Here is a 57,671-nt window from a genome sequence, read left to right on the forward strand (position 1 = left end):
ACAATAAAACGGATGAATAGGAAGCATTATCGCATAATTATACGCTAAAAATTTTTTATCGGACAGACTCCAAGGCAGCCAAAAATAAACAAGCACCAGCGCAATCGACCAGCACCTCCATTCAGCCAATTTGGCTAGTAAGAGGGGCGGTCAAGCGGCATGGTGCTTTTATTTTTTTACAAAGGTATTTCTTTCTGATCTTCGGGAATGAAAGCTCCTAGCAATTCCAGCTCACGAACAAGATTCCGGTATTCTAGAAAGGTAATCTCATTTTGAATGTACGACTTCTTCGTAAAATCGAGCAATTCGTTTACATGGTCCGGAGTGTATTCTTTAGTCCGGGCAAATAGATTTTTCAGTTCGTGAACGTTCATTTTTTCATCCTCCTTCATCCTTTGAATCCATACTATCATGAAAACGTAAGTGTCCTTTATTTTTCAAAAATTGAAACTTCCGACAGTATCTTTCATTGTTAGACAAAACCGGAAGCCTTTTCCAACCTCTCACCCTTTGGGCGGTTTGATCATATACTATCGTAAGGAATGATTGGAGGAGGATGTTCGCCATGTTTGGCCCTAGGAATAAGATGAACCCCTACCAACCGCACTGGCAGGGATACCAAAACAGCCAGGAAACGCACCAATATAGTAGGAATAATCAAAGTTTCAACCGGCAGCAACCGATCCCTCAGCAATATACCCCACCATATTGGAATGCTGCGCCGGGAAACTGGCAAAATTATTATCCGCAACAGGGTTATCCTGTGAATCCTTATTTACAAGGAAACAACCCTCAGTGGAAACAGTCAAACCCAATTGCGGATAACAAAAATAACTACACAAAAATGCTTTTTCAAAATCCGTTGATACCGGAGGATGACCCAATTTACGGTTCCTATAACCCGCAAGCTGACTACCAAAACTATAACCCATATCCGCAGCAATCGTTCATGCCAAAGCAGACATCCAGTATGCAATCAATCATGAATTCGTTTAAAAGCCAGGATGGGAACTTCGATTTTACTAAAATGGTCGATACTGCTGGCATGATGATGAATGCGGTTACCCAGGTATCATCGCTTGTAAAGGGTCTCGGCGGAATTTTCAAAGTCTAAAAAATAAGCAGGCAATTATGCCTGCTTCTATTATTCCTCTATGAAGATATCGATTTTTTTCCCCTGTTTTTTCGCGATTTTAATGGTAAGCAATCCATCGCGGTAGGAAGCTCTTGTCTTTCTATCATTTATCGGATGAGCAAATGGAATAGTCCGGCTGACTTGCCTTGAAGAAGTCATATGCATTTCTGTTTTTGCGATATCGTTTTTTTCTGAAGCCATTTCGGTTTTGTTTACTAAGATTGTGAGCGAGTTGTTAATGACATCAATCGAAATATCCTCCTTCTTGATCCCCGGTAATTCTGCTGTCACTATATATTCAGTCGGTGTTTCATTTACTTGTACAGCGATGGAAGACGGGGGAAAGGGATGTTTGAAAAAGTCATCAATGCTTTGCAGGATTCCTTTCACGGGTTTTTCCTGCATCAGCTGGTTCATCGATTTGAACCACTGTTCGAGCGGCTCAGGTCTTTTTGGGCGATCAGGATGGTTGGCTGCCATCGATTCATCCTCCTTTGCAAGAATTCTTATCATAATTTATGTGACAGGGAATGTCCTTGTTCAAGAAGATAGTATTTTTCTTCAAAATAAGAAACGACCCTTTTTGAACACTTTGTGAAAAATGCCTTTTGTGTGATTTGGATCACATAATCCATGTTTCATCCTCTGTATGCTGAACTAGAAAATAAAGCAGAAAAGGGGAATGTACATATGTTTTGTTACCAATGCGAACAAACACCGACAGGAGGATGCAAAGTTGTTGGTGTCTGCGGAAAAGATGAAACAATCGCAAGTCTACAAGATACGATCATTTTTGCACTGAAAGGCATAGCGGCTTATCGAACCCACGCAAATCAACTTGGATTCACAGATCCGTTTGTTGACGCCACAACACACGAAGCATTATATATGACTTTGACTAATTCCAACTTTAATGTCCAGGAACATATTGATATGGCGATGAAGGTTGGTCAATCCGCCGTCCGCGTGATGGAAATGCTCGATGAAGCGCACACTAGCCGTCTCGGCATCCCACAGCCTGTTAAGGTGAGCCAAAATAAGGTGGAAGGCAAAACAATCGTTGTAACGGGGCATAATTTATTCGCTCTTGAAGAATTGCTGAAGCAAACCGAAGGCAAAGGAATCAATATTTACACGCATTCCGAAATGCTTCCGGCTCACGGCTATCCGGCATTGAAAAAATATCCGCATCTGAAGGGGAATATCGGAAAGGCATGGTTTGACCAGCGTCGATTGTTTGAAAAATTCCCTGGAGCAATCCTAGCAACGACAAACTGCGTTATGCCGATCAAGGGTTCTTATGCAGATCGTATGTTTACATACGAAGTAACAGGTCTTGAAAATGTAAGGAAAATTGAAGGTGAGGATTTCTCCATGCTTATCGAAAGAGCATTGGAGCTTCCAGAAGCTAACATGGAATCGGAAGAAACCTTGGTGACTGGTTTCCATCATGAAACAGTGATAGGGTTGGCACCAGAAGTAATCGAAGCAGTCAAATCAGGGGAAATCAAGCGTTTCTTTGTCATTGCCGGCTGTGATGCACCGGGAAAAGGCGGGGAATACTACCGCGAGCTTGCAACATCTCTCCCTCCAGAGGCGGTCATCTTGACAACATCTTGCGGAAAATTCCGTTTCAATGATGTCGATTATGGTATGGTTCCAGGAACCAATATCCCTCGATATCTGGATCTTGGCCAATGCAATAATTCAGTATCAACGGTAAAAATCGCCAAGGCACTTGCTGATGCCTTTGAATGTGACGTAAATGAATTGCCGGTAAGCATCGTCCTTTCCTGGTTCGAGCAAAAAGCTGTAGCGATCCTGCTTGGACTTTTCAGCCTAGGGATTCAGGATATCCGCATCGGACCTAAGCCGCCAGAATTCATTTCTGATGGCGTGATGCAGGTTCTTAAGGACACGTTCAACCTAAAATTGATCACGTCCGCTCAAGAAGACCTGGAAACAATGATGGGTTTAAGCAAAACGGAATAAGATCATGAACGCCCGGGGCAAAGAGCCTCGGGCGTTTTTTCTTGGAAAAATTAGACAAGTTCGTTCAGCAATTTTTCAGGGTCGATAATCAAATTCCCAGCTTCATCCGTGGAAATCAATTCATTTCTTTTCATTTTGGTCAATGTTCTGCTGACCGTTTCCCTAGTAGTGCCAATCATATTGGCTAGATCCTTGTTTGTAAAATCCGTTGTCAATAAAATTGCACCATCAGCTTGCTTTTCTCCGTGAAGCTCCCCAAGCCTGATCAGCAGCTTGATGATTTGTTCATACGTAGTGTTAAGTATTTGAGCTTCCAGTCTTTCTTGTAGGTCGACGATTTTCTCCCCCAGGACCTTGAATAGCTTGATACTCAAATGAGGGTTTTCGACCAGAACCTTTTCGAATTGTGCTATTGGGACAACGACAAGGCTTGCTTCCTCCAATACCTCAGAAAAACCAGGATAACCACCTTTCCTGAAAAAGCCTACATGAGGGAACATTTCCCCTTTCTTAAGGATGGCAACGATTTGCTCCCGGCCATTCGCATCACTTTTATAGATTTTCACCTTGCCATTATTGATAAAATAAACATTTTCAAGTGGGTCACCCTGCATAAAGATATGGCTATTTTTGTTCCATTTCCGCGAAATGGAAATATCAACGATCTTATCTAATTCATGGTCCTCAAGGTCCCTGAACAACGAAAATTTCGCTAATATATTTTTTCTTTCCTGCTTATCCAAATGAAACACCTCAAAATAATTTGCTTTTCTATCATTTTAGCAAAAGGATGCTAAAAAACATATGTATTTCCTACAGAAGCTTCGAGATAAACGCAATGCCAAAAACTAGCAGTTTAATTTAATGATAATTTTCCTTTTGCAACGAACGTTTATTCGCTAAAATAAGGATAACGAGGTGAACGTGATGAAAGTCCGAAAAAGCATGCAAGAGATATTGCAAGAATTAAAGGTTAGTGAATCAGTAAAGAAGAATATCGTCCACTGGCATACGATGGAGGAAAAAGAAGCACAGACCGAAGAAATGCCCGAGGATTTAAGCGGGATCCTGAGAAGTGCACTGGAAAGGCGTGGGATCTCCCAATTGTATACCCACCAGAGGTCATCATACGAACAAATCATGAAAGGACAAAGCATCGTTGCTGTCACACCAACGGCCTCTGGGAAAACGCTGTGCTATAATCTGCCGGTACTGCAATCCATTATTGATAATCCAAATGCGAGGGCTCTTTATATGTTTCCTACCAAAGCGCTGGCACAGGACCAAAAAAGTGAAATCAATGAATTGATCCAGGAGGCGGAACTATCTATCAATAGCTATACATATGATGGAGACACAGCCTCAAATATTCGCCAAAAGGTCAGGAGAGCCGGGCATATCGTTATAACCAATCCTGATATGCTCCATTCGGCAATCCTTCCGCACCATACTAAGTGGGTATCCCTTTTCGAGAACCTGAAATATGTTGTCATCGATGAACTGCATATTTACAGAGGCGTTTTTGGCAGCCATGTGGCAAATGTCATTAGGAGATTAAAAAGAATCTGTCATTATTACGGCAGTGACCCTGTTTTTATCTGTACATCGGCGACGATCGCCAATCCACTTGAACTCGCAGAAGGATTGACCGAGAAAGATATGGTGTTAATCGATAATAATGGCGCCCCTTCTGGAAGGAAGCATTTTTTATTCTATAATCCGCCAGTTGTCAACATTCCACTCAATGTCCGCAGGAGTGCCACACTTGAAACCAGAAAGCTTGCGGGAGAATTCCTGAAAAACAAGATCCAGACCATTGTCTTTGCAAGAAGCAGGGTAAGGGTGGAAATTTTGCTAACTTATCTGCAGGAGCTGGTCAAGCATAAGCTTGGGCCAAAAGCAATCAGAGGCTACAGGGGGGGCTATCTGCCGACGGAAAGGCGTGCGATTGAAAAAGGACTGCGATCGGGAGAAATTTATGGTGTTGTCAGTACGAATGCGCTTGAATTGGGTGTCGATATCGGCCAGCTTCAGGTTTGTATCATGAACGGATATCCGGGTACGATTGCCAGTGCATGGCAGCAGGCAGGTCGGGCTGGCAGACGGCATGGAGAGTCGGTGGTCATCATGGTGGCTAGCTCTAGTCCGCTGGATCAGTATGTCATCCAAAATCCCGACTACTTTTTCAACCGCAGTCCGGAAACAGCCTTAATCAATCCAGATAACCTGATCATTCTGATTGACCATCTCAAGTGTGCTGCATATGAATTGCCATTAAAAAAAGGAGACACATTTGGGGCTGCAGAAATGGAAGAAATCCTCGAATATTTAACGGAAGAGCGTATCCTTCATCAGAACGGAGAGAAATGGTATTGGATGAATGATGCTTTCCCGTCCCATAACATCAGTCTTCGGTCGGCATCTCAGGAAAATGTCGTGATTATTGATCAATCAGATGTAGCCAGTGTAAGGGTAATTGGTGAAATGGATACTTTTTCAGCAATGACCCTGTTGCATGAAGAGGCGATTTATCTCCACCAGGGAGTCCAGTACCAAGTAGAAAAGCTCGACTGGGAAGAAAAGAAGGCGTTCGTCCGGGAAGTAGATGTCGATTATTATACTGATGCCAATCTTGCCGTCCAACTCAGTGTCCTTGAAGAAGACAAGCACAGGGGGAATGAAGAGACAGAAATTGGTTATGGAGATGTAAGTGTAAGGGCAATGGCTACCATCTTCAAGAAAATCAGGTTTGAGACTCATGAAAATATCGGATCAGGTCCCATCCATCTTCCGGAAGAAGAATTGCACACGAGCTCAACTTGGATCTCACTTTCTAAGGAATTTTCCGAGTTTTCCGATGACCGCCTGGAGGAAGGATTGATCGGAACTTCGCAGGCATTGAAGCATATTGCGCCATTATTTGTTATGTGCGATCCTTCTGATGTCCATGTCGTTCCGCAGGTAAAGGCTGCGCATAATGAAAAACCAACAATTTTCTTTTACGATCGTTATCCTGGTGGAATTGGCCTGAGTGAAAAAATCTATTCTGGCATGGAGGACATCTTGAATGAAACGAAACAAATGGTCCTTAATTGTCAGTGTTCAGATGGCTGTCCATCCTGTATCGGAACCGATACAACCTCCAACCACTCAAAAAAAGATGTAGTGAAATTGTTGAATCTGTTTTTAAAAACGGCATTCTAGGAGGAGGGGGGAAATGAGTTTAAAGAACAAATTGAACAGGCTGAAGCCGCACATAAAGAGTGAAACGGAGAAGACTGATCCTGTGAATATCATCCAAGAAACAGAAGCGGTTAAGCGAAAAGCCGATCCTGAAATCCCGTTTCTCGACGTCTGGGAGAAAGAACATGTTTTCCCCTTCTATTTTGATGGACAGTACTGCCTAGTAAGGGAAGTTGTTTATCCGCTGGACCACAAGCATGGCCATTACCAGTTCAGAGATCTGTTAAAAGCTATCTCCCTGTGGAATCAGGAACAGACAAAGCATCCGCTTTCTGCGTCCGGCCATCGTGCAGGCGATTTGGTATTTTTTGATACAGAAACGACGGGACTTGGCGGCGGGGCAGGGAATACGATTTTCTTGCTTGGCCATGCGAGTGTCTCAGAAGATTCAGTTAAGCTTATACAGCATATTCTGCCTAGTCCGGGAGCGGAAATCGCGCTTTACCAAAGTTTCTTGCAAAAAGTTGATTATACTACATTGGTTACATACAATGGGAAGGCGTTTGACTGGCCTCAGGTTAAAACAAGGCATACCCTTGTTCGTGACCACGTTCCAAAGCTGCCTTCCTTTGGGCATTTTGATTTGTTTCATGCATCGAGAAGAATGTGGAAGCATAAGCTTGAACGAATGAAACTTAGCATCGTCGAACAGGAAGTACTGGGTCTTGAGCGGAAAGATGATATTCCCGGCTTTCTGGCACCGATGATTTACTTTGACTTTCTGGAAAGGAAAAACCCGGAAGGATTGCTGGGTGTCATCAGGCACAATGAAACAGATATCCTGTCATTGTTGACCCTATATACACATTTAAGTTTCCAGTTGCTCGGATATGACGGATACCAGACCGCACAAGAAACTTATGAGGTTGGACGCTGGTTTTCTTATCTTGGCGAAAGTGAAAAAGCAAAGCAGGCTTTCACTGGACTAATGGATGAGGACAACGCTCAGGGAATTTCTGCAAAGCATGCGCTTGCTTTTGAACATAAGAAGCAAAAAAAATGGCAGGATGCGCTTCCACTATGGAAGGAAAGTGCGGAGAAGGGAAGCTTGATGCAAAGGAGAGAAGCATGCATTGAACTGGCCAAGCATTTTGAACATCGGGAGCGGAATTTCGAAATGGCTTTGAGGTACTGTCGACTAGCTGAAGAGCAGATCAGCGAGAGAAAGCTGGCAACAAAAAAAGACATGCTTTTTAAACAAGAACTTGAAAAAAGGATTCAGAGAATTTCCCGGAAAGCATTTCCCGGGCAAGCGCAGAATTCGTCAAATTGAGCCTGTTTCAACAAGTTTCGCCAGGTTATTTTCAATTGTAACAAAATTTTAACATTTAAATGATCAAAATCTGTATGATCCTGTTGTAAGTATGGTTCGAACATTGTAAAATGTAAAATTGTACGGTGGTAAAAATCAATATAATATTACGGGGTTGGTAAGATGTATAAAGCAGTTTTAGTTCTCTATTTTGTTGTCATCACCCTTATTGCTGTCTTATTCAGCGGGCTGAAGGACAGCTTTTACACATTCCTTTAATAGATTCATAACGCATGCATTGCCAAGTATCTTTCAAAAATAGGTGTTTTCATTAGTACAAGACGCATAACTTCTACATAGGCTGTTAATGTAAAGAATAAGTCTAAGGAAAGGAGTTATGCACTATGCACTGTAAGCCAACGAATGTTTTGCCAACAGTAGTTCATCCCGCTAAGTGCTGTGTGAACAATCAGTTTGTCAATAATGTGGTTCCACATGTTCATCCATCTCATACTACTAATGTAAATCATATTAATTATGACCATGTCCACTATTTTCCGCATACTGAGTCAACAGTGAACCAGGTTACAAACCAGAACTTTTATGGCGGCCCTGGTCCAGTACCAGGCGGAGTAGCTCCAGTTGGTCCAAGACCACGACCAGGATTCGGCGGACCAATGGGATATGGCCCGGGAATGGGATTCGGCAGGTAATAAGAAAAGCAACAAGGGCAGAAAAAGCCCTTGTTTTTTTAAGTGTAAAAAGGGTATATATATTGTTTAAAGCGAATAACTTCAATAAGACGGAGATTGTGTGAAGGAGCAAACCATGGTCAAAGTAGCGACGATATCAGGATATAAACCTTTTGAAATCGGAATATTTCAACCTGACCATCCGGCAGCTGAATACATAAAAACTGCAATAAAGAAAACGATCGTGCCGCTGATCGAGGATGGCTTGGAGTGGGTAATGATCAGCGGGCAATTAGGTGTGGAATTATGGGCGGGCGAGGCTGTGTTTGAGCTTCAGGAATTATATCCCGACCTTAAGCTTGCTGTATTCACACCCTTTCTTAACCAAGAGGAATCATGGAAAGACACAAATAAGAATTGGTATGAATCTATTTTGAATCGAGCTGACCATGTTGATTCGCTTACCAAAAAGCCATACGAAAATTCATGGCAATTCAGGCTGAAAAATCAATTTTTTATTGAGAAAAGCGATGTACTTGTATTGCTATATGATCTTGAAAAGGAAGGAAGTCCCAAATTCATATACGAAACCGCAAAAAAGTTTCAACAATCCAATCCGTATGATATCCAACTAATTACTTTGTACGATCTGCAAATGGTTGTAGAAGAAGAACAATTAAGGCAGCAGGGATTTTAATCAAAAAATCTGTTATGCTTAAATAACCGTAGTCGCCAGTTGAATGTTGCAGTTTGACCAAAAATGAACCGATTCTGTTGGAAATAATTACAGAAAACAAAAGAAAATTGACAAATCTCCTTGTTTTTGAAAAAATAAATAGGAACATAGGGGTATATTGAGGTGAATGGAATGCTATCCGATAAAATACAGTTAACTGCTAAAGATATTTTAGAGAAGGAATTTAAAACAGCCATGCGTGGCTACAAGCCAGAAGACGTAGATAAGTTCCTTGATCTGATCATCAAGGATTACGAAATCATGCAACAAGAGATAGAAGAACTGCAGCAGGACAATCTTCGTCTAAAAAAACAGCTTGATGAGTCATCACGCCGCCCAAGTACACAGGCAGCTGGAACGACAAATTTTGATATCCTGAAAAGATTATCGAACCTTGAGAAGCACGTATTTGGAGACAAACTTTACGATTAATCTAGATTCTGCTAATGTTTGAAATGAATTACCATTGCTTTTTAGACCAAAATTACATATACTATTTTTTGTAGCTGTTAATAACGTTCGGGTAATCGCTGCAGTTCTGCTGCAGAGGAAAGTCCATGCTCGCACAGGCTGAGATGCTTGTAGTGTTCGTGCCTGGCCAATTCATAAGCCAGGGCAGTTGGGCTCACGCTCGGCTGACGGCAGGGAAAATGCCTAAGTCGGCAACGATATGGCATGAATACCTATAAAAGTGCCACAGTGACGGAGCCTTCCAAGAAATTGGAAGGGTGGAACGAGGTAAACCCCGCGAGCGAGAAACCCAAACAATGGTAGGGGCACCTTCCTGAAGGAACTGAACGAAGGGAAGGACAGATGATCTTCATCTGTAGATAGATGATTACCACCGGAGTACGAGACTATTGGTCATTTGCAGTACGATGGCACAAAACATGGCTTACAGAACGTTATTAATTGGTTTGTATGATGGTTAGGAAAGCTCTCCTTTTGCTTGGAGTGCTTTTTTTATGTATATTAATGCTATTAGGCAATACATAAGTAAGTATATTGGTGAAAAAAGGGTGAAATGATGAAGAATTTTGATATAATTGCAACCTCTGCGATGGGTCTTGAAGCAATTGTCGCTAATGAAGTGCGCGATCTGGGATATGATTGTCAGGTTGAAAATGGGAAGATTGTCTATAAAGGAGATGTGCGCGCAATCGCCAGAAGCAATATGTGGCTTCGTACTGCTGACAGGGTCAAAATAAAGATTGGCGAATTTAAGGCATATACTTTTGACGAACTCTTTGAAAAAACAAAGGCACTACCTTGGGAAGAATTTCTGCCGGTAAATGCTGAGTTCCCTGTTTCGGGAAAATCTATTAAGTCTAAACTATTCAGCGTATCCGATTGCCAGGCAATCGTGAAAAAAGCTGTAGTGGAACGCTTGAGAACTTCTTATAAAAAATCTGGCTGGTTGGAAGAAAACGGCCCTTTATTCAAAATGGAAGTCGCGCTTCTTAAAGATGTGGCTACAATAACAATCGATACGAGCGGCAGCGGTCTCCATAAGCGTGGATACAGAGTGGATCAAGGGGAAGCTCCTCTGAAGGAAACATTGGCTGCAGCATTGATCTTGTTGACAAATTGGAATCCGGATAAGCCATTTGTTGACCCGTTCTGCGGATCTGGAACGATTCCGATTGAAGCGGCGTTAATTGGTCAAAATATCGCACCAGGCTTTAATCGGGAGTTTGTTTCCGAAGGCTGGGACTTCATCCCGGAATCCATTTGGGAGGAAGTCAGGGAGGAAGCAGAAGACCTTGCTAAGTATGACCAGCCCTTGGATATCAGCGGGATGGATATAGACCACCGGATGGTGAAGATTGCTGAGGAAAATGCTTTTGAAGCAGGCCTTGGTGATTTGATTTCCTTTAAGCAAATGCGAGTGCAGGATTTTACTACGAAAAAGGAATATGGTGTAGTGATTGGGAACCCTCCATACGGAGAGCGCCTCGGTGAAAAGAAAGCGGTCGAAGAAATGTACAGTCAAATGGGCAAAGCCTTTGCTCCACTGGATACTTGGTCCATTTATATCTTAACTTCAAACGAAAATTTTGAACAAGTGTACGGAAAACCGGCAACAAAAAAGCGGAAGCTGTTCAATGGCTTCATCCGTACAGACTATTATCAATACTGGGGAAAGCGTCCCCTCAGATGAATCATTGATCAAGGGATTAATTTTCAGGAAAAAAGGGTTTGGAATCGTCTCATTCCAAGCCCTTTTTGTATTTTGTTTTTGAATAAAACAGAATATTTGTATGCGATTTTGAATACAATAAATACATATTTGCAATGAATGGAGGGATGGCAATGAATTATTCTTTTATTGATTTCCAGCGTATCTCAAAAGCGCTTTCGTCAAGCACAGAAGCTTTGCGAAATGAATTCCAGTCCGACGATATCCAGCTGGCGGAATTGCAAAAAGCAGAAAGCAATCTTCGCCAAGCATTGTCATTTTGCCTTTCAAATTCTAAATAAAAGCAAAGAAACGCTTGAAACACCAAGCGTTTCTTTTCGTGGTCTCCTTAGAAACCCTGCAACAATTTTTTGCCATCCGCTGTCATCCGATCTGGTGTCCAAGCTGGCTCCCATGTCAATTGGACGTCCGCGTGTTCTATTTCCTCCATTCCTTGTACGCAATACTTAATTCCGCTGACAATGCTGTCATGCAGAGGACAGCCTGGAGTTGTCAATGTCATCAAAATTTTTGCGGTTCGAGGTTCAGGAATGTCAATATCATAAATCAAACCCAAATCCACTACATTAATGTTTAATTCAGGGTCATAAACGGTTTTTAAGTTTTCTCTAATTTTATTTTGTAAATCTGTCATCATGAACTCCTCCTTAAATAGTCAAAACTTTGGCTATGACATAGCTGAACAAAATCACTGCCAATAGAATCAAGCACTGGGCAATATAGAAAATTGGCATTAGTTGGACAAAGAAAGAGAGGATGATCAGCACTGTTCCAACTGTAAACAAAATAAATAAGGGAATTGCCAGCTTTTCATCCATCATATCTTTTAGGGCAGGTACTTGTTTTTTGCCGATTTCCTTGCTGTATTTGTGAGTCCACCATAGAAATGGCACGATTTTGTACAAGTATCCGATGATGCTGAATGCAATCCAGGCGATCAAATATAGGAAAAGGATGGGACCAGCGGTTTTTGACAGCAAACTTAGTCCGCTTGCTATAAAAGCAGTCAGGTGGATGACTGCCCCACAGCTAATTGCAAATAAAGCGAACATGAATGGGCGATCTAGCTTCCTTTTTACGCGTTTATCGATCATTTTTTTCACATGCCAGGTGAAAGTCAAAAATCCAGCAAGCAACATAAAAGTTCCGAGGATTTCCAGTAAGTGAGTGCCTGTAAAGAAGGACGCAACCATCAAGATGACTCCGGTTAAGTAAAAGATGTATACATAAACTGCTGGCTTCATCGTAAATCCGTGAGCCAATGAAAACATCGGAACCATTTTATAAGAGAAGCCAAAAATCAGCAATGAGAACCATCCGACAGTGCCAAGGAGAATATGCGTTTTAAAAAAGGCTTGATAATATTCTGATGCAAAACCGGTTTTCATGCTGATTACCAGTGTAATCCCCAATGTTATGGTCAGCAGGAGGGAAAATAAGGCGCTGCCGACAAACAATGTGAGAATATTTGGTTTTGCTTGGCTTCGCAGCGTCATGAACATTTGCACAAGAAACATCAGGATGCCTGTCAATGTTATCATTCCAGGAATAAGGGCATCCTGCGGACGAAGATAAAGTGCCGTTGCAAACGTCACGATTCCCAAAGCTGTAACGGCAAATTGCCAAAATCCAAATTTTTCGCTCCAGATAGTCGCCAGGAAAGCGACAGGAACGAGCTGGTACATCGCGCCCATTGCAACCATCAAGGCCCATCCAAGGACAAATAAATGGGCAGCAGACCAAATGGCGGGCAAACGGAATGTGCCTGTTATCAGCATGTCACCGTTCAGCAGGATCAGCACCTGGGAAGAAATCAATGCAACCATACTAAAGAGGATGAAGGAAAAAGGAAGCTTACTATTAGTCTCGTTGCCACTGCTTTGCTGAACCATTTCTATCACCCCGCTTTTCGGGAAATCGTCACACGATAACTTCCATCATTCTGTTGTTCTGTTAAGTACAAATAACCCCGTTCATCCAGTTGTTCGAACAAAAACATCGGTCTTCGGTCATTAAGGATCGTCAGTGTCTGTCCCTCAGCGAGCTCATCTAGGGCAGCGAGCGTACGGATCATAGGCTGTGGAGGCTCCAGACCTCTATTATCGAGAATCATCTTATTTCCCTCCCGTTTTGGTAAAAACGATTTTATAATGCTTTGCTTCGATCTTTTCAGCTTCGTGATCAAACCCTTTTGCCTTTAAAACTCCATAGAGGGGAACAGGTTTGAATGGGGCATGAAGCACAAGCACATCATTCAAGTGCAACTCTGCGATCGCCTCCATAATTTTCTGGAAAGGCTCCAGTTTGTTATTGATTTCTTCTCTTACATCTAGTTCGATCGTTTTATGTTCCATTGGATTGACCTCCTCGTTACGATATTCGGCATAGTTAAATGATAACCATTTTCAATACTTGCTTCCGTGATGCGAATCACTTTATGAGAGATTTTTTGGTTTTCAAAATAACTCTTGATGCAATTTTTCATGGTCGATCAGGTAGGTGCCATCCAAGTCAAGACTTATACATTCCTTCTTCTTTAAGTAAGTGATCGTCCTGCTGACCGTTTCCCGCGAGGTACCAATCATATTGGCAAATTCTTTATTTGTGAAATGGGTGGTCAATTTATAGCCATATTCCAGTCTTTCGCCATTTGTTTTGCATAGTCTCAGCAGTAGCATAATGATTTGCTCGTACGTATTATGAAGAATTTGTTCTTCCAGACGAGCTTGCAAATCAATGATTTTTTCGCCGAGAACCCTGAATAACTTGATGGAAAGCTCTGGATAGGACACAAGAATTTTTTCGAACTTTGAAATTGGGATAACAATCATCTGTGTGTCTTCCATCATTTCTGCATGTGCTGGATACTGGCCTTTTCTAAAGAAACCGGCATGAGGGAACATTTCCCCAGCCTCCAAAACGGAAACAATTTGTTCCCTGCCAGATGAATCCGTTTTATAAATTTTCACCTTTCCTGTATGAATGAAGAACACGCGGTCAAGCGGGTCGCCCTGCATGAACGCATACATTTTATTTTTAAAAAATCGCGGCTGGGCAATTTCTACAATCGGATCAAGATCCTCAAGAGACAATTCCTTGAAAATTGGAACTGTCTTTAATTGCTGCCTGATCTGTGATAGATGCATATCGATCTGCTCCTTATTTCGGTTTATGTTTCTACTATTAGAATTTATCAACTGCACAGGGAGCGCAAAGTGACCTAAATCATCATTTGGAGTTTTGTTGAAAATAATTCTCACTGCTGTGTGAAATATCACACCTACAGCATGAGGTAGTTCACAAACACTATCTTCCTTTCGCTTTATGCTTAGTTTGTAAACCAAATTAGGAAGGGGATGCAGGGAAGATGGAGATCCAACGTGGAACATCCACAAAAGCAGTAGTCAAGAAAAATAGAAACTCACTGCTGAAATCTGTACTCATATTTACTTTATTAGTAAGCTTTACAGTACTCCTGACAGGGGGATACTGGATTTTTAAAGAAATGGCTCCAAGGCCGCTTGAAGTCACGAGTGAAAATGGAGATGTCATTTTCACGAAAGATAGCATTGTCGGAGGCCAGGCGGTATTCCAGAAATATGGCCTGATGGATTATGGCACCGTGTTGGGACATGGGTCATATATGGGCCCAGACTATACGGCAGAAGCACTTAAGATATACACAGAAGCGATGCAGAATTTCAGATCTCAGGAAAAATATCAGAAAGACTTCCATGATTTGAATAAAGATGATCAGTCGATCGTTCGGGAACGAGTCAAGAAAGAAATGCGAGAGAACCGTTATGATTCGGAAAAGGATCATCTGGTGTTGACGGACGCGCAAGTGTTCGGGCATCAAAAGGTTAGGGAGTTTTACCATATTATTTTTACAAAAGGGGACGATTGGGGACTTAAGGCAGGCTTGATCCAGGAAAAACATATGCCGGATGGCGAGCGCGCTTGGGTAGCAAAGGGTGACCAGATGGAGCAGATTTCTGATTTCTTCTTCTGGACAGCGTGGTTATCAAGTACACAAAGACCTGATGATACCATCACTTATACAAATAACTGGCCATATTATGAAGATGCAGGAAACACAATGTCATTCTCGGCCGTCTGGTGGAGTGGTGCAAGCGTAACCTTATTAATTTTCTTTGTAGGCTTGATCCTATTTGTATTCTATCGCTATCATCTTGGTATGAAGGAAGCTTACACGGAGGGGAATTTCCCTACTATCGATTTGAAGAAGCTGCCGCTGACTTCTTCGCAAAGGAAAACAGCCAAATACTTTGCAATCGTATCTGTTTTGTTCTTTGTCCAGTCCATGTTTGGAGCATTATTGGCACACTATTATATCGAACCTGATAGTTTCTTCGGCTTAAAATGGATCCATGACATTCTGCCATTTAACATTACGAAGGGGTTTCACTTGCAGCTTGCTATCTTCTGGATTGCGACAGCCTGGCTTGGAATGGGAATTTTCTTGGCACCGCTAGTTGGAGGTAGTGAGCCGAAGCGTCAGGGATTGCTGGTAGATGTTCTGTTTTGGGCTTTAGTCGTCCTCGTCGCTGGCAGCATGATTGGTCAATGGCTTGGTGCCAATGGTTACCTTGGCAACAATTGGTTCCTGCTTGGGCATCAGGGCTGGGAGTATCTCGAACTTGGCCGTATCTGGCAATTCATCCTCGCTCTTGGAATGCTGATTTGGTTATTCATCGTATTTCGAGGCATCAGAAGTGGATTGAAGCGGGAGTCTGACAAAGGTGGATTGATTCACCTATTATTTTATTCAGCAATTGCTGTCCCAGCATTTTACTTTTTTGCCTTCATGATCAATCCAGGAACACACTATACTTTTGCCGATTACTGGCGCTGGTGGATCATCCACTTATGGGTAGAAGGTATTTTCGAAGTTTTCGCAGTCGTAGTGATCGGTTTCCTAATGGTGCAAATGAAGCTTGTAACAAAGAAATCGACTGTAAGAGCATTATACTTCCAATTGATTTTGTTGATGGGAGCAGGTGTCATCGGGATCGGGCATCACTATTATTACAACGGATCAGCTGAAGTATGGATTGCTTTGGGTGCAGTCTTTTCAGCACTTGAAGTTATTCCATTGACTTTGTTGATCTTAGAGGCATATGACCAGTATAAAATGATGCGTGACGGCGGCGTGGATTTCCCTTACAAAGGCACGTTCTGGTTCTTGATTTCCGTAGCAATATGGAATCTAGTTGGTGCAGGAGTACTTGGCTTCCTGATCAACCTGCCGGCTGTAAGCTTCTTTGAACACGGACAGTTCCTTACTCCAGCGCACGGCCACGCTTCCATGATGGGCGTATATGGCATGTTTGCTGGAGCAGTATTGATCTACTCTTTACGCAATATCGTCAAACCGGAAAAATGGAATGATAATTGGGTGAAATTCATCGTCATCATGCTGAACGTTGGTTTGGCAGGAATGGTATTCTTTTCCTTGCTGCCGGTTGGCTATCTTCAGCTAAAAGAAGCTTTCTTTAATGGATACGCAGCTTCCCGTTCAGCAGCATTCCTGCAGCAGGATACCGTTCAAATGCTGCTGACCTTAAGGGCCATTCCTGACACGATTTTTTTGATAGGTGTAGCAGCCCTGGCAGTATTCAGCATAAAGGCACTTTTCAATCTGCGAAAAGTAACCCACAAAGAAGAAGAAAAGCTCCCGGTTAAAGACCTGGCAGTGGAAGAAGAATAAACTAAGAAACCGCAAAGCAAAAAGGCTTTGCGGTTTCTTAGCTTAATCGCGCTCCGCCCAATGAAGTCAGCAATCGACGGTTCTGACAAACAAAAACATATGCATTTCCGACTATGAGTCTTCTTGGGTATTTTTTTCACATTCAAAACAAAGCAATTTACCATGATCAGATACGCCATTTAAAAAGCCTTCCAGGCAATAAATTTCTTTTCCGCATTCATTGCAGCTTCCAACCAGTTCTTTCATGTAGATCCCTCCCTACTAAAATAATTCTTGTTCATGCCCGTAGTTCCTTTATAAATAGAGATATTTTTCTGTTGGAAGCCAGGTAGTTAGCAATGAGGGATGTCATAGGAAAACTGTGACTGCGCTCACTACTTGAGTTGCGATGCAGTCCTATAATGAAAAGGTAAAGGAAAAACAGATTCGAAGGAGAGATGGAAATGACTTTTCATGCAATTATCAATGTTCCAGATTATGCACCAAGAGAAAAACACCCTATTATATTCCAAAACTTTGATTCACTTAAGCCGGGAGAATTCATGCAAATCGTCAATGATCACGACCCAAAGCCACTTCAGTACCAGTTCATGATGGAGCGCCCCGAAGCTTTTTCATGGGAGTATCTCGAAGAGGGCCCGGAAACATGGAAAGTTGCAATTGGGAAAACAAAATAAAGATAATAACCGAAATATAAACTTTGACTCCATTAAAACAACAGGCCATCCTGTTGTTTTTTCTTAATTTCGTGAACCAAAATATCAGAAAAGTATGATAAGATGATGGAGACTGATAAGATGGGGTGAGATGGATGAATGAAGGAAAACAAACAGAAAAAAACTTTTTAGATTATGTAAAGAAAATGGCCGCCTATAAGGAGGCGCTTTCTTTGATTTATTGGGATTTAAGGACTGGCGCACCTAAAAAGGGAGCAGCCCAGCGGTCCGAAGTGATCGGTGTTCTTTCATCTGAGGTATTCAATATGTCAACATCAGAAGAAATGGCATCATACATAGCGAGATTGTCAAATGAACAAAGTCTATCAGAAATTGCGGGCAAGACGTTAGAAGAGTGCAGAAAGGACTATAACCGCAATAAGAAAATTCCTGCAGAAGAGTACCGGGAATATGTCATCCTGCAATCAAAAGCGGAAACAGTTTGGGAAGAGGCTAGGGCTAAGTCCGATTTTGAAATGTTCAGGCCGTACCTAGAAAAACTAGTAGAAACCACTAAGAAATTCATAGAATACTGGGGTTATGAAGGAAATAAATACAATACGGTGCTAGATATGTATGAACCAGGTGTCACTGTTGAGGTTTTAGACCAAGTATTTGGCGACCTGCGTAAGAAAATTGTTCCGCTTGTACAGAAGATTTCAAATTCAACAGTAAAACCTGAGACAGGATTTCTGTTTCGTCATTTCCCTAAAGAAAAACAGCGTGCGTTCAGTCTCGAAATCCTTAAACAAATGGGATACGATTTTGATGCTGGCAGGCTTGATGAAACAGTTCACCCATTCGCGATGGGGCTTAATCCTGGAGATGTAAGGGTTACGACAAAATATGATGAAGCGGATTTCAGAACAGCGGTTTTCGGTACAATTCATGAAGGCGGCCATGCGCTTTATGAACAAAACATATCTGAAGAGCTAGTTGGCACTCTTTTAAGTTCAGGTACTTCAATGGGAATCCATGAATCACAGTCGCTTTTCTATGAGAACTTTGTTGGACGAAATTACTCTTTCTGGAAAAATAACTATAGCTTGCTGCAGGAATATTCAGATGGTCAGTTTTCCGCAGTGGGAATAGAAGATTTCTATCGAGCAGTGAATGAGTCTAAACCAAGCTTAATACGGATTGAGGCGGATGAGCTAACATATCCATTGCATGTAATGATCCGATATGAGATAGAAAAAGGCTTGTTCAATGATGAGATTGAAGTAAAGGATCTTCCACAAGTCTGGAATGATAAATATGAACAGTATCTCGGCATCAGGCCAGAAAATGATGCACAAGGTGTCCTTCAAGATGTCCATTGGGCTGGGGGCAGTTTTGGCTATTTCCCATCCTATGCTTTAGGGTATATGTATGCAGCGCAATTCAAACATGCCATGCTCAAAGACTTGCCTGACTATGAGAAACTATTAGAACAAGGAAATCTTCAGCCGATTAAACAGTGGATGACGGAAAACGTTCATAAGCATGGGAAAATGAAAAAACCACTTGAAATATTGACTGATGTAACTGGTGAGGGACTTAATGCTCAGTACTTAGTTGATTATTTATCCGAAAAATACAGCAAGGTATACCAGCTGACCTAAATCAAAAACAACATTTTTTTAAATAAAAGATGGCAGTCGTTTTGCCATCTTTTCTGTGTGGTGAATAGAATTGTCCAGGAAATTACCTTATATCATGATTGCATTTGCAGCGGCGATGTGGGGGCTGATTGGTTTTTTTGTCAAAGGCTTGAATAATGCTGGGTTCAGTGCCATGGAAATTGTGGCCATCCGAGTTTTGACTGCAGCCATTGTGTTGATTTTTGTCGGAATTGCTTTTTACAGAAGCCACTTGAAAATCAGGACAAAAGACTTGTATCTTTTTGTAGGTACAGGAATTCTCAGTATTGTGTTTTTTAATTGGTCTTATTTTACGGCAATTCATTTGATGAATATTCCGATCGCTGTGGCTCTATTGTACACTTCGCCTGCTTTTGTTGCGGTTTTGTCCTTTCTTTTTCTGAAAGAAAGCATGAACTGGAAGAAATGGTTGGCGATTATTATGACCGTCATTGGCTGTACGCTTGCTGCAGGCATCACCGGGCAGGAAGGAACGTCTTTTTCAGTCTCGAGTATCCTCATAGGTCTTGGAGCAGGGTTCGGTTATGCACTTTACAGCATTTTTGGCAAAGTGGCATTAAGGAGATACCATCCTTTTACAGTGACATTGTATACTTTCCTAGTGGCCTCGGTTGCATTGGTTCCGACCACCGGTATCGTCAGCAAGGCGGCTGATCTTTTCTCTGGGGATGCGTGGCTTTATGCGCTAGGATTAGGGATTTTCCCAACGGTCGTTGCCTATTTTGCATACTCCTGGGGTCTTGAAAGAACAGAAAGCAGCACTGCTGCAGTTGTAGCAACACTAGAACCCGTCATTGCCACGATGCTGGGGATATTGGTGTATGGGGACAGGCTGGGCGGTCTGCAGCTGCTCGGAGCCGCGTTGATCCTCTTATCAGTGATAGCGATCAATCTGTCCGTTCCGAGCAGGAAGAAAAGGCAAGTAACTGGGTGATCCTATTATCGCAGGGTCAACTAGACAAAGGACGACATTATGTGATAAATTACTACAGTGAAACTCCTTTTGAAAACTGCCTATTTATATCGATGAAAAGGATAGAAGTTTTTGCTGTTTTTCGATAGCGAGCCTGGGATAGTGGAAACCTGGTGCTAACGGACAGGAATTTATGAATATTTTTAGGCGGCTGCACGTTATAGACATTTTGGGTGGTACCGCGGAAATCCAGCCTTTCGCTCGTCTTATAGGGATAGAAGGCTTTTTTTATGCAAAAAATTACCACAAGGAGGCTATTATGATTAAGACCGTAGTGAAAGATTTATACAGAAATCAAGCAAGCTTTAACGACAAAACGGTTCAAATAACAGGTTGGATCCGAACTCTTCGCGACTCCAAAACGATTGGCTTTATGGAATTAAATGATGGGACATTCTTTAAGAGTGTACAAGTTGTATTTGAGGATACGCTTGATAACTTTAAAGACATTACCAAACTGCCGATTAGCTCATCTGTTTTAGTAGAGGGGGAATTTATTCCAACTCCAGAAATGAAACAGCCATTTGAACTAAAAGCGACAAAAATTGTCGTCCTGGGATTATCGGCTACAGATTATCCTATTCAAAAAAAGCGGCATACGCTTGAATATTTGCGAACCATCGCTCATTTGCGGCCAAGAGCCAATGCCTTCTCAGCCGTTTTTAGAGTAAGATCTGTACTAGCTTATGCTCTTCACAAATTCTTTCAAGACAAAGGATTCGTCTATGTACATACACCAATCATAACCGGAAGCGATACTGAAGGAGCCGGGGAGATGTTTCGTGTGACATCGATGAACTTGAACGAGCTACCAAAAACAGAGAACGGACAGGTAGATGAAAAGGCTGATTTTTTTGGGAAAGAAACTAACTTAACCGTGAGTGGTCAATTGAATGCGGAAAGCTTTGCTCTTGCATTTCGCAATGTGTATACATTTGGTCCGACGTTCAGGGCAGAAAATTCAAATACTGCACGACATGCCGCGGAATTTTGGATGGTTGAGCCAGAAGTTGCTTTTGCAGAATTGCCGGATATCATGGATCTTGGAGAAGAAATGATTAAGTATGTCATTGAGTATGTTTTTGAGCATGCACCAGAAGAGATGGACTTCTTCAACAGCTTTATTGATAAAACACTTCTGGAAAGATTGGAGAATGCCCTACATTCTGATTTTGGAAGGGTCACTTATAGTGAAGCAGTTGAATTATTGAAGAACTCAGGAAAGCAATTTGAATACCCTGTAGAATGGGGTACAGATTTGCAAACGGAACATGAACGTTATCTAAGCGAGGAAATTTACAAGCGTCCAGTTTTTGTTACCGACTATCCAAAAGAAATCAAAGCGTTTTATATGAGAGCGAATGAGGATGGAAAAACAGTCGCTGCAACTGATCTTTTAGTTCCCGGAATTGGCGAGTTAATCGGTGGAAGCCAGCGGGAAGAACGAGAAGCGGTCCTTACAGAACGGATAAAAGAACTTGGTATGTCGGAAGAAGATTATTGGTGGTATCTCGAGCTTAGAAAATATGGCGGCACCAAGCATTCCGGCTATGGAATTGGCTTCGAGCGACTTGTTATGTATGTAACCGGCATGAAAAACATCCGTGATGTCATTCCATTCCCTCGTACACCAGGAAATGCAGATTTTTAAATTTCGGCTATGTTAATAAAAACAGGGTATGAAATCGAACGAGATCTCACACCCTGTTTTATTTTGGAAAATGTGGAGGTCCAATGTATCCGGAGACCAATAAATTATCAGCCAAACCAAAAAAGGACCGGGCGCAGTTTGCCCGGTTTTTCTTAGTTAAAAGAACTTGTATCCTTTCGAACCAATTGGTGCATTTTGGATCATATCAATGAATGGAATTGTGTAGGCGAATAAGATCAAAAGTACAGTGATACCGAGCCATAACTTCCAATTTTCAAATACCATCGGTGTTTTTTCAGCCTGATCCGCAACCTCACCAACAGGAAACTCTTCTTCTCCTTTAGGTGCAAAGAAAGCAAGATTGACGAAAATGTAAAGCATCAGGATAATTCCAAGGAATAAAATCGTTCCGCCGACTGCCTGAGCGATCTGATAAGGAATCCACTCAGCAGCTTGCTCAGAACCGCCGTACGTTGAGAAAGAAGAACGTCGCGGTGCACCAAGCAGGCCGGCTGCGTGCATTGCACCTGACATGAAAGTCATGCCGATTGCCCAAACAACGCCCTGGATAATTGCTAATTTATTCATCGCTTTTGTAAGAACTCGGCCTGTCAGGTGCGGCACCAGCCAATAGGAAATCCCGAAGAAAGTCAATACAACAGAGGTTGCAAGTGTCAAATGAAAGTGACCGGTAACCCAAATCGTATTGTGTACCACTTGGTTTAATTGGTTGGAAGCATTGATAATTCCGCCAGCACCAGCAGGAATGAAAGCAAGCATGCCAATGAAGGGAACTGCAAAACGTGCGTCTCCCCAAGGAAGTTTCTTTACCCAGCCAAATAGTCCTGTAGAACCTTTGGAGCGTCCATACATCTCAAACGTCGCAAATAAGGAAAAGGCTGTCATCAATGACGGAATGACAACAAGGAATGTCAAAATTACTTGAAGGAATTTCCATGCTGGATCAATCCCAGGTTCCATCAACTGATGGTGAAAACCTACTGGGATCGAGAACAGCAGGAATAAAATGAAGGACATCCTCGCCAAAGAATCCGAGAAAATTTTTCCGCCAATAATCTTAGGAACGATGGCATACCAAGCCATGTACGCAGGCAATAGCCAGAAATACACAAGCGGATGACCGAAGTACCAGAACAATGTACGGCTGACCAATACATCAACACGATCTACCAGGCCTAATGACCAAGGAAGGAGTTGGAATAAAACCGTTGCTGCGACGCCAATTGTTGCTACAATCCACATAAGTGTGTTAACAAGAGACATAAAAGTCAGCAGTGGACTGGGTTTTCCTGGGTTTGCTTTTCTCCATGAAGTGTAAGCCATAATGATTGCCGCTCCGTCAATCCAACTTCCGATAATCACTAAAGTAAGACCTAGGTAAAAAAGCGCGTGAGCCTGTAATGGTGCATAAAAGGTATAAAGGACTGAAGCTTGGTTAGTAAGGATCATGATGGCTGTCATTATAGTTCCGATGGTCATTGTCCAGAAGCCGATCCATCCGGTTAGGCGCTGTTTTCTAGTGAAGGTCCCCGATGTCTTACTCACAAGTGCAAGCTGAAATCCCATAATGAAGAAAGTTGTTAAAACAAGGCCAAGAACGACGCCATGTAAGGTGAGGATCTGGTAATACCCAGTCCATGTAGGCAATTGAAATTTTCCAGACCGGACTAGTGTCTGCAAAAGACCTGCTAATCCGCCGATGGCAAGGGCGATGAAAGCGACATAAAAGTGCGCCATGGTCAATTTGCCGTCCCGACGGTCCACTTTTGGATTCATTGAATTAGTATTCATTATTCTATCACCTCAATTTTAGACGTCATCGTATGGTGGCCGACGCCACAGTATTCATTACAAACGATCAGAAATTCGCCTGCTTTGTCAAAGGTAGTGACATATTCACTGATGAAGCCAGGCTCAAGCATCATATTAATATTGGTGCCTGCTACCTCGAAACCGTGAATGACGTCTTTCGTGGTAGCAATGACTTTTACTTTCGCTCCTAGTGGCACTTCCACTTTTCCAGGGTTGTAAGAAAAGGCGGAGGCAACAAATACCAGTTCATAATCCCACTCTTTCCCTTCTACCTTTTTCAAGCCTGGTTCATTGAATGGAGCAGTTGTGTCAACGTTTTCAGGATTCACTGTAGCCAAACAGCTAGGAGGTTGGTTTCCTAAATAGAAGGCACTAACACCGATGACCGTGAGGAAAATGATTAAGGTCGTTACCCCGAATATCAACCAGATTTTCTCAAACTTATGAATATGCATAACTTCTTTCTCCCCTTTTGGTGGTCTTAAAAACGATCGACAAACAAGAAAAATACACCTAGCCAAGTAACAATTAAAAAGAATCCTAATAAGAAAACCGATGCAAGTGTTCCTTTCAAGGAAGGTTGATCTTCCACCTTTGTGTGCGTTTTCTTCCCGATTTCAGGTTGAGCCATCCCGGTCCACTCCCTTCGCATAAAATAAAAACTAGCTATTAATTGATAAGTACACTTTCATCATACAAAACAAATTGAAAACGTAAATACGGTTTTGAACAGTTCACAAATTGTTCATACCTGACATATTTACTATGTTAATGGTGAAAGCGCGTCAATACAGTGATTTAAGTCACAAGGTACGACGGGTAAATGTGAATAATCTGTGAAACTATTTATGTGAAAATAGGAGCAAATGATATTATTCAGAAAACAACTTGTGAAAGGCAGGGCTTGATTTCTAACGGAAAGCAAGTTTAAAAAAAGAGTCACTTTTCCGGTTTTTGTTAATAAACTGAATCAAGAATATTTTTTTGGAAGTGAATTTCATGCAAAAGTATTATTGTGATCATTGCAGGCTGATTTATGATGAGAAAAAGATTTGCCTGAATTGTGGGGAAACAGCTGAAAAACAAATCTTGATTGAAGTGCAGAGGCAACCAGGTGGGAGCAACTAGCATCGAGCAGGGTGCTTTTTTTCCATTAAACTGCATAAGGATGTCTTAAGCTTGCGTTTGGGACAGGCAGTTTGCATCACGAATTGTTCGATACTATGGTAAAATGAAAGCAATTTTATATAGGGGGCTGTTAGGATGTTCTTACCTTCATTTGATTTAAGCAGAAAGACGGCAATAGTCACGGGTGCGGGCCGCGGGATTGGCAGAGCATTAGCGATCGGGCTAGCTGAAGCCGGGGCTGATGTTGCAATTCTTGCCCGGACCGAAAATGATCTTACAGAAACTGCGGGAATCATTGAAAAAATAGGAAGAAAAGCTCTTATACTTCCTACTGATGTTACGAAAAGGGATCAAATACATACGGCGATTGCGGAAATAGAAGCGAAGTGGGGAAAGATTGATATTCTAGTAAATAATGCAGGCATGAATATCCGTTCCAAGGCGTTGGAAGTGACGGACGAGGAATGGCAAAAGATTATGGACACTAATTTGAAATCTGCCTTTATGATCTCTCAAGAAGCCGGCCGTGTCATGAAAAACCAACCATCTGGTGGAAAAATCATTAATATTTCCTCGGTAGCGGGCCAGGTAGCGCTTCGGACAGGTGTCGTATACGCAGCGACCAAAGCCGCTCTCATGCAGATGACGAAAGTGCTTGCAATGGAATGGGGTCAATTTGGCATCAATGTAAATTCCGTTGGACCTTGGTATTTCAAAACACCATTGACTGAAAAACTTTTAGAAGATGAAGCATATGTAAAAGACATCCTCGCCGTTACACCTCTGAAAAGAATCGGTGAGCTGGAAGAGCTAGTCGGACCAGTTGTGTTCCTAAGCTCAGATGCAGGAAATTATATAACAGGACAAACCCTCTTTGTCGATGGTGGAATGACGATTCACGGTTTTTAAAGAAACCGGCCATTGTGATTTTTTCTATTTTTGCTTTTGCTCCGCGACACCACGAATGTTCTTTCGAGCCTGTCAACTGGTAAAGATTTTATAATGTATACGACTCAGCAGCATTGTATAATGAACTTGCACAGCAACTCCTTCAAAACTTAGGCTTCCTCCATATGGGGGGAGTTTTTTTCGTATGCAAGCAATCTTTGTTTGCTTGCATACTCTCAGGGGTAAATGGAAAAAGTAACCGTATATATAGGGGAGGAGAGTATTGTCGTGCCCAGAATTTTGTCGATCGCTGAAGCAGTTCCGCCTTATTCAATAAAGCAGGAAGAAGTCATGAACTTTGCCGAAAAGATATTTAATGAGTCATTTAAGGACATTAACCGGTTATTGACCGTTTTCCAGAATGGTCAAATTGAAAAACGCCATTTTGCCAAGGATCTTGACTGGTTCGAAAAAGACCATACATTTGAGGAAAAAAATGATGCCTATATCGAATCGGCTGTAAGGCTTGGTGCAGAGGCAATCACAAATTGTTTGCATAATGAAGATTTCCTGAAAAATGAAATCCCTTTCGAAGAAATAGATGCTATATTTACCATCAGCAGTACCGGAATCGCAACACCAAGCATAGATGCGAGGATTATGAATATCCTATCTTCTTCACAATATACAAAACGGATCCCGATATGGGGACTTGGATGTGCAGGCGGAGCGGCAGGGTTGTCGCGCGCCTATGAATACTGCCTCGCATACCCAAAGGCCAAAGTGCTCGTGCTCTCCATTGAGCTTTGCAGTCTGACTTTTCAACGAAACGATCGGTCAAAAAGCAATCTGATCGGCACTTCGCTGTTTGCCGATGGAGTTGCATGTGCTCTTGTCTGCGGTGATGATTCTGGCTACGAGAAACTTGCCAAAAAGAATGCGGTCCCTAATATATTCGGAACTCAGTCCACGACGATGCCCGATTCAGAGGACGTCATGGGCTGGAATATTAAAAATGAAGGCCTTTATGTCGTCTTTTCAAAAGATATTCCGACTATTATTGAAAACTGGCTACAGCCTAATGTACTTAGGTTTTTGAACACCCATAGCCTGGAGGTGGCGGACCTTGATCACTTCATTGCCCATCCAGGCGGCAAAAAGGTTCTTGATGCCTATCGTTCCGCTTTGAAGCTACCGGAAGACATGACCAACATCTCCCTTGACGTCCTGAAACAATTTGGAAATATGTCATCGGTGACAATTTTTTATGTGCTAAAAAGGTTTATGGAAACTGCTAAGGAAGGCGATCTTGGCCTCGGCGCAGCCCTAGGGCCTGGATTCAGTTCAGAGCTGCTGTTAATGAGGTGGGAATAAAATGGTGTTTTATCTCTTTGTCGGAATCATCGTATTCCAAAGAATTACGGAACTTTTAATTGCCAGAAGAAATGAATCCTGGATGAAAAGCCAGGGAGCAATTGAATTTGGGCAGGGGCATTATCCAGCGATGGTGGCGATTCACACAGGATTTTTTCTCGTTTTTATTGCCGAAGTAACGCTATTGAATAAACAGTTGTCTGATTATTGGCCTGTATTGTTGACGTTGTTTCTGTTCACCCAAGGTATGAGGATTTGGGCACTTTCTTCTTTAGGAAGGTTCTGGAATACAAAAATTATTATCGTACCCGGAGCACAAGTTGTAAAGAAAGGACCCTATAAAATCATCAAGCATCCAAACTATTTGATCGTAGCATTGGAATTCATGGTCATACCGCTGATGTTTAAGGCCTATATTACGATGGCGCTTTTTACGCTATTGAATATCCTGATCTTGTCTATCAGGATTCCTATTGAGGAAAGGGCTTTGAAAGAATGTACTAAATACGAAGCTGTTTTTTCAAATCACGGTCGTTTCCTGCCGAATTTGTTAAAGAAGTGTGACAATTAACAGCCTCTCATTGAAAATGATCCTCAATCATGCTATACTTTTCTTAAGATGAAAATAGTTCTCAATTAAAGAACTTTAAGGACGGTGTCGTAAAAATGGTTTCTATGCTAGTAGTTTTAACGATAGCTGCTTACTTCTTCATTATGAAATATGTATTAAGCAATGTTTTAAAACCGCACTGAAGGAAAAATAGCAGAAAAGTGGCAGCCCGGACATCATGTCCGGGTTTTGTTTTGGCCATTAATTTATCTAATAATAGGAAAACACCGAAAAATCGTATAAAATAGAGCTATTCATTATTTTGTCACAAGGAGTTTGAGGAATGGGCCACACTGCACACCAAGAGCAAAAACTTCTCGGGAAGATTGTCTCTCTCTATAAGTTAGTAACTACGAATCAAGATGGGGAAACTGCGGAAAAAGTGAGAGAACTAGGGAAGAAAGCAATGGAGAAGGAATTTTCAATTGCCTTTTGCGGACATTTTTCTGCAGGGAAGTCGAGCATGATCAATCGACTGATCGGTGAAAATATCCTGCCATCCAGTCCGATCCCTACCAGTGCAAATCTGGTAAAAATAAAGTCAGGCGCAGAGTATGCTAAAGTCTTTTTTCGTAACGGCGGATCTAGACTGTATGCGGCACCCTATGATTATGAAACGGTCAAAAACTTTTGTATGGATGGTAACGAGATACAGGGAATTGAAATCAGTCATAGCGGAGCAGAGTTCCTGCAGCATGCCGCTATTATTGATACACCTGGAATTGATTCAACGGATGATGCCCACCGGATCGCGGCAGAATCAGCTCTTCATCTTTCCGACATTGTTTTTTACGTCATGGACTATAACCATGTACAATCGGAGCTGAACTTCCTTTTTACGAAAGAACTGACCGACGCCGGGAAAGAGCTTTATTTAATTATTAATCAGGTTGACAAGCATCAGGATGACGAACTGCCGTTTGAACAATTTAAGGATAGTGTGCAGGCTGCGTTTTCCGACTGGGGAGTAAAGCACTCTGGGATTTTTTATACATCGCTTAAAGTACCTGAATTATCTGTTAACCAGTTTGACGAGCTTCGCAAATTCATCATCGAGCGGAAAAGCAAACGTTCGGAGCTTTTACCTGTTTCCGTCTTTCGTTCCTTAGAAAAGCTGTCAGAGGATCATCTAAGCCATCTAGAACAGGATGTTTCCGCTCAGATTGACCAGTTTGAATCCATTTTATCAGATCTTGGCGAAAGCGATAGGGAGCAGCTTTCTAAAGAATTAGACGGTATAAGAAGCCAAATTACTAACATCAAAAGGAAACAGGATCCAGAACAGGAATTTAGGGCAGGTCAAAATGACATCCTGAAGAATGCCTATCTGATGCCGTTTCAGACAAGGGAGCTGGCAGAAGCATACTTGCAGTCTAGGCAACCAGATTTTAAAGTAGGCTTATTTTTCTCCAAACAAAAAACGGAACAGGAAAAAGCAGCCAGATTGTCTAGCTTCTATAAAGATCTGGAAGAAAAGGTTCAATCTCAACTTGACTGGCATATCAAGGACTTTTTAGCAAAGCTATTCAGAAAATATCATTTGACACAAGCTGAACTTCAGACAGCTGCCAATGGTTTTAAGATTGATTTCGGGAAAGAACTGCTGTCTGAAGCCGTCAAGTCTGGAGCCAGGCTTTCAGGTGATTATGTTTTAAATTATACAAATGATGTCGCCGAAGCCCTGAAAAACCGTGCGCGAAAAAAGCTCGAACCAATTAAAAAAATGTTCCTTCACTCAGTCAAATTACAGGATGATGAGCAAGTGAATGAACTTGTCAGGAAGGAACAGAAATACGGAAAGCTTTTGGATGCGTGGGAAGAATTGTCTAGAATCAGAAGGAAAATTGCCGAGAACAGAAGACAAGTTTCTGAGATTCTTTATGGAGAGGCGATTCAGTTCGAAGATGAGGTGGGAAGCGTTTTTTTTGCAGACGAAGATGAGCCAGAAATGATCAGAAATTTAGTCCGTGGCACTCGTGAACCGCTTGAGAAAAAAATGGATCCTTTACAAGTTCACACAGCTCCAATTGAGCAGGAAGAGCGGGAGGGAGAACAACTTCATCATATCCAACAGAAATTGATTGGGAAGTTGAACTACGCAGCTGATCAGATAGAAGCGATACCCGGACTGAAAAAGATTTCCCGCGAATTAAAAGATAAGGCTATGCGAATAAAAGGCAGAGAATTCACAGTTGCCCTGTTTGGTGCATTCAGTGCCGGAAAATCTTCATTTGCCAACGCGCTTGTAGGGGAGAGGATTTTGCCGGTATCACCTAACCCAACAACGGCCGCGATTAATAAAATCAAACCAGTGACGAAAGACCATCCTCATGGCTCTGTTATTGTGAAAATGAAAACAGATAAACAACTAAAAAATGAGCTGGAGCGATCACTTAGATTATTTGGCGGATATGTCCGTGATTTCGATGGATCGATCGATCTAATCAAAACTATTAAATTGGATAATAGCGAATATAGTGTAATAGAAAAAACCCATTACTCCTTTTTACAAGCTTTTGCAAATGGCTTTGATCATTTCAGGGACAAATTCGGTGAGCAATTATCCGTTGACATGGATTCTTTCGGTGAATTTGTGGCACAAGAGGAGAAATCATGTTTTGTTGAATCAATCGAAGTTTATTATGATTGCGAGCTGACAAGAAAAGGAATTACACTTGTTGATACCCCAGGAGCCGATTCAATCAACGCACGCCATACCGGAGTTGCCTTTGATTATATCAAGAATTCGGATGCGATCCTGTTTGTCACCTACTATAATCATGCCTTTTCAAAAGCAGATCGCGAATTTCTGCTTCAGCTAGGCAGGGTAAAAGATAGCTTTGAACTGGATAAAATGTTCTTCCTCGTCAATGCGGTCGATTTGGCGAATTCAGAGGAAGAACAAGAGACTGTTCTCGAATATGTGGAAGGGCAGCTTGTCCAGTACGGTATTAGGAAGCCACAACTTTTCCCTGTTTCCAGCTTAAAGGGACTGAAAGATAAATTGCAACCGGGCAGCAGCGGAGACCAGCTCTTTAACTCCTTTGAAAAAGTGTTTTACCGATTCATTGCCAAGGATTTGATGACCATGGCTGTCGAGTCTGCAGAGGCGAAATGGCAGCAGGCGATCAGTATGTTGGAAAAAATAATCCGTTCAGCAGAGGAAGACAAGGCCACAAAGGCTGAAAAACGTCAAAACCTGCTATTCGAAAAAGACCGGATGCTGACTGTTTTAGCCAAAAAAAGCCCAAACATCCTTGAAGAACGCCTTAAACAAGAGGCAGATGAATTGGTTTATTATATTCGGCAGCGTGTATTCCTTCGCTTTGGTGACTTATTCAGGGAGTCCTTTCATCCCGCTCTTTTAAAGGACGATGGACGCAATGTGAAACTGGCTCTTGAATCGGCATTGGATGATTTGATCGAAAGTATTGGATATGACCTTGCCCAAGAAATGCGGGCTACTTCCTTAAGGCTGGAAAACTATATTGTCCATCTGCTTAAAGAGTTTCAGCAAGCAATAATAACGGAACTGGAAAAAATAAATGCTGCGGTATCGATTTCATTAACAGAAAATGGCCCACTATCTGGAATGGAATTTGAGCCAGCATATCAAAGCCTCGACCGTACCATTTTTAAGAAAACGCTTGGATTGTTCAAAAATCCGAAGGCTTTCTTTGAGAAAAATGAAAAAAGATATATGGCAGAGGAACTAGAACGACTTTTACACGAACCTTCGACAGAATATCTGCAGGAAGAGAATTCAAGATTGAAAAATCACTATCTAAAAGAAATGCAGCAGGAGTTTGAAAAAGTACAAAATGATTTTTCTGAACAAATCAATGAATATTTTGAAGGGATTACCGCTTCTCTTGAAGAAAAGTTTTCAGTGGATCTCGTAAAACAAGCACTTACTAATCTTATAGTGGATGAATAACAGTGGAGGAGTGGTTTTTTTTGAAAAATTATGTAGAAGCTGATTGGCTTAGAGAGCATCTTGACGAGAAAAATCTAAAGGTGGTGGATTGCCAGTTCAAGCTTGGCGATCCTGAAGAAGGCAAACAACAGTATGAACAAAGTCATATTCCAGGAGCGGTCTATTTCGATCTAGAAAAAGATTTGTCAGGAGAGGTCCGGGAGCATGGTGGAAGGCATCCGCTTCCTGATTTGCATTTGCTAAAAGATAAACTTGAAGCAAACGGAATAAGCAAGGACACAATCATTGTTGTCTATGATGGCAAGGAAGGTGCTTTTGCATCTAGATTCTGGTGGCTTTTGAAATACATGGGACATGAAGAGGTGTATATCCTAAACGGCGGCTTTGCTTTGTGGGAACAGAAAGGCTATCCTACAGATCAAATCGTGCCAAAATATGCAAAAACAACCTATATCGTAACAGAAGCGAAAGATATGTTGGCCTCCTACGAAGAAATAAAGGATATAGCGCTTAATGGCTCCGGAAACGCAGTCCTGATCGATTCACGTGAAAGCAGGCGTTATAAAGGGATAGAGGAGCCGATTGACAGAATTGCGGGGCATATTCCGACCGCCATCAATAAACCATGGATGGAGAGTTTGGAAAATGGTTCCTTTAAGTCGAGGGACCAACAGGAAAAGCGATTTGCCGAACTGGACCGGAATCAGCCTGTCATCGTGTATTGCGGGTCAGGAGTAACTGCAACTCCTAACTATATCGCCTTGAAAGAAGCAGGGTTTAAACATGTCAAACTGTATGCTGGCAGCTATAGCGACTGGGTCTCTTATAAAGAAAATCCTGTATCAAAATATGATATAATATAAAAGTTGTTTATGGGACACATCACCATCTGTTGACGATAAAAGGTTTGTCAAAAACAAAATAAGGAGGTCCAGCTTTGGATTCGAATAAATCGTCACTAATGCTTGTTGACGGAATGGCTTTGTTGTTCAGAGCCTTTTTCGCGACCGCTGTATCCGGACAGTACATGATCAATTCCAAAGGGGTGCCGACCAACGCAATCCATGGTTTTGTCAAACATTTTGCGACTGCAGTTGGGAAATTTAAGCCTACCCATACGGCGGTTTGCTGGGATATGGGCAGCAAAACGTTCCGCACGGAAATGTTTGCGAATTATAAGGCAAACAGACCTGAAGCACCGGTAGAGCTTTTGCCTCAATTTGATTTAATTAAAGAGGTGGTGGAAGCTTTGGGCGTTCCGAATATCGGCCTTCCAGGGTTTGAAGCAGATGACTGCATCGGTACAATTGCCAAAACGGTCAAGGAAGTCGATTCCATTACCATTTTGACTGGGGATAAGGATATTTTGCAGTTAATCGATGACCGGGTTTCTGTCATTCTTCTGCAAAAAGGGTATGGAAATTATCTAGTCCACAATCGAAATACTTTATTCGCTGAAAAAGGGGTTTGGCCTGAGCAGATGATTGACTTGAAGGCATTCATGGGAGACCCAAGCGATAACTACCCCGGCGTCCGCGGAATTGGGGAGAAAACGGCGATTAAACTCCTTCAGGAACACGAAAATGTAGAAGGTGTGATCACAAATCTGCATCTTTTGACGAAATCACAACGTGCAAAAATCGAGGCGGATTTAGAAATGCTTCATTTAAGCAGGCAACTTGCTGAAATTAAATGCGATTTGCCGATTGAATGCAGCTTAGACGATGCCCTATTCAGAATTGACAAAGAAAAACTTCTTTCTAAGTTCAATGAAATAGAACTGACAGGGCTACATCGACTTTTTGAAAACAATGCAATATACGCATAAGAAAAAGGCTGGATCTGGAAGAACAAAATGCAAAAGAGGTGCAATAAGCACCTCTTTTGCATTTATTTTACTATTAAAATTTACTCTCCAAAAAGTTTTGTTTAAAACTACATAGAAAAGTGAAATAACCCTTTATAGGCTTATTTTCTTATTATGTATGGACAAGAATAAAAGCCATCATTTATCTTCAAAATAACAGGAGAGGTGACGAATATGAATAGAGGCGCCGTGATCGCGATCACAAGTATCGGCCTGGCTCAGGCTTTAAAAATACCAATTCATTATGCGAAAACAAAGGAATGGAGACCAGCTCTATTTTTTGCAACAGGCGGCATGCCGAGTTCCCACTCTGCAGGTGTTTCTTCTTTAACCACGTTTGTTTCCCTTACAAAAGGAGTACGCTCGATTGACTTTGCATTGTCTCTTGTTTATGGCTTGATTGTTATGTATGATGCCCAGGGAATCAGGAGGCAGACAGGAGAACTCACTTTAAAAGTCAATGATCTTGATGAATTAATTGATAAAATCAATGAGGATGACCCAGTGGAGTTCGAGGAAAAGTCCCCGGATCCTTTGAAGGAAATGCTAGGACATCAGCCAAAAGAGGTACTTGGAGGAGCCCTGCTAGGGATGATTATGGGCTTTTCTGGTTATTATTTAACGAAAAAACGCTAGAAAAAGTTCGAATAATGCGGTAAAATTTTACTAGTTACGGCTTGAAGAGAGAGGATTGATTCAGTCAGTGCGAACAGTGGAAGATTATTTGCTTCATTTGAAGAGCAAGGGGTTTCTTTTTCGGGAGGATGCGGTCGGCTTCATTTATTTCGGACAGCAATATACAAATTCAACGGATGAAATCGCCAATACAGCCATCGAAATCACCCTAATGGCTCAAAAGGGTTTTGACGGTAGTTTTTATATTTCATTGCTTGAAACATTCGCTTCTAATAAAATCGCTTCTCGCAAAGCAGCCTGGAAATTAGTCGAAAAAATGGAACTTTTGGCAGTATAACATAACGCCATGCTTTAGTTAACCTACTCGTGCCCAAGAATAGCCGATGAAAAAAGAGGCAATTTCAAAGCGTCACGCTTTGAAATCCGCCTCTTTTTTCACGAATAGCCTTCTGATAATACTCTCTAATTTTCCAGCAGGCAATTCAGCAAAAATCATGCCAGCAACAATCAACACGCACCCAACAAGGGCGCTATTTGCCAGGCGTTCGTCTGCCCAGAAATAAGCTGTAATGGCAGCAAAGACAGGTTCCATCGCAAAAATCAAAGCAACCCGTGTCGCTGTTGTATGCTTCTGGAAATTTGTCTGGATGAAAAATGCTAATGCAGTTGCAAGAATAGATGTAATCAATAATGCGGTAATTACATTCGTAGAAAAAATGACCTCTGGTTGAAAAGCTCTTTTCCAGTCTTCAAACAGGATGGCAGATCCTGCAGAAAGAACGGCAACAGTCAATATTTGTACAATCGTCAAAAGAAGAGTAGGATAACTGCTTGAAAATTTTCCGGTAAACACGATGTGCAATGCAAAACCAGCTGCGCAAATCAAGACAAAGGCATCCCCAATATTAAGACCCGACACATCTGACATAGTTAAAAGATAAAGGCCAATCGTTGCTGCAAAAACGCCCGCGATGGAATTCACACTTGGGCGCTGCTTTAAAATCCCAAGCATCAATAAAGGAACGAGTACGACGCTCAGTCCGGTAATAAAACCAGCTTTTGAAGAAGTGGTATACAGAAGACCAAGTGTCTGAAAAGCGTAGCCAATAAATAACCATACCCCGAGCATTATCCCTGATAAAATCAATTTCCTATCAAGTTTTTGAAGGAGATGCTTTTCAAAAATGAGCAGCCAAAGTCCTAGGATGATTGCAGCAACGGAGAAGCGAACGGCATTAAAAGAAAGTGGCTCCAGAAATGCGATCGCATTTTGGACAAGCACAAATGTCGTTCCCCATATAAGAGCTACAAACAGTAAACTTAGATCGGCAAAAGTGGATGTTTTCATTTCATTTTCGGTCCTTTCGTATCGCTGCCCCTGATTGCTTTTCTGGCTAATTCATCAGCTGTTTTGTTTTCGCTCGATGGAATCCATTTCATAAAAAACAAATCAAATTGCCGTGTAAGCACCAGAGCTTTTTCTAAAAGCGGGGAATAAAGCTTATTTTTAACGAATTCTTTCTCCACTGCAGCATTTACGAGCTGGGAATCAGTTCTGAATGATACAACCTTAAAACCCTTCTCCAAACAGATTTCCAAAGCTTTTATAAAAGCATGATATTCCGCTTCATGGTTTGACATTATGCCAAGCGAGAGGGAATATTGAAAAACTTTCCCTTCTCCTTTAATAAATATGCCAGCACCGCTACGCCCTGGGTTACCAGCACTTGCCCCATCGATATATACCTCATACAAAATCGACCACTCCCGAATTATTTGTACAGATAACAAATAGTGTATCATAATAGTTTGGATTATGTAACCATTGTAACGGATAAGAAAAATGGGTAAGATAACTAAAAAAGGCGGAGAAAGTTGGGAAAATCTTGAGATATAAATTGGAGTGGGAATATAAAACTAAAGGCGTGGCTCCGATCCTGTTCAGTTCTGATTATCTGGAAGGAGAGCATGCGCTCCAGGCTGGTGAGGAGCTTGAAAGATCTGGAAAAGCATTGGGGATTTTGTTTACTGATGAGGTTGGCACCGCCTGGTCTATCAAAGAAATGCGTAAGCTTCTTACAGTGGTGGAAGAAGAGCCTCATAACCTGACTGTTTATTTTGACGGAGGCTTCGATAACACCCATAATAAGGCCGGCCTTGGCACCATCATTTATTATAAACAAGGAAAAAAGAAATACAGACTGCGTGCAAATGAAGTATTTGATGAGATCGATACAAACAATGAAGCAGAGTATGCAGCACTTTACTTTGCGTTAAGCATTCTTGAAGAAATGGGTGTCAGGAACACATCATGTGAAATAAAAGGGGATTCCCAAGTAGTGTTGAAGCAACTCGAAGGGGAATGGCCTTGCTATGAAGAAACGCTCAACCGTTGGCTGGACCGAATCGAGAAGAAGATTATCGAGCTTGGCTTGCATCCTAAATATTATCCAATAGGAAGGAAAGAAAATAAAGAGGCTGATAAGCTGGCAACCCAAGCATTGCAAGGGAAAATGATCAACAGCAAAATGCAAATAATCTAACCGGGAGGGAGAAATGATTGACTCGAAATGAAATACTTGTTGAGGTAGAAACATTGTTAACTACCTATTGCAATGGATGCTTCCTTAAAAAATATCATCGGCAAGAACAAGGAAAAACATTTGCCCACCGGTTTTGCATAACAGAATGCACCGTCGGTGAGAAAATAAAAAAGTGTGGACAGAAATTGTGATCATGGGTCTCTCACTAAAAATCAAAAAGGCTGGCGTCAAGCGTCAGCCTTAAACTGTTGGAATTATAGTTTCACTACGTTAGCTGCTTGTGGTCCACGGTTTCCTTCGACGATTTCGAAAGATACTTCTTGGCCTTCTTCTAATGATTTATAGCCTTCACCCTGGATGGCTGAGAAGTGTACGAATACATCGTCTCCGCCTTCTACTTCAATAAACCCAAAACCTTTTTCATTGTTGAACCATTTTACTTTACCATTTTGCATGTTAAACTGTCCTCCTATGCCTTTCGTGACACAAACTCTGCGTCAAGCTGAATAGTCTCATCTAATTGGCTACACTTGCATCTATTGCGCGGCAAATATATCCTCTTACATGATGTCTTAAATATACAATATTAGAATAATCGTAGTCAAGGATGCAAACGCTATTACCCTATAAATTTTCTTAAAATTTTATGAATTATAAATAATTGTCACGCTTCCTCTTTTCGGAAAAATTTGTTATTATTTTCTTATACGAACAGCAAACAATAAAAGCAGGCTATCCTATTTAGTCAAGAGGGGGGTATTATGAAGAAGACCACTCCATCAGCGTTAACGGCCTTATCTGATTATCAAATTGAGAAATTACTGGATACAATCAGAAACGGGAATACCGTTCAGGACCCTACATCACAGACGGGAATAAAAACGAAAATCAAGGATATGAACAAGATGCTTGACGCTGCTTCCGTTCAAATGGAAGAAATATTCGATGTCGTCGCAAAGACTGGTGTTATTCCAATCTCGGAAATCAAAAATGAAATCATGCCTGCAATCAGACAGGCAGCAGAAATACCCCATATTTATCACCTTTTTTATGAACTTAAATCAAAAGATGAATATACTTATAGACATACTGTCTGTGTCGGTATTATTTCAACATTATTAGGGAAATGGCTTAATTTGAATCAGTCCGATTTGAATGATCTTTCGCTCGGAGCCACCCTCCATGATATTGGCAAGGCGAGAATACCTGCTGAAATTCTCAATAAGCCAGGCAGGCTGACACAGGAAGAGTACTCTGAAATGAAACGGCATACCGCATATGGATACAGGCTGCTGAAGGATATTCCAGAATTGAATGACAGGGTTGCTCTCATCGCACTTCAGCACCACGAACGGGAGGATGGAGGTGGTTATCCATTCAGTCTCCCGAGCAATAAGATTGATAACTTTGCCAAAATTGTCGCAATAGCTGATGTCTATCATGCCATGTCGTCTTCAAGGGTGTACCATCAGGCAGAACCATTCCATATAGTCATTTCTCAAATGCAAAACGATGTTTTTGGTAAATTTGATCCAAAAATCATGCTCGTCTTTTTATACAGAATTATGGACAGTCTTGTTGGCAAACGCGTCCTTTTAAGCAATGGAGAAGAAGGAACAATCCTTATGGTCGATAACTATGAACCATTGAAGGCTCTCATCAAGACGAAGGATTCGCTAATTGATTTGCGCCTCGACCGTGGTTTGAGAATTTCACGTGTCTTACATGATTAAGTTCTCTCTTATTCAAACCAATAAGTTTTTACAGGCAGCTGAGCATCATCTGCCTGTTTAAGCGTATAAGTGCTGAGATAAAAGTCCTTTACGCTCTTATTGAAAAAAAGATAAAATAGAGATTAGTATAGTTACGTTCTTATAAAAGCTTTTCAGGAGGAAATTATGAAGGTAATCGTTGCGGAAAAGCCTGATCAGGGCAGAACCCTAGCCTCCGTTTTTACAATGAAGAAGAAGGAAGGATACATTGAGATTCTTCCAAATGAAATCTTTCCGGATGGCGCGTATGTATCGTGGGCAATCGGTCATTTAACGGAGTTGTCCGCGCCCGAACAGTACAACCCGTCATGGAAGAAGTGGTCACTGAATACATTGCCGATCATTCCCGACCAATTCAAGTATGAAGTTGTAAAATCGAAAGCGAAGCAATTTAATATTATTAAAAAATTAGTTTCGGACCCTAGGGTAACCGAAATTATCCATGCCGGTGACGCAGGACGGGAAGGAGAGTTGATTATCAGAAATATCCTTCGTCTCGCAAATTGCACGAAACCGATGAAACGGCTGTGGATCTCCTCCCTTACCCCAAAAGCAATAAAAGATGGCTTTCAGAAACTATTAAGTGAATCAGATACAAAAAATTTGTATTATGAAGCCTATACGCGCGCTTGTGCTGACTGGGTTGTAGGCATGAACGCCTCAAGACTGTACACTCTTTTATTGCAGCAGAAAGGGTATTCAGATGTATTTTCTGTCGGAAGGGTCCAAACACCCACGCTTACTCTGATTGTAAAACGAGAGCTCGAAATCGAAAATTTTGTCTCAGAACCTTTCTGGGAAGTAATCGGTAATTTCCGAATCAACGGAAAGCAATACACTGGCAAATGGGAAAAAGATGGTGACTCCAGAATCAAAACAAAGGAAATGGCTGAAAAAATCGCTGCATTTTGCAACGGTAAACATGCTGAAGCAGCAGAAGTTCATTCTGAGAAAAAAGAATTCCTGCCGCCATTATTATACAATCTTTCAGCAATTCAAGCTGAAGCAAACAGGCGGTTTAAGATGTCGCCGAAAAAGACGCTCGACATTTTACAAGGACTCTATCAAAGAGGGATCGTCTCTTATCCCCGTTCCGATTCCAGGCATGTAACTCCAGGTGAAGCGGAAGGCTTTCCAGCTATCCTGAAAAAACTCCAGGTGATTCCTGATTATCAAACATTATTTCCACTGCCAGTAGAATCCATTAAAAACAACAAACGATATGTAAATGAAAAAAAGGTGACGGACCACTATGCAATTATTCCTACAGAGCAAGTTCCCATCTTAAACAGGCTGTCGGGAGAGGAACTTAAACTGTATGATTTGCTTGTACGGACGCTGATTGCTGCCCACTATAGTCCTTATATAGCGGAGTATACGACGATCAAGACGGTCGTGGATAGCAGGGCTGAATTTACTTCGAAGGGGAAAGTCCAGCTTGATGAAGGCTGGAGGAAGGTGCTGCCGCAAAAAGACGCAGATAAAGAACCGGAGCTGCCTGCAGTTCAGCAGGGGGAAACGGGAATGGTCATCCACACAGAGGCAAAAGAAAGCAAAACGCAGCCGCCAAAAAGATTGACGGAAGGACAGTTGATCACTTTGATGAAAACGGCAGGCAAGCATATTGAAGACAAGCAATTGGAAAAGGTGCTAATGAAGGCAGAAGGACTTGGAACCGAAGCTACGCGAGCAGGAATCATTACCATGCTAAAAGACCGTGCCTATATCGAGGTCCGCAAAAATCTTGTTTATGCCACGGCCAAAGCAAAAATACTCGTCACGGCAGTTGGCGGACAAGTGCTTGCTTCACCGGAAATGACAGCGAAATGGGAAAAGCGGCTGCACGAGATCGGCGAGGGGGAAGCATCGCCGAAACAATTTATCGAACAAACCTCAAAAATGATTAAGCACTTGGTTTCGGAAACGACGGAAGGATCAGCAGGCTGGACATTTTCAGAGGAACTTACCAATGCCTTTGTGCCTGGTAAAATAGGTGGGAAATCAAGGCGTGTAACGAATTTGGGAAAATGTAAAAAATGCGAGGGTACAGTCTTAGACAAAGGTACGTTTTATGGCTGTTCCAACTATCAAAAAACGAAATGCAATTTCACCCTATCCAAACAGGTTCTTGGCAAGACAGTGACGCAAAAAAATATAAAGAAGCTGCTCGCTGAAGGAAGTACGGATGTGATTGAAGGCTTCCAAAGCAAGGATCGAACTTTTAATGCAAAGCTATATTGGGATGCGCAGGAAAAGAAACTGAAATTCGAGCTCGCTCACCAGGCTGTCAATCAAAGAGAGTAGTGCCTTGTCACCGATGTTTATCTGCAGGATTTTTTTAAATACAAAACACCTTCCAGTATTGGTAGGTGTTTTTGCGGTTAGTATATTTCCGGATAAGTTTGAAAGTCAGAACCATCTGCTGTCAGTAGGGAGGAGTTCCCATTGGTTTCCTCCATTATATTTACTCCAGAAATATTGCCGGTGGACACTTCCATTAACGCTTTGCGATAAGAGATGATCCTGCCGCTTGAAGTCTGGAAGCTGATAATCTCCCCAACATGGTTTTTATGTACCGCGATTAGCTGTTCTTGCTGCAATTTAATCTCTCCTTTCACCCTCCTAGTCTTACACTTTCTCCAAAAAATAAACGTAACGGGAATTCTGTCGTACAAATACAGGACTTCCAAGTTCCAAATGCGATAAATTCGAGACTTTCAGAATAAAGAAAAACCGGGCGGTTTCGCCCGGTTTTTCTTATTTCCATTCAAACGGCGTTTCCTGGTACACATAATAATTGAGCCAGTTAGAAAAGAACAAATGAGCGTGTGATCTCCAACGGTTAGGCGGTGTCTTTTCAGGATTATTGTCTGGAAAGTAATTTTCAGGGACATGGATATCAATACCTCTAGCTTTGTCCCTTGAATATTCCTCAGCTAAAGTGGTAGCTTCGTATTCTAGATGTCCTGTAATCATGATTCTGGTACCATCCTTGCTGGAAATAATCAAAGGGCCAGCTTCATCGGAAACTGCAAGTACTTTTAAATCAGGATGATCGTTGAGTGCTGCTATTGACAGCTCAGTGTTACGTGAATGAGGAGCTGGAAACTCATCATCAAATCCTCTTAACAGCTTATCCGTCTCATCAAGGACACGGTGAGTGAAAATACCTGAACACTTTTGCGGCAGAAGATATTTGTCAATGCCATAGTGATGATACAAAGCAGCCTGGGCACCCCAGCAAATATGCAAAGTCGACGTCACATTCTCCTTTGTCCAGTCAAGGATTTCTATTAGTTCATCCCAATAGTCCACTTCTTCGAATTCCATCAGTTCAATTGGAGCACCAGTAATGATCATGCCGTCATATTTTTTTGTTTTTACCTCGTTGAAGGTTTGGTAAAACTCCTCCAGATGGTATGCGGAAGTGTTCTTTGAATCGTATGTAGCTGTTTTCAAAAAATGGATGTTTACTTGAATCGGCGTGTTTCCGAGCAGTCGAAGCAGCTGTCTTTCTGTCTTTTCCTTCTCAGGCATAAGATTCAGAATCAAAATATTTAATGGGCGAATATCCTGCCTAGAGGCCCGGTTCTCATCCATGATGAAGATGTTTTCTTTTTCCAATATTTCTTTCGCTGGCAAATGCAGCGGGATTTTAATTGGCATAATATACCCTCTCTTTCAGCAAACTAAAGTCAGTAATTTTTATTATAGTCTGAATTCTTTTATGGAGCAATTGGTTAAAGAGAAAATTTTATGACAAAATGATATTTTTTAGCTGATCGGAATTACCTGGTGGTAAAATATAAGATGGTAAGGACATAGATAATAGCTGGAGGGATTGGGAATGGAAACGAAGGTTCAAGTTAAGTCAGATATTGAAATTGCCCGTGAAAGCCAAATGGACCCGATAGTTGAGATTGCAGCGAGCATAGGACTTTCTGGCGATGATATCGAGATGTTCGGCAAGTATAAAGCAAAGCTGTCTACAGAAGCTTTGACGAAATTGAAAACAAAGGAAAGCGGCAAGATTATTCTTGTTACTGCGATTAATCCAACTCCCGCTGGGGAAGGAAAATCGACAGTGACGGTCGGACTCGCCGACGCTTTAAATAAGCTTGGACAGAAAACAATGATTGCGATGCGAGAACCATCACTCGGACCGACGATGGGGATCAAGGGCGGCGCAACAGGAGGCGGTTATGCACAAGTGCTTCCAATGGAAGATATCAATCTACACTTTACTGGCGACCTGCACGCCATAACTACAGCCAACAATGCACTGGCTGCTTTGATTGATAATCATCTTCAACAGGGAAATAAACTGAATATTGACCAACGCAGAATCGTCTGGAAGCGGGCGCTTGATTTGAATGACCGTGCCCTGCGGAAGGTGATCATTGGACTTGGTGGGCCGCTTCAAGGAGTACCGCGGGAAGATGGATTCGATATCACGGTAGCTTCTGAAATTATGGCAGTGTTATGTCTTGCAAGCGACCTGAAGGACTTAAAAAGACGTCTATCCAAAATGGTTATAGCCTATAATTTTGACAAGCAGCCAGTTACTGTCGGTGATCTAGGAGTGGAAGGCGCACTGACGCTTTTGCTGAAGGAAGCCGTTAAACCCAATCTTGTCCAGACGATTGAACACACTCCCGCATTGATACATGGCGGCCCATTTGCTAATATTGCACATGGCTGCAACAGTGTCATCGCAACAGAAGCAGCATCAAAGCTAGCAGATTTTGTGGTAACCGAAGCGGGATTTGGTGCAGACCTCGGAGCTGAAAAATTCTTAAATATCAAAGCAAGAACTCCCGGAATCGATCCATCAGCGGTTGTCATCGTTGCTACCATCCGGGCGCTGAAAATGCACGGGGGTATGAAGAAATCAGACTTGAAAAACGAGAATATACAGGCCATACAGGCTGGTTTTACAAATTTGCAAAAGCACGTGGAAACGATTGCGAGCTTTGGATTGCCGTATGTAGTTGCAATTAATCGTTTTATTACCGATACAGAACTCGAAACAAATACACTTCAGGAAATGTGTGAGAAAGCAGGCATACCAGTTGCGTTGACAGAGGTTTGGGAAAAAGGCGGTGCAGGTGGATTAGAGCTTGCTAAGACTTTGCTCGATGTGATAGACAAACAGGAAAATAACTTTGCTCATCTTTACGATCTTTCCGATTCGCTTGAGGATAAAATCAAGAAGATTGCAACTCGGGTTTATGGTGCAGCTGGAGTCGAATTTTCACCAAAGGCTAAGAAACAACTCTCGGATTTTGAGGAATTTGGCTGGGGTGTGCTGCCAATCTGTATGGCAAAAACGCAATACTCTTTGTCAGATGATCCGCAAAAACTTGGGCGTCCATCCGGATTCACCATCGCAGTAAGAGAATTGAAACCATCCGTTGGAGCAGGATTCATTGTTGCCATGACAGGGGAAGTGATGACGATGCCTGGACTTCCTAAATTGCCTGCTGCACTGAATATGGACGTGGATGAAGATGGGAATGCGGTTGGCCTATTTTAGTCATCCTAATCAAATATGCCAGCCTTCCGTTTGGGAGGCTGGTTTCTAACTTTCGGAACTTGGATTGGAGGGAGCATTTTGTTTGACCCAACAGCCTTTGAAAACATTAAAGTTGTAATCGAAGGAGAAATATATGATAGGGATTTGAGCGGAAAAATCAAGGTTGTTGATCGGAATGACTGGATCAATACGGCTAAGCTGTCGCGAAAGTATGAAATTACTTTTACAGTGAACGGCTACAAGGAAGAAGAAATCGCAGCAATTCTGACTTTGGAGGCATGTTTGGAGAACCTTTCCGCTGAATTATTATCAAGCGGAAAGGCGAATCATCTTGCTGGATGCATAGTCGATATATCCTTTTCATTGCTGCATCGAAATGAAAAGCTTGTTTTTCAATCTATACAGGAAGATCTGGAAGAGATCTGGGGAAAGGACAGGGAGATCGTCCAATTTATCAAGACTACCCCTCTCGCAAAAAGTCAATTGGTCAGAAATTTTTCTACAGTATCATTTAACCGCCTTGTTTATGAGGAGCAGATGGATGATTTAACTGAAATGATTGACTATATGATTGACTCTTTGAAAAAACTAAAAAAATTATTAGTTGTATAATAATTCTTGCTTTCCCAGGCAGGAATTTTTGTTTTGTTTTCAGAATAACCTAGTATAACCTACTTCGTAAAATATTCTCGGATGTAAGGAAAAAATAGAATTTTGGGGGGATTGTATGGGAAAAATAGCTTGGGTTACAGACAGTACTGCCTATCTCGATGAGGACTTGCTGAACAATCCTGACGTCTACCAGGTACCAATGACGATTGTTTTAGATGATGTTGAATACCTGGATGGCAAGGACTTAACTGCCAAAGAATTATACGAGAAATTAAAGTCAGTGAAAACTCCACCAAAAACGTCCCAGCCGCCAGTTGGTGTTTTTATGGAATTATATGAAAAACTTGAGGGGAAATATGATCTGGTTTTCTCCGTTTTGATTTCCTCGAAATTAAGCGGAACAGTTGCATCCAGTGTACAAGCAGCACAAGCTGTAAACATACCTGTCATCACTATTGACTCAAAAACGCTTACCTATCCGTTGACATCGCTCTTAAAAAGGGGGATTATTTTGGCTGAGCAAGGTGCAGAGGCTGAGGAGATTAAGGAACAGCTTGAAATCATTCGTGATTCAAATGAAACCTATGTGATGATTGGCAGTCTGGAACAGCTGCATCGCAGTGGAAGAATGTCCGGGCTGCAGTTTTATCTTGGCAGCATGCTCAACATAAAACCAATCATCAGCATTGAAGACGGTGCGTTGAAAACGAAGGAAAAGGTACGTAGTGACAAGAAGGCTCGCGAAAAAATATTTGAATATTTAAAGGCCTCCCATAAGAAATTCGGAGTAAGCGAAGTATTTATCCTCTATGGACTTCACAAAGAAACTGCAGATGAATGGCAAACTCAGCTAGAAGGAATATTCCCGGATATTCGATTCTTTAGCTGCCCGATTGGAGCAGTAATTGGCGTCCATGCCGGTGAACACACGATCGGAATCAGCTGGAACACCTTCAAAAAATAAGTGCTATTTGGCACTTATTTTTTTTGCCTAGCTCCGCCATTCCTTTTACTCTATTGCCAGCGGAGGAGTATGGTAAAATAAGTTCGACAGGAAAGTGGGTGCACGATATGAATGAGTTGATCAAAATCACGGAGGAATTTGTGGAAAATCAGCTGAAGGGAGATTCTTCTGGACATGATTGGCATCATATTGACCGGGTTAGGAAGAATGCCCAGCTGATTTGGCGCAAGGAACAGCAAGGGGATTGGTTTATCATCGAAATGGCTGCCTTGCTTCATGATATACCGGATGATAAATTGAATGAATCGGAAGCAGCCGGATGGGAAAAGCTGGATTCGTTTTTGCAAAGCATAGAATTAGATCGTGACACAGCTTCAAAAATTAAGAGCTGTATTTCAACGGTGTCTTTTAAAGGCGGAAGGCAGCTTGAACTCAACAGCATCGAAGCAGAAATCGTTCAGGATGCAGATCGTCTTGATGCCCTTGGTGCTATCGGGATTGCGAGGACTTTTGCTTTTGGAGGCAAGAAAGGCCATCCAATTTATGAACCGAATTTTAGTATCAGAGGAGAGATGACACTTGAAGAATACAGAAATGGCAACAGTTCTTCGGTCCATCACTTCTATGAAAAGCTTTTGAGGTTAAAAGACAGGATGAATACAGCGCATGCAAAACAATTAGCTGAGGAAAGGCATCGGTTTATGGAGGGTTTTCTGGAACAATTTTATAGTGAATGGAATGGTACGGCATGAAAATGATCACGATTGAAAACGTGACAAAGACTTACGGAGAAAAAGAACTGTTCAACAGCATCAGCTTTACAATCGGCGAGCGGGAACGCATTGGATTGATCGGAGTCAACGGTACCGGAAAATCCTCTCTGCTGCGGATTGTAGCAGGGATGGACCAGCCGGACACTGGAGAGTTGTTTCTGGCAAAAGACTATAAAATATCCTTTTTATCGCAGCAGCCTGAAATGAATCCGGAAAAAACAGTCCTTGATCAGGTGTTCAGCGGAGAAGCTCCAATCTTGGAGCTGCTGCGCCAATATGAAATGATTCTTGCAGACTTAGGTCGAAAGCCAGATGACTTAGCAATTCAGCAACGATTTTATGAGTTGCAACGGAGAATGGACAGTTCTGATGGCTGGGATGCCAATACTGCAGCAAAATCGATTTTAATGCAACTTGGGATCTCGGATTTTACCCGAACAATTGCGGAGTTATCCGGTGGTCAGAAAAAACGTGTCGCACTCGCACAGGTATTGATTGAAGCTCCAGATCTGCTGATCCTCGATGAGCCAACCAACCATCTAGACTATGAAACAGTCAAGTGGCTGGAAGATTATTTATCCCGCTACTCTGGATCCCTTTTACTCGTTACCCATGACCGGTACTTTCTGGATAGAGTGACGAACAGAATTTTTGAACTGGACGGAGGAAACCTTTACAGCTATAAAGGCAACTATGCCAGTTTCCTGGAAGCAAAAGCGATTCGCGAGGAAAATGAAGCAGCCACAGTTGAGAAGAAGAAGAACCTGTTCAGACAGGAACTGGAGTGGATCCGGAGAGGAGCAAAGGCTAGGACAACAAAACAGAAGGCAAGAATCCAACGTTTTGATCAATTGGATGAAGAAGTATCAAATGGTAAGTCAACTGAAAAACTGGATATCTCTTTAAGTGGGAGCAGGCTTGGAAAACAAGTACTTGAATTGAAAGATGCTACCAAAAAATACGAGGACAAACTTATTCTTAACGATTTCCATTTGCTCGTGAAGCCGGGTGACAGGCTGGGAATTATCGGCCGAAATGGAACAGGAAAATCGACTCTACTGAATATCCTGTCGGGAAGAGTTGATCTTGATTCTGGCGAAATCATCACGGGCCAGACAGTTAAAATTGTCTATTATACACAAGAAAATGAAGACTTGGATGAGAATAAAAGGGTCATCGAATATCTGAAGGAAACGGCCGAAATGGTCCATACAACCGATGGAAAAATAATTTCGGCGGCACAAATGCTTGAGCGATTCCTATTTCCGCCATACGCACATGGTACCTTGATCAGAAAGCTTTCAGGTGGGGAGAAACGTCGGCTCTATCTGTTAAAGCTGTTGATGGAAGAACCGAATGTGCTCCTGCTCGATGAACCTACTAACGATCTGGACACACAGACTTTAACGGTGTTGGAGGATTATTTGGAGGAATTTCCTGGTGTCGTGATCACCGTATCCCATGACCGTTATTTCCTTGATAAAGTTGTTGACCTGCTGCTAGTATTGGAAGGAAATGGCCGGACAGGCCTTTATTACGGCAATTATACTGATTACCTGGAGAAACGTCCGAAAGCTGATTCTGTTTCTTCCCCGACGAAGAAAGAAAAGGTGGAGCAGCCTGAAAAACCAAAGAAAAAGAAATTAAGCTTCAAAGAGCAAAAAGAATGGGCGGAAATCGACGAGGAGCTTTCCAATACGGAAGCCCGCCTTGAAGAAGTGCAGACAGAAATGGTTAATATAGGAAGTGACTTTGAAAAAGGCCAGGCCTTGATGAAGGAGGCAGAAAAATTGAATGAACACCTAGAATACTTAATTGAAAGGTGGAGCTATTTATCTGAGCTCGTTGACGAATAAGATCGAGATTTTATGCTCCATTCTCTCGCCCTAAATGCGATTGTTCTTATAGTATGATAAAATGGCTTCAATCCTGAAAAAATAAAGGGGTGAGAATATGAAGATTTTATCAATTGAACCAACGCCAAGCCCAAATACCATGAAAATCAATTTAGATGAAGCCCTCCCTATGGGCAAAAGCAATAATTATAAAAAAAACGAGGCCGCCGGGGCACCGGAGGTCGTGAAAAACATATTGGAAATTGAAGGGGTAAAAGGAGTTTACCACGTGGCAGACTTTTTGGCAGTCGAACGAAACGCTAAATTCGACTGGAAGGTCATTCTTCCTGAAGTAAGGAAAGCGTTTGGTGAAGAAGAACAGCAATCCGAAAATGATGCACTAAAAAGCAATGACCACTTTGGCGAAATCAAAGTTCAGGTCCAGATGTATAAAGGACTTCCAATGCAGGTTAAGCTTACTGATGGAACGGAGGAGCATCGGTTTGGACTCCCAAAAATATTTGCAGAAAAAATCGGTCAGGTCCAGACTCCCGAAGATAATGTCGTAATGGTCCGAAGATGGAAAGACCTAGGTGTCCGCTATGGTGAATTTGAGGTGATTGGCAAGGAGGTTGTCGAAGAACTAATCGCCGCTTTCCCATCAGAAAGACTAGAGGATCTGGTCAGGTTAGCGAATAATCCAGGACAGGAAGCTCAGTTGAAAGCGGCAAAAAAGAAGGTTCGGATAATGGAAGCGGATCTGGACAATCCTGATTGGCGGATCAGATATCAGCTCCTTGAACAAATGGACGCCCCGACAATCGAAGACCTGCCTGTACTTGAAAAAGCGTTACACGATGAGAAAGCATCGATACGCCGCCTGGCAACAGTGTATGTAGGAATGATAGAGGATAAAGAATCATTGCCTTTATTGTATAAGGCACTGAAGGATAAAACCGTTACGGTTCGGAGGACAGCAGGTGATTGCTTATCGGATCTAGGGTTACCGGAAGCCACGGACGCAATGATGGAAGCTCTGACAGATCCAAGCAAGCTGGTCCGCTGGCGAGCTGCCATGTTCCTGTTCGAGGTTGGAGATGAGCGGGCATTGCCTGCATTAAAGCAAGCTGAAGATGATCCCGAATTTGAAGTAAGCATGCAGGTGAAATTGGCGATTGCCCGGATTGAGCATGGCGAAGAAGCTAAAGGGTCAGTATGGAAACAAATGACAGAATCAAGGAATCGATAATCTACAAATAGATTATTGCGTTTGCGCTAACGAATATAGTATGCTAACACTGCAACCAATGTTTGGGAGGGATTATTATTTATGTCAATGGCATATGAAGAATATATGAAGCAAATGGTTAAGCCGATGCGTGAAGAATTGACTCGCACAGGTTTCAAAGAATTGCTTACTGCAGCTGAAGTAGAAGAGTTCATGGAAAATGTGCAGGGAACCACTTTGGTCGTTGTTAACTCCGTATGCGGCTGCGCAGCTGGTCTTGCCCGTCCATCAGCTACACAGGCCATTTTAAGAAGTGAAAAGAAACCAGATCATTTGATTACGGTTTTTGCCGGCCAGGATAAGGAAGCGACAGCAAAAATGCGTGACTATTTTACAGATCTTGAGCCATCTTCCCCGTCAATGGCGTTGTTGAAAGGAAGAGAAGTAGTGCACTTTGTTCCTCGTCATGATATCGAAGGCCAGCCAATTGAAGCCATCATGGAGAATTTACTTTCGGCTTTTGAGGCGAATTGTTAAACTTAACTGTAAGGTGCACGCAGCTTGCTATCTTTAATCAACCTTATTAAAGTGAATCAGATTTGCCAATCGGGAAGGGATGTCAATGACGTCCCTTTCTTTTTTTCATCCAGGAGGTGTTTGTTGTGTTTGTGACTACTGCTGGCAGAACTGATGAACAAATGACAGCTCAGGCAAAAATGATTGCGACCGAGCTTGGAACGGAATTTATTCCAAGGAAAAAAACATCCGTTTCCAAGCTTCAGGAACAGATAAAGGACGACTGCCTCGTAGTAGGGAAGGAAAGGCTAGAGCTTTTTCCTTTAGGGGAAATCGAGCCGTTCTTTTTTCATCCGAATTCGGCGATGTTTCGAATCAAAAGACTTATGAGTGGGGAACGAGATCCGCTAATTGAAGCAGCACAATTGCATGAGGGGATGAGTTTCCTGGATTGTTCGCTCGGTCTTGGTTCTGATAGCATCGTAGCCAGTTTTATTGTCGGTGAAAAAGGTTCTGTTACTGGAATCGAGGCAAGCAAAGAACTTTCCTATTTAGTGAAGAGAGGCTTGGACACATGGGAATCTGGAATCGAACCGATCAATCGGGCGATGCGAAGGATTCATGTAAGGGAAGGGTACTCATTAGGTAGCTTGAAAAAAATGGAGGATAATAGCATTGATTGTGTTTATTTTGACCCAATGTTTGATGTATCGATCCTTGAGTCGGATGGGATCAGGAGTTTAACAAAGTTTGCCGTTTATGAGGGGCTTTCGGGTGAATTGCTGTCTCACGCTACGCGTGTTGCCAGCAAGAGGGTGATTCTCAAAGATCATTTCAGAAGTTCAAGGTTTCAAGAATTCGGTTTCAGAGTAATCATTCGGAAATCAGCGAAATTTCACTATGGGGTGATAGACAAAGACAGAAAAGGTATATTCAGTTTTGACGGACAATAAATAAGAAGTATTTACTGTCCGTCCCCATAAACTTGACCACTCAGTCGGCAATCGATAAATAAACAAAATAAGCTAAAAGAAATAGACTGACAGATAACGCTATCCACTCCAAAGTTTTAACCCCCTTTCATCAAGTCTCTAATCTTTCCTTTTTCCCATTTTAAAAAAGATTGAAACCTATCTTACACATATTCGCATAACAAGTTATAATGATAATAAGTATTGTCCTGCTTTTTTTAAAAATAGGACATGCTGTAAAATTTACTCCATGAAAACAGTTCACTATCTTTCTATTTATATAAGGATGTGATTAAAATGCCTGCATGGCTCCGTAAATCGTTCGTTGTCATCATATCTCTTGTTACTTTTGGGTTGGTTTCTCCAGCGCAGGTGAATGGGTTTTTGACACCTACTGCGGAAAGAACGGATAAATCAACAGCTGCTGAAACAGTATTCATAGATTCATTTGACGACAAATTAGATGAAGAGACGGAAAAGAATCAGTTTATTGACAGGACAGTGAGGGAAGCGGAACTTCAGTCTTTCGAGAAATTCGGCGGAAAAATTGGACCTGCGATTGAAAATGAATTTAGGCAGACAATCTTGCCGAACATTGAAAAGGCAATTGAAATGGTAGCCGAACAATATCCGGGAGAAAAACTCAGTACCCTGCGCATTACAGAAATGCCTGGAGGCGGCGAGTCAGAAAAGATCTTTCATATTATTGGTGACGATAACAAAGACATTATTCGCTTCCATGTCAGAAGGGACCAGCCGCCAAAGGATGGCCATTGGTTTAACTTTCATTACCATACCTATCACGACGGGTTTCAGAGCCATTATGAGCTGGGAAGAATCTACTGGGCCAAGGACACTCCTCCAAAATGGAAAAGCTGACTCGCCTTTTTCCTGAATTTATCAGCCAGAAAGTAAGCAAACATATGGTATAATCTTAATAGATTCCTAATGTATGCTCATTTGTAGTGATTTATTCAGGAAATTCCCTAAAGAAAGGGGATATATGCATGCGAAAGGTTTTTCAATTATTCGTGTTTATCATTCTTTCTTTTTCCCTTCTAGGAAGCTCAAATGCCAATATGGATGGCATTTTTCTTTCTGAATACCCAAAACAATCTATATTATATGAATCTTTAGCTCCTGGGGCCGTCCGTCTAGCAGGGAGCTTTGTCGTGCTTCCAGAAGATGACTTTGATCAGGTGGAAGCAGCCAAGATAATCGAGCGACTCACCCTTCTGCCTGACTCGATGATTAAGAAAGCAATCGAGCAAAATATTACCGTTCGATTATTTGAAGGCAACCTCACGGATAATCCAACGGCCAGTCATTTAAAAGGAGTGATTCCACGGGGCTACACATCTAAACGGACTTGGGATCAGGTTCCGGGAATTGGAGGATCCAGAGTTGTGCTTGTGAAAATTGGCAGCAGTGAAAAGGGCAAGGGGCATGGATCCGTCAACCTTGAATTGCATGAATTAGCGCACTCACTCGACCGCTATGTCTATGACGGAATTAGAGAGGAAGAACGGTTCCTGTCGATATGGAAACAAGAAAGCAGTCAGCTTTTTCCGGGCAACCCATATTTCAACGATTATCCAGAAGAATATTTTGCTGAATGTTTTGCAATGTTCTATATTGGCGGGATGTCAGCCCAATTATTGAAGGATGAAGCCCCACAAACCTACCATTATATTGAAGGTCTAAATTAGTATATTCAAGAATTCAAGCAAGAATTCAAGCAAGGAACACTTTCTTCCTTCCGCTTTACCTGCTAAAATAGATAGAAACAAATTGAAGGTTTTTGAAGGTAGGGAGATCATGAAACAATATCTAGAATTATGTAAACATGTCTTGGACACAGGTGTGAAAAAAGAAGATCGTACCGGTACAGGAACAATCAGTACGTTCGGCTACCAGATGCGTTTTAATCTCCAAGATGGGTTTCCGCTGTTGACGACGAAAAAGCTACACCTGAAATCAATCATTCATGAATTGCTTTGGTTTTTGAATGGGGATACGAATGTCAAGTACTTACAGGACAACGGTGTTAGGATATGGAATGAGTGGGCAGATGAGCAGGGAGAACTTGGACCTGTGTACGGTCATCAATGGCGTTCATGGCAAGGAGCAGATGGAGAAACTGTAGACCAGATTTCGGAGTTGATCCAAACCATCAAAACAAATCCAGATTCAAGACGGATGATTGTGAATGCATGGAATGTGGCGGAAATAAAGAATATGGCATTGCCACCTTGTCACTGCATGTTCCAGTTTTACGTTGCGGATGGCAAGCTTTCGTGCCAGCTATACCAGAGATCAGCAGATGTTTTTCTTGGTGTGCCGTTTAATATAGCATCCTATGCGCTTCTGACACTAATGGTTGCCCATGTATGCGGCCTAAAGCCCGGAGAGTTTGTGCATACCTTAGGTGATACCCACATATATTCCAACCATGTGGAACAAGTAAAACTCCAGCTGACAAGGGAACCGAAACCATTGCCGCAAATGAAGCTGAATCCTGATGTCAAATCGATCTTTGATTTTAAGTATGAAGACTTCGAATTGGTTCATTATGAAGCACATCCTCATATTAAAGGGGTTGTCAGTATATGATCTCATTGATTTGGGCAATGGATGAAAATAGAGTTATTGGATACCAAAATCAGCTTCCTTGGAGGCTTCCTGAGGATTTGAAGTTTTTCAAGCGTGTAACGATTGGGCATCCGATCGTGATGGGAAGAAAAACATTTGAGTCGATAGGCAAACCGCTCCCTAATAGGGAAAATATAGTGTTAACACGGGAACAAGGCTATAGATGTGAAGGCTGTACTGTCATGAACTCGATGGAAGAGTTTAGAGAGTACGCAAAGCATCAAGAAGAAGAACTATTTGTCATTGGCGGTGCGGAGATTTTTAAAGAAATATTGCCGGAAGCAGATCGGCTCTATTTGACGATGATTCATCATCAGTTTGAAGGGGATACCTTTTTCCCTGTTTTTGACATTGAAAAGTGGCACCTTCAAACGCGGGAAGTTGGTCCAAAGGATGAAAGGAATCCTTACGAGTATGAGTTCCTTATTTTCGAACGAAAATAGCATTCAATCGCAAATTATCCTCGGCTGGATTGCTTTTTGTCAAAACGAATGCGCATAGAGTCCTGCTTTGTTTTTGTCGCCTGATAGAAACTAACTAGGAAGTCCGATGCATACGATTTGCTTGACCAAGGCAGATAAAGCAACAAAGCCACTGCTTTACGCAGCGGCTGATTCATCTTTTAATTTGTGGAGGACGGAGCAGTGGATGTGTTATTCGAATTGGGAAAGGCTACTCATCATCTTCGTGAACTCTGCTGGAATGCAAAAATCCTCAGGTTTCAAATTATTCCGTATCCATTTCACCATTTCCATGGGGTTGTTAAAAAACTCTCCACTCGTATCACTTTTGCGGATCATATAGCGTCCGTTGTCTTCGTCGAGGGTTACTTCTACCGGCAACGCCCCATCATAACTGTTTAAATTAAATTCCATATGATAACTCCCTCCAGAGCTTTTTGGTTATTATCTGTTATTTTACGCTTATTTTATTCAATGTAAAGCCTAAGATTACAAATATTTTAAAAATTCAATCGACAAACCGATTTTTTGTGATATAATGAACAAATTAATTATTTGCAAAGTGAGGGTGACAGGAGATGGAACAGAAAACAGTAAAAGGAAAATGGGTAAGTGTAGAGGATATTCTTATTGCCTATCGGCATCTTAAAGAGATTGTTGCCCATACTCCGTTGCAATTAAACGAACGATTATCAGAAAAATATGAAGCTGATATCTATCTGAAACGAGAAGACCTGCAGCATGTCCGTTCTTTTAAACTGAGAGGAGCGTATTACGCAGTTAGGTTACTATGGGAAAATGGATTAGAAAGCGGAGTTGTCTGTGCGAGTGCAGGAAATCACGCTCAGGGAGTAGCGTACGCCTGCAGACAGCTCGGTGTAAACGGAAAAATTTATATGCCTGCAACGACACCAGGTCAAAAAATCAGTCAGGTGGAAATGTTCGGCCGTGAATTCATTGAAATCATTCTCGTTGGGGATACTTTTGATGATTCATACCGCGAAGCACTCGAATGTGCTGAGAAAGAAAACAGGGAGTTTATCCACCCATTCGATGACGAAAATGTCATTGCCGGACAAGGGACAGTTGCCGTGGAAATTCTTAATGATAGTCAGGATACTGTGGATTATGTCCTCGCAAGTATTGGCGGCGGAGGCTTGATGGCTGGATTGAGCACATACATAAAAAGTGTTTCCCCTGCTACAAAGCTGATTGGTGTCGAACCAAGCGGTGCTGCGTCCATGAGTGCAGCTTTTGACAGAAACGGACCAATTCCCCTAGAATCAATTGATACATTTGTGGATGGTGCTGCTGTTAAATGTGTAGGCAGCAAAACCTATGAAATTTGCAAGGAAAATATTGATGGACTCGTGGCAGTTCCAGAAGGGAAGGTCTGTACTTCTATTCTCGAATTATATAATGAGCATGCCATTGTTACGGAGCCGGCTGGAGCTCTGCCAATTGCCGCTCTAGACTTTTTGAAGGAAGAGATTAAAGGGAAATCGGTCGTTTGTGTAGTCAGTGGCGGCAATAATGACATCGGCAGAATGCAGGAGATCAAAGAAAGATCTTTGCTTCATGAAGGCCTGCTACATTATTTCATTGTCAATTTTCCTCAACGAGCTGGGGCCTTGAGGGAATTCCTCGATGATGTTCTTGGCCCAGGAGATGATATTACCAGGTTTGAATATACAAGGAAAAATAATAAAGAAAGCGGGCCTGCGCTTGTTGGTATTGAATTAAAAAATAAACGTGAATACAATAGGCTCATTGCAAGCATGGAAAAAAAGGGATTTGCCTTCATGGAATTGAATAAGGATCATCAATTGTTTAATTTACTGGTATAATATTTAAAATAGATAATCGAGCACAAATGGTATAAAATAGGAATGTGACACACAGGTGGAACATTGGGAGCTTTGTGAATTTCTTATGAACTTTCACAGTATTCCCCCATTTAGTGGATGAAAAGAACTATAATCATAGTAGATTTACAATATGAAAAAGGAGATGTTGATATGTTATCAAACATCGGAGTTCCTGGATTAGTCTTAATCCTTGTCTTAGCGCTCATTATCTTTGGACCAAAGAAACTTCCTGAGGTTGGTCGTGCATTTGGTCAGACGCTTCGTGAATTCAAGAAATCAACTCGTGAATTGACAAGTGATGTTATGGATGAACTGGAAGATGAGAAAAAGGAAATTACCAAAGTTACTAAATAAGGTGTAAGATGCTTTTGTCTTACCCCTTTTTCTTTCGGGGGCAGATCTTGCAGCCCTAATAAGAAAATTGAAATGCAACAAATGGAATTGGCAGGGGATTGTTATGGAAGATAAAGAATTAAATCTGGTGGATCATCTTGATGAGCTAAGGAACAGGCTAATTGTCTCTGCAGTTGCCTTTCTTCTTTTCTTTGGCTTAGGCTTTTATTTTGTCAAAGAGATTTATCATTTCTTTGTCCGCGACTTGGAAGTAAAGTTAATAGTCCTTGGGCCGAGCGATATAATCTGGATTTACTTCATGATCGCTACGATCATTGCAATTGCTGGCACAATACCGGTACTCGCTATACAAATATGGCTGTTCGTAAAGCCTGCTCTCCGGCCAATTGAACGAAAACTATCCCTTTCGTACATTCCAGCACTGTTTATCCTATTTATTGTTGGGCTTGCATTTGGCTATTTCGTGATATTTCCGACAGTCCTAAGTTTTCTGGTTGAATTGAGCGGGGACATGATGGTCACAAACTTTACAGCGGAAAAGTATTTCAAGTTCATCATGAATATGACAATCCCGTTTGGAGTTTTATTTGAACTGCCGGTTGTCGTGATGTTTTTGACGTCACTTGGAGTGATAAATCCATATGTTTTAGTGAAAGTCAGAAAGTATGCATACTTTATCCTAGTAGTCATCTCAGTAGTGATTTCCCCTCCGGATTTCATGTCAGATATACTGGTGACGATTCCACTGCTGTTTTTGTATGAGATTAGCATCAATTTGTCCAAAGTGGTATACAGACGGAAGCTTAAGAAGGAAAAAGAGTGGCAGGAGAAATATGGGGATATGGAGGACGAGGAATCCTAACTTTCCCCTATGAGCGAAAAAATCGTCTAAAAACGCATGGAGATTCCCATGCGTTTTTTGTCGGTACATTGTAAAAAATCAGCTTACTGTATAAGTGTATTTTTTTTTATAATCAGCGTAAACAGACATATTTCGACCAGTGTTTGATGTATAATATAAACAAACGGGGATAAAAGAGGATTGATATTTTGTTATTCAAAAGCCTAGAGTTCAAAAACGTTGTTGGACAGAAGGTTAAAGTCGTGGAAATTCCTGTATTAGAAGAAGAAAGTTTGTTTTATTTTATGATCCAGGTCCGTTTGCAATCTTTTATTACAGCAATCTATCAGGAAAGAAACGCAAAAAAGTTTTATTCGTTTAAAGAGTATTTAAAGAGAGTAATGAAATGGCCGGATTATGAGCAGCTGTTCCAATCCGCAAAATTGAAAAACAACGCATGATTTTTTGGAAGCGCCCCTAGTGGGCGCTTTTGTTTTTTAGGATAAAA

Annotated in this window: 60 protein-coding genes and 1 other RNA gene; 43 read left to right on the plus strand and 18 right to left on the minus strand. The window is 41.8% G+C overall.

Going from position 1 to position 57,671, the window contains the following annotated elements:
- Positions 1–176: 176 nt before the first annotated feature.
- On the minus strand, positions 177–374 hold the full coding sequence (gene yppF, locus UB32_RS09395; protein WP_044393201.1) for a YppF family protein: 198 nt from the start codon (positions 372–374) through the stop codon (positions 177–179).
- A gap of 191 nt (positions 375–565) precedes the next feature.
- Here yppF and UB32_RS09405 point away from each other — a divergent pair, with 191 nt between their 5' ends.
- Entirely contained in the window at positions 566–1,114 is a 549-nt protein-coding gene (locus UB32_RS09405; RefSeq protein ID WP_044393204.1) for a YppG family protein, read from the plus strand.
- 30 nt (positions 1,115–1,144) lie between these two features.
- On the opposite strand, the gene UB32_RS09410 is transcribed toward UB32_RS09405, so the two are convergent.
- On the minus strand, positions 1,145–1,615 hold the full coding sequence (locus UB32_RS09410; RefSeq protein WP_044393206.1) for an Hsp20/alpha crystallin family protein: 471 nt from the start codon (positions 1,613–1,615) through the stop codon (positions 1,145–1,147).
- 210 nt (positions 1,616–1,825) lie between these two features.
- On the opposite strand from UB32_RS09410, the gene hcp reads away from it, so the two are divergent.
- Complete coding sequence (hcp, locus tag UB32_RS09415) at positions 1,826–3,127, plus strand: hydroxylamine reductase (protein ID WP_044393312.1); 1,302 nt, start codon at positions 1,826–1,828, stop codon at positions 3,125–3,127.
- 50 nt (positions 3,128–3,177) lie between these two features.
- Here hcp and UB32_RS09420 read toward each other — a convergent pair whose 3' ends face one another.
- Positions 3,178–3,870 carry a Crp/Fnr family transcriptional regulator gene (locus UB32_RS09420; RefSeq protein ID WP_044393207.1) on the minus strand — a complete coding sequence of 231 codons (693 nt, stop codon included), beginning with the start codon at positions 3,868–3,870 and terminating at the stop codon, positions 3,178–3,180.
- A gap of 184 nt (positions 3,871–4,054) precedes the next feature.
- On the opposite strand from UB32_RS09420, the gene UB32_RS09425 reads away from it, so the two are divergent.
- The 8 genes from UB32_RS09425 (at position 4,055) to UB32_RS20015 (ending at position 11,531) form a co-directional block, all read left to right on the plus strand.
- A complete protein-coding gene (locus UB32_RS09425) occupies positions 4,055–6,331 on the plus strand; it encodes a DEAD/DEAH box helicase (protein ID WP_044393208.1) in 2,277 nt (758 codons plus the stop codon).
- Positions 6,332–6,344: 13 nt separating this feature from the next.
- Positions 6,345–7,643, plus strand: a complete 1,299-nt coding sequence (locus tag UB32_RS09430) for a ribonuclease H-like domain-containing protein (protein WP_044393210.1) — start codon at positions 6,345–6,347, stop codon at positions 7,641–7,643.
- A gap of 383 nt (positions 7,644–8,026) precedes the next feature.
- Entirely contained in the window at positions 8,027–8,335 is a 309-nt protein-coding gene (locus UB32_RS09435) for a CotD family spore coat protein (RefSeq protein ID WP_044393212.1), read from the plus strand.
- A gap of 115 nt (positions 8,336–8,450) precedes the next feature.
- Complete coding sequence (locus tag UB32_RS09440) at positions 8,451–9,011, plus strand: DUF1273 domain-containing protein (RefSeq protein ID WP_044393214.1); 561 nt, start codon at positions 8,451–8,453, stop codon at positions 9,009–9,011.
- A gap of 171 nt (positions 9,012–9,182) precedes the next feature.
- Complete coding sequence (gene gpsB / locus UB32_RS09445) at positions 9,183–9,482, plus strand: cell division regulator GpsB (protein WP_044393314.1); 300 nt, start codon at positions 9,183–9,185, stop codon at positions 9,480–9,482.
- A gap of 83 nt (positions 9,483–9,565) precedes the next feature.
- Positions 9,566–9,953: RNase P RNA component class B (gene rnpB / locus UB32_RS19425), an RNA gene on the plus strand.
- Between the two features lie 124 nt (positions 9,954–10,077).
- Positions 10,078–11,211, plus strand: a complete 1,134-nt coding sequence (locus UB32_RS09450) for a THUMP domain-containing class I SAM-dependent RNA methyltransferase (protein ID WP_044393216.1) — start codon at positions 10,078–10,080, stop codon at positions 11,209–11,211.
- 152 nt (positions 11,212–11,363) lie between these two features.
- Entirely contained in the window at positions 11,364–11,531 is a 168-nt protein-coding gene (locus UB32_RS20015; protein ID WP_157841621.1) for a hypothetical protein, read from the plus strand.
- Positions 11,532–11,578: 47 nt separating this feature from the next.
- On the opposite strand, the gene UB32_RS09455 is transcribed toward UB32_RS20015, so the two are convergent.
- From UB32_RS09455 to UB32_RS09475, 5 genes are all read right to left on the minus strand, one after another.
- The gene (locus UB32_RS09455) at positions 11,579–11,884 is read right to left on the minus strand and encodes a metal-sulfur cluster assembly factor (RefSeq protein ID WP_044393218.1); all 306 of its coding nucleotides are present in this window, start codon (positions 11,882–11,884) and stop codon (positions 11,579–11,581) included.
- A gap of 13 nt (positions 11,885–11,897) precedes the next feature.
- Entirely contained in the window at positions 11,898–13,142 is a 1,245-nt protein-coding gene (locus UB32_RS09460; protein ID WP_044393219.1) for a membrane protein, read from the minus strand.
- Between the two features lie 5 nt (positions 13,143–13,147).
- On the minus strand, positions 13,148–13,363 hold the full coding sequence (locus UB32_RS09465) for a DUF2249 domain-containing protein (protein WP_044393221.1): 216 nt from the start codon (positions 13,361–13,363) through the stop codon (positions 13,148–13,150).
- Position 13,364: 1 nt separating this feature from the next.
- On the minus strand, positions 13,365–13,604 hold the full coding sequence (locus UB32_RS09470; protein WP_044393223.1) for a DUF2249 domain-containing protein: 240 nt from the start codon (positions 13,602–13,604) through the stop codon (positions 13,365–13,367).
- Positions 13,605–13,706: 102 nt separating this feature from the next.
- The gene (locus UB32_RS09475) at positions 13,707–14,396 is read right to left on the minus strand and encodes a Crp/Fnr family transcriptional regulator (protein ID WP_044393225.1); all 690 of its coding nucleotides are present in this window, start codon (positions 14,394–14,396) and stop codon (positions 13,707–13,709) included.
- 221 nt (positions 14,397–14,617) lie between these two features.
- Here UB32_RS09475 and UB32_RS09480 point away from each other — a divergent pair, with 221 nt between their 5' ends.
- Positions 14,618–16,981, plus strand: coding sequence for a nitric-oxide reductase large subunit (locus UB32_RS09480; protein ID WP_044393227.1), 2,364 nt, complete (start codon positions 14,618–14,620; stop codon positions 16,979–16,981).
- A gap of 111 nt (positions 16,982–17,092) precedes the next feature.
- On the opposite strand, the gene UB32_RS20705 is transcribed toward UB32_RS09480, so the two are convergent.
- Entirely contained in the window at positions 17,093–17,227 is a 135-nt protein-coding gene (locus UB32_RS20705) for a hypothetical protein (protein ID WP_277813880.1), read from the minus strand.
- Positions 17,228–17,424: 197 nt separating this feature from the next.
- Here UB32_RS20705 and UB32_RS09485 point away from each other — a divergent pair, with 197 nt between their 5' ends.
- The 4 genes from UB32_RS09485 (at position 17,425) to asnS (ending at position 21,964) form a co-directional block, all read left to right on the plus strand.
- The gene (locus UB32_RS09485) at positions 17,425–17,658 is read left to right on the plus strand and encodes a DUF2249 domain-containing protein (RefSeq protein WP_044393229.1); all 234 of its coding nucleotides are present in this window, start codon (positions 17,425–17,427) and stop codon (positions 17,656–17,658) included.
- Between the two features lie 134 nt (positions 17,659–17,792).
- On the plus strand, positions 17,793–19,301 hold the full coding sequence (locus UB32_RS09490) for a carboxypeptidase M32 (protein WP_044393231.1): 1,509 nt from the start codon (positions 17,793–17,795) through the stop codon (positions 19,299–19,301).
- Positions 19,302–19,371: 70 nt separating this feature from the next.
- Positions 19,372–20,274: a DMT family transporter gene (locus tag UB32_RS09495; RefSeq protein ID WP_044393233.1), complete on the plus strand. Its 903-nt coding sequence runs from the start codon at positions 19,372–19,374 to the stop codon at positions 20,272–20,274.
- Between the two features lie 298 nt (positions 20,275–20,572).
- Positions 20,573–21,964, plus strand: coding sequence for an asparagine--tRNA ligase (asnS, locus tag UB32_RS09500; protein ID WP_044393235.1), 1,392 nt, complete (start codon positions 20,573–20,575; stop codon positions 21,962–21,964).
- Positions 21,965–22,120: 156 nt separating this feature from the next.
- Here the strand turns inward: asnS and UB32_RS09505 are convergent, their stop codons facing one another.
- From UB32_RS09505 to UB32_RS09515, 3 genes are read right to left on the minus strand one after another with little or no spacing between them, the layout of a single operon-like run.
- Positions 22,121–23,776 carry a b(o/a)3-type cytochrome-c oxidase subunit 1 gene (locus UB32_RS09505; protein WP_044393237.1) on the minus strand — a complete coding sequence of 552 codons (1,656 nt, stop codon included), beginning with the start codon at positions 23,774–23,776 and terminating at the stop codon, positions 22,121–22,123.
- Positions 23,776–24,252: a cytochrome c oxidase subunit II gene (locus tag UB32_RS09510; RefSeq protein ID WP_044393239.1), complete on the minus strand. Its 477-nt coding sequence runs from the start codon at positions 24,250–24,252 to the stop codon at positions 23,776–23,778. Before UB32_RS09510 ends, UB32_RS09505 begins: the two co-directional genes overlap by 1 nt.
- A 26-nt stretch (positions 24,253–24,278) precedes the next feature.
- Positions 24,279–24,428 carry a cytochrome c oxidase subunit 2A gene (locus UB32_RS09515; RefSeq protein WP_044393241.1) on the minus strand — a complete coding sequence of 50 codons (150 nt, stop codon included), beginning with the start codon at positions 24,426–24,428 and terminating at the stop codon, positions 24,279–24,281.
- Positions 24,429–25,060: 632 nt separating this feature from the next.
- Here UB32_RS09515 and UB32_RS09520 point away from each other — a divergent pair.
- The 8 genes from UB32_RS09520 (at position 25,061) to UB32_RS09555 (ending at position 34,574) form a co-directional block, all read left to right on the plus strand.
- On the plus strand, positions 25,061–25,834 hold the full coding sequence (locus tag UB32_RS09520; protein WP_044393242.1) for an SDR family NAD(P)-dependent oxidoreductase: 774 nt from the start codon (positions 25,061–25,063) through the stop codon (positions 25,832–25,834).
- Between the two features lie 267 nt (positions 25,835–26,101).
- Complete coding sequence (locus tag UB32_RS09525; RefSeq protein ID WP_044393244.1) at positions 26,102–27,187, plus strand: type III polyketide synthase; 1,086 nt, start codon at positions 26,102–26,104, stop codon at positions 27,185–27,187.
- Between the two features lies 1 nt (position 27,188).
- Positions 27,189–27,758: an isoprenylcysteine carboxyl methyltransferase family protein gene (locus UB32_RS09530; protein WP_044393246.1), complete on the plus strand. Its 570-nt coding sequence runs from the start codon at positions 27,189–27,191 to the stop codon at positions 27,756–27,758.
- Between the two features lie 322 nt (positions 27,759–28,080).
- Positions 28,081–31,734 (plus strand): dynamin family protein, encoded by a 3,654-nt coding sequence (locus UB32_RS09535; protein ID WP_044393247.1) that lies wholly within the window; start codon positions 28,081–28,083, stop codon positions 31,732–31,734.
- Positions 31,735–31,754: 20 nt separating this feature from the next.
- Positions 31,755–32,597: a sulfurtransferase gene (locus UB32_RS09540; protein ID WP_044393249.1), complete on the plus strand. Its 843-nt coding sequence runs from the start codon at positions 31,755–31,757 to the stop codon at positions 32,595–32,597.
- A 74-nt stretch (positions 32,598–32,671) separates the two neighbouring features.
- Positions 32,672–33,562, plus strand: a complete 891-nt coding sequence (locus UB32_RS09545; RefSeq protein ID WP_044393250.1) for a 5'-3' exonuclease — start codon at positions 32,672–32,674, stop codon at positions 33,560–33,562.
- 213 nt (positions 33,563–33,775) lie between these two features.
- Positions 33,776–34,237: a divergent PAP2 family protein gene (locus UB32_RS09550; protein ID WP_044393251.1), complete on the plus strand. Its 462-nt coding sequence runs from the start codon at positions 33,776–33,778 to the stop codon at positions 34,235–34,237.
- Between the two features lie 55 nt (positions 34,238–34,292).
- Positions 34,293–34,574, plus strand: coding sequence for a DUF6123 family protein (locus UB32_RS09555; protein ID WP_241768465.1), 282 nt, complete (start codon positions 34,293–34,295; stop codon positions 34,572–34,574).
- Between the two features lie 72 nt (positions 34,575–34,646).
- On the opposite strand, the gene UB32_RS09560 is transcribed toward UB32_RS09555, so the two are convergent.
- Together UB32_RS09560 and UB32_RS09565 are read right to left on the minus strand one after the other, a co-directional pair.
- On the minus strand, positions 34,647–35,585 hold the full coding sequence (locus UB32_RS09560) for a DMT family transporter (protein WP_044393253.1): 939 nt from the start codon (positions 35,583–35,585) through the stop codon (positions 34,647–34,649).
- Positions 35,582–35,992 (minus strand): reverse transcriptase-like protein, encoded by a 411-nt coding sequence (locus UB32_RS09565; RefSeq protein WP_044393255.1) that lies wholly within the window; start codon positions 35,990–35,992, stop codon positions 35,582–35,584. Before UB32_RS09565 ends, UB32_RS09560 begins: the two co-directional genes overlap by 4 nt.
- A 131-nt stretch (positions 35,993–36,123) precedes the next feature.
- On the opposite strand from UB32_RS09565, the gene UB32_RS09570 reads away from it, so the two are divergent.
- Both UB32_RS09570 and UB32_RS19430 read left to right on the plus strand, forming a co-directional pair.
- Complete coding sequence (locus tag UB32_RS09570) at positions 36,124–36,780, plus strand: reverse transcriptase-like protein (RefSeq protein WP_044393256.1); 657 nt, start codon at positions 36,124–36,126, stop codon at positions 36,778–36,780.
- A gap of 17 nt (positions 36,781–36,797) precedes the next feature.
- Positions 36,798–36,971, plus strand: a complete 174-nt coding sequence (locus tag UB32_RS19430; RefSeq protein ID WP_084221787.1) for a zinc-finger domain-containing protein — start codon at positions 36,798–36,800, stop codon at positions 36,969–36,971.
- Between the two features lie 63 nt (positions 36,972–37,034).
- Here UB32_RS19430 and cspD read toward each other — a convergent pair whose 3' ends face one another.
- Complete coding sequence (gene cspD / locus UB32_RS09575) at positions 37,035–37,235, minus strand: cold-shock protein CspD (protein ID WP_042355328.1); 201 nt, start codon at positions 37,233–37,235, stop codon at positions 37,035–37,037.
- A gap of 306 nt (positions 37,236–37,541) precedes the next feature.
- Here cspD and UB32_RS09580 point away from each other — a divergent pair, with 306 nt between their 5' ends.
- On the plus strand, positions 37,542–38,513 hold the full coding sequence (locus tag UB32_RS09580) for an HD-GYP domain-containing protein (protein ID WP_044393259.1): 972 nt from the start codon (positions 37,542–37,544) through the stop codon (positions 38,511–38,513).
- A gap of 165 nt (positions 38,514–38,678) precedes the next feature.
- On the plus strand, positions 38,679–40,856 hold the full coding sequence (locus UB32_RS09585; RefSeq protein ID WP_044393261.1) for a DNA topoisomerase III: 2,178 nt from the start codon (positions 38,679–38,681) through the stop codon (positions 40,854–40,856).
- A 77-nt stretch (positions 40,857–40,933) separates the two neighbouring features.
- Here UB32_RS09585 and UB32_RS09590 read toward each other — a convergent pair whose 3' ends face one another.
- Together UB32_RS09590 and metA are read right to left on the minus strand one after the other, a co-directional pair.
- Complete coding sequence (locus UB32_RS09590) at positions 40,934–41,170, minus strand: DUF3892 domain-containing protein (protein WP_241768467.1); 237 nt, start codon at positions 41,168–41,170, stop codon at positions 40,934–40,936.
- 139 nt (positions 41,171–41,309) lie between these two features.
- The gene (metA, locus tag UB32_RS09595; protein WP_044393264.1) at positions 41,310–42,218 is read right to left on the minus strand and encodes a homoserine O-acetyltransferase MetA; all 909 of its coding nucleotides are present in this window, start codon (positions 42,216–42,218) and stop codon (positions 41,310–41,312) included.
- A gap of 181 nt (positions 42,219–42,399) precedes the next feature.
- Here metA and UB32_RS09600 point away from each other — a divergent pair, with 181 nt between their 5' ends.
- From UB32_RS09600 to UB32_RS09655, 12 genes are all read left to right on the plus strand, one after another.
- Positions 42,400–44,088 (plus strand): formate--tetrahydrofolate ligase, encoded by a 1,689-nt coding sequence (locus UB32_RS09600; RefSeq protein WP_044393266.1) that lies wholly within the window; start codon positions 42,400–42,402, stop codon positions 44,086–44,088.
- Between the two features lie 78 nt (positions 44,089–44,166).
- Positions 44,167–44,700 carry a hypothetical protein gene (locus UB32_RS09605; RefSeq protein WP_044393267.1) on the plus strand — a complete coding sequence of 178 codons (534 nt, stop codon included), beginning with the start codon at positions 44,167–44,169 and terminating at the stop codon, positions 44,698–44,700.
- Positions 44,701–44,815: 115 nt separating this feature from the next.
- Entirely contained in the window at positions 44,816–45,664 is an 849-nt protein-coding gene (locus tag UB32_RS09610) for a DegV family protein (protein WP_044393269.1), read from the plus strand.
- Between the two features lie 107 nt (positions 45,665–45,771).
- Positions 45,772–46,416, plus strand: coding sequence for an HD domain-containing protein (locus UB32_RS09615; protein WP_044393271.1), 645 nt, complete (start codon positions 45,772–45,774; stop codon positions 46,414–46,416).
- Positions 46,413–48,293 carry an ABC-F family ATP-binding cassette domain-containing protein gene (locus tag UB32_RS09620; RefSeq protein WP_044393316.1) on the plus strand — a complete coding sequence of 627 codons (1,881 nt, stop codon included), beginning with the start codon at positions 46,413–46,415 and terminating at the stop codon, positions 48,291–48,293. The genes UB32_RS09615 and UB32_RS09620 overlap by 4 nt, the downstream gene beginning before the upstream one ends.
- A 97-nt stretch (positions 48,294–48,390) precedes the next feature.
- The gene (locus UB32_RS09625) at positions 48,391–49,521 is read left to right on the plus strand and encodes a conserved virulence factor C family protein (RefSeq protein WP_044393273.1); all 1,131 of its coding nucleotides are present in this window, start codon (positions 48,391–48,393) and stop codon (positions 49,519–49,521) included.
- Between the two features lie 81 nt (positions 49,522–49,602).
- The gene (locus tag UB32_RS09630) at positions 49,603–50,037 is read left to right on the plus strand and encodes a BrxA/BrxB family bacilliredoxin (protein WP_044393275.1); all 435 of its coding nucleotides are present in this window, start codon (positions 49,603–49,605) and stop codon (positions 50,035–50,037) included.
- 125 nt (positions 50,038–50,162) lie between these two features.
- Positions 50,163–50,969: a class I SAM-dependent methyltransferase gene (locus UB32_RS09635; RefSeq protein ID WP_044393277.1), complete on the plus strand. Its 807-nt coding sequence runs from the start codon at positions 50,163–50,165 to the stop codon at positions 50,967–50,969.
- 315 nt (positions 50,970–51,284) lie between these two features.
- Positions 51,285–51,866, plus strand: coding sequence for a YpjP family protein (locus UB32_RS09640; protein WP_044393280.1), 582 nt, complete (start codon positions 51,285–51,287; stop codon positions 51,864–51,866).
- Positions 51,867–51,994: 128 nt separating this feature from the next.
- Complete coding sequence (locus UB32_RS09645) at positions 51,995–52,696, plus strand: anthrax toxin lethal factor-related metalloendopeptidase (protein WP_044393282.1); 702 nt, start codon at positions 51,995–51,997, stop codon at positions 52,694–52,696.
- 109 nt (positions 52,697–52,805) lie between these two features.
- Positions 52,806–53,600, plus strand: coding sequence for a thymidylate synthase (locus UB32_RS09650; protein ID WP_044393285.1), 795 nt, complete (start codon positions 52,806–52,808; stop codon positions 53,598–53,600).
- Positions 53,597–54,082, plus strand: a complete 486-nt coding sequence (locus UB32_RS09655; protein WP_044393287.1) for a dihydrofolate reductase — start codon at positions 53,597–53,599, stop codon at positions 54,080–54,082. The genes UB32_RS09650 and UB32_RS09655 overlap by 4 nt, the downstream gene beginning before the upstream one ends.
- A 210-nt stretch (positions 54,083–54,292) precedes the next feature.
- On the opposite strand, the gene UB32_RS09660 is transcribed toward UB32_RS09655, so the two are convergent.
- The gene (locus tag UB32_RS09660) at positions 54,293–54,514 is read right to left on the minus strand and encodes a hypothetical protein (RefSeq protein WP_044393289.1); all 222 of its coding nucleotides are present in this window, start codon (positions 54,512–54,514) and stop codon (positions 54,293–54,295) included.
- 164 nt (positions 54,515–54,678) lie between these two features.
- On the opposite strand from UB32_RS09660, the gene ilvA reads away from it, so the two are divergent.
- The 4 genes from ilvA to UB32_RS09680 all read left to right on the plus strand — a co-directional run bounded on the left by ilvA (position 54,679) and on the right by UB32_RS09680 (position 57,624).
- On the plus strand, positions 54,679–55,947 hold the full coding sequence (gene ilvA / locus UB32_RS09665; RefSeq protein WP_044393291.1) for a threonine ammonia-lyase IlvA: 1,269 nt from the start codon (positions 54,679–54,681) through the stop codon (positions 55,945–55,947).
- 171 nt (positions 55,948–56,118) lie between these two features.
- Positions 56,119–56,322 (plus strand): twin-arginine translocase TatA/TatE family subunit, encoded by a 204-nt coding sequence (locus tag UB32_RS09670; RefSeq protein WP_044393293.1) that lies wholly within the window; start codon positions 56,119–56,121, stop codon positions 56,320–56,322.
- Positions 56,323–56,425: 103 nt separating this feature from the next.
- Positions 56,426–57,184 carry a twin-arginine translocase subunit TatC gene (gene tatC / locus UB32_RS09675; RefSeq protein WP_044393295.1) on the plus strand — a complete coding sequence of 253 codons (759 nt, stop codon included), beginning with the start codon at positions 56,426–56,428 and terminating at the stop codon, positions 57,182–57,184.
- Positions 57,185–57,372: 188 nt separating this feature from the next.
- Entirely contained in the window at positions 57,373–57,624 is a 252-nt protein-coding gene (locus UB32_RS09680; RefSeq protein ID WP_044393297.1) for a DUF2535 family protein, read from the plus strand.
- Positions 57,625–57,671: the final 47 nt, after the last annotated feature.

It is taken from the genome of Mesobacillus subterraneus, assembly GCF_000934845.1.
GTDB classification, from domain to species: Bacteria; Bacillota; Bacilli; order Bacillales; family Cytobacillaceae; genus Mesobacillus; species Mesobacillus stamsii.

Coding starts and splice junctions, on each gene's coding strand:
- yppF (WP_044393201.1), bottom strand. CDS start 374: ATGAACGTTCACGAACTGAAAAATCTATTTGCCCGGACTAAAGAATAC.
- UB32_RS09405 (WP_044393204.1), top strand. CDS start 566: ATGTTTGGCCCTAGGAATAAGATGAACCCCTACCAACCGCACTGGCAG.
- UB32_RS09410 (WP_044393206.1), bottom strand. CDS start 1,615: ATGGCAGCCAACCATCCTGATCGCCCAAAAAGACCTGAGCCGCTCGAA.
- hcp (WP_044393312.1), top strand. CDS start 1,826: ATGTTTTGTTACCAATGCGAACAAACACCGACAGGAGGATGCAAAGTT.
- UB32_RS09425 (WP_044393208.1), top strand. CDS start 4,055: ATGAAAGTCCGAAAAAGCATGCAAGAGATATTGCAAGAATTAAAGGTT.
- UB32_RS09430 (WP_044393210.1), top strand. CDS start 6,345: ATGAGTTTAAAGAACAAATTGAACAGGCTGAAGCCGCACATAAAGAGT.
- UB32_RS09435 (WP_044393212.1), top strand. CDS start 8,027: ATGCACTGTAAGCCAACGAATGTTTTGCCAACAGTAGTTCATCCCGCT.
- UB32_RS09440 (WP_044393214.1), top strand. CDS start 8,451: ATGGTCAAAGTAGCGACGATATCAGGATATAAACCTTTTGAAATCGGA.
- gpsB (WP_044393314.1), top strand. CDS start 9,183: ATGCTATCCGATAAAATACAGTTAACTGCTAAAGATATTTTAGAGAAG.
- UB32_RS09450 (WP_044393216.1), top strand. CDS start 10,078: ATGAAGAATTTTGATATAATTGCAACCTCTGCGATGGGTCTTGAAGCA.
- UB32_RS20015 (WP_157841621.1), top strand. CDS start 11,364: ATGAATTATTCTTTTATTGATTTCCAGCGTATCTCAAAAGCGCTTTCG.
- UB32_RS09455 (WP_044393218.1), bottom strand. CDS start 11,884: ATGACAGATTTACAAAATAAAATTAGAGAAAACTTAAAAACCGTTTAT.
- UB32_RS09460 (WP_044393219.1), bottom strand. CDS start 13,142: ATGGTTCAGCAAAGCAGTGGCAACGAGACTAATAGTAAGCTTCCTTTT.
- UB32_RS09465 (WP_044393221.1), bottom strand. CDS start 13,363: ATGATTCTCGATAATAGAGGTCTGGAGCCTCCACAGCCTATGATCCGT.
- UB32_RS09470 (WP_044393223.1), bottom strand. CDS start 13,604: ATGGAACATAAAACGATCGAACTAGATGTAAGAGAAGAAATCAATAAC.
- UB32_RS09475 (WP_044393225.1), bottom strand. CDS start 14,396: ATGCATCTATCACAGATCAGGCAGCAATTAAAGACAGTTCCAATTTTC.
- UB32_RS09480 (WP_044393227.1), top strand. CDS start 14,618: ATGGAGATCCAACGTGGAACATCCACAAAAGCAGTAGTCAAGAAAAAT.
- UB32_RS20705 (WP_277813880.1), bottom strand. CDS start 17,227: ATGAAAGAACTGGTTGGAAGCTGCAATGAATGCGGAAAAGAAATTTAT.
- UB32_RS09485 (WP_044393229.1), top strand. CDS start 17,425: ATGACTTTTCATGCAATTATCAATGTTCCAGATTATGCACCAAGAGAA.
- UB32_RS09490 (WP_044393231.1), top strand. CDS start 17,793: ATGAATGAAGGAAAACAAACAGAAAAAAACTTTTTAGATTATGTAAAG.
- asnS (WP_044393235.1), top strand. CDS start 20,573: ATGATTAAGACCGTAGTGAAAGATTTATACAGAAATCAAGCAAGCTTT.
- UB32_RS09505 (WP_044393237.1), bottom strand. CDS start 23,776: ATGAATACTAATTCAATGAATCCAAAAGTGGACCGTCGGGACGGCAAA.
- UB32_RS09510 (WP_044393239.1), bottom strand. CDS start 24,252: ATGCATATTCATAAGTTTGAGAAAATCTGGTTGATATTCGGGGTAACG.
- UB32_RS09515 (WP_044393241.1), bottom strand. CDS start 24,428: ATGGCTCAACCTGAAATCGGGAAGAAAACGCACACAAAGGTGGAAGAT.
- UB32_RS09520 (WP_044393242.1), top strand. CDS start 25,061: ATGTTCTTACCTTCATTTGATTTAAGCAGAAAGACGGCAATAGTCACG.
- UB32_RS09530 (WP_044393246.1), top strand. CDS start 27,189: ATGGTGTTTTATCTCTTTGTCGGAATCATCGTATTCCAAAGAATTACG.
- UB32_RS09535 (WP_044393247.1), top strand. CDS start 28,081: ATGGGCCACACTGCACACCAAGAGCAAAAACTTCTCGGGAAGATTGTC.
- UB32_RS09550 (WP_044393251.1), top strand. CDS start 33,776: ATGAATAGAGGCGCCGTGATCGCGATCACAAGTATCGGCCTGGCTCAG.
- UB32_RS09560 (WP_044393253.1), bottom strand. CDS start 35,585: ATGAAAACATCCACTTTTGCCGATCTAAGTTTACTGTTTGTAGCTCTT.
- cspD (WP_042355328.1), bottom strand. CDS start 37,235: ATGCAAAATGGTAAAGTAAAATGGTTCAACAATGAAAAAGGTTTTGGG.
- UB32_RS09580 (WP_044393259.1), top strand. CDS start 37,542: ATGAAGAAGACCACTCCATCAGCGTTAACGGCCTTATCTGATTATCAA.
- UB32_RS09585 (WP_044393261.1), top strand. CDS start 38,679: ATGAAGGTAATCGTTGCGGAAAAGCCTGATCAGGGCAGAACCCTAGCC.
- metA (WP_044393264.1), bottom strand. CDS start 42,218: ATGCCAATTAAAATCCCGCTGCATTTGCCAGCGAAAGAAATATTGGAA.
- UB32_RS09600 (WP_044393266.1), top strand. CDS start 42,400: ATGGAAACGAAGGTTCAAGTTAAGTCAGATATTGAAATTGCCCGTGAA.
- UB32_RS09610 (WP_044393269.1), top strand. CDS start 44,816: ATGGGAAAAATAGCTTGGGTTACAGACAGTACTGCCTATCTCGATGAG.
- UB32_RS09615 (WP_044393271.1), top strand. CDS start 45,772: ATGAATGAGTTGATCAAAATCACGGAGGAATTTGTGGAAAATCAGCTG.
- UB32_RS09620 (WP_044393316.1), top strand. CDS start 46,413: ATGAAAATGATCACGATTGAAAACGTGACAAAGACTTACGGAGAAAAA.
- UB32_RS09625 (WP_044393273.1), top strand. CDS start 48,391: ATGAAGATTTTATCAATTGAACCAACGCCAAGCCCAAATACCATGAAA.
- UB32_RS09630 (WP_044393275.1), top strand. CDS start 49,603: ATGTCAATGGCATATGAAGAATATATGAAGCAAATGGTTAAGCCGATG.
- UB32_RS09640 (WP_044393280.1), top strand. CDS start 51,285: ATGCCTGCATGGCTCCGTAAATCGTTCGTTGTCATCATATCTCTTGTT.
- UB32_RS09645 (WP_044393282.1), top strand. CDS start 51,995: ATGCGAAAGGTTTTTCAATTATTCGTGTTTATCATTCTTTCTTTTTCC.
- UB32_RS09650 (WP_044393285.1), top strand. CDS start 52,806: ATGAAACAATATCTAGAATTATGTAAACATGTCTTGGACACAGGTGTG.
- UB32_RS09655 (WP_044393287.1), top strand. CDS start 53,597: ATGATCTCATTGATTTGGGCAATGGATGAAAATAGAGTTATTGGATAC.
- UB32_RS09660 (WP_044393289.1), bottom strand. CDS start 54,514: ATGGAATTTAATTTAAACAGTTATGATGGGGCGTTGCCGGTAGAAGTA.
- ilvA (WP_044393291.1), top strand. CDS start 54,679: ATGGAACAGAAAACAGTAAAAGGAAAATGGGTAAGTGTAGAGGATATT.
- UB32_RS09670 (WP_044393293.1), top strand. CDS start 56,119: ATGTTATCAAACATCGGAGTTCCTGGATTAGTCTTAATCCTTGTCTTA.
- tatC (WP_044393295.1), top strand. CDS start 56,426: ATGGAAGATAAAGAATTAAATCTGGTGGATCATCTTGATGAGCTAAGG.